The organism is Vibrio sp. D54 (genome assembly GCF_021728075.1).
In the GTDB taxonomy this organism is placed as follows: Bacteria; Pseudomonadota; Gammaproteobacteria; order Enterobacterales; family Vibrionaceae; genus Vibrio; species Vibrio alginolyticus.
The window spans coordinates 498,641-555,458 of sequence record NZ_JAKKCS010000001.1; the positions used below are offsets into that span (position 1 = coordinate 498,641).

General features: G+C 44.2%; 56 protein-coding genes (2 of these 56 cut by a window edge). 31 read left to right on the forward strand and 25 right to left on the reverse strand.

Annotated elements, in window-relative coordinates:
• The 3 genes from L3V37_RS02225 to malK form a co-directional block, all read right to left on the reverse strand.
• On the reverse strand, nt 1-504 hold the start of the coding sequence (locus L3V37_RS02225) for an outer membrane beta-barrel protein (RefSeq protein ID WP_017635284.1). Its footprint begins 702 nt before the window's first position; only the first 504 of its 1,206 coding nucleotides appear in the window; its start codon is at nt 502-504; the stop codon falls past the left edge of the window.
• 10 nt (nt 505-514) lie between these two features.
• On the reverse strand, nt 515-1,915 hold the full coding sequence (locus L3V37_RS02230; protein ID WP_033906767.1) for an undecaprenyl-phosphate glucose phosphotransferase: 1,401 nt from the start codon (nt 1,913-1,915) through the stop codon (nt 515-517).
• Nucleotides 1,916-2,338: 423 nt separating this feature from the next.
• Nucleotides 2,339-3,457 (reverse strand): maltose/maltodextrin ABC transporter ATP-binding protein MalK, encoded by a 1,119-nt coding sequence (gene malK / locus L3V37_RS02235; RefSeq protein ID WP_005375271.1) that lies wholly within the window; start codon nt 3,455-3,457, stop codon nt 2,339-2,341.
• 674 nt (nt 3,458-4,131) lie between these two features.
• Between malK and malE the strand changes: the two genes are divergently transcribed.
• The 3 genes from malE (at nt 4,132) to malG (ending at nt 7,867) form a co-directional block, all read left to right on the forward strand.
• The gene (gene malE / locus L3V37_RS02240; protein WP_005375272.1) at nt 4,132-5,310 is read left to right on the forward strand and encodes a maltose/maltodextrin ABC transporter substrate-binding protein MalE; all 1,179 of its coding nucleotides are present in this window, start codon (nt 4,132-4,134) and stop codon (nt 5,308-5,310) included.
• A 79-nt stretch (nt 5,311-5,389) separates the two neighbouring features.
• Nucleotides 5,390-6,964, forward strand: coding sequence for a maltose ABC transporter permease MalF (gene malF / locus L3V37_RS02245; protein ID WP_005375273.1), 1,575 nt, complete (start codon nt 5,390-5,392; stop codon nt 6,962-6,964).
• 12 nt (nt 6,965-6,976) lie between these two features.
• Nucleotides 6,977-7,867 (forward strand): maltose ABC transporter permease MalG, encoded by an 891-nt coding sequence (gene malG, locus L3V37_RS02250; RefSeq protein WP_005375275.1) that lies wholly within the window; start codon nt 6,977-6,979, stop codon nt 7,865-7,867.
• Between the two features lie 367 nt (nt 7,868-8,234).
• On the opposite strand, the gene L3V37_RS02255 is transcribed toward malG, so the two are convergent.
• The 3 genes from L3V37_RS02255 to L3V37_RS02265 form a co-directional block, all read right to left on the reverse strand.
• On the reverse strand, nt 8,235-8,480 hold the full coding sequence (locus L3V37_RS02255) for a hypothetical protein (RefSeq protein ID WP_005375277.1): 246 nt from the start codon (nt 8,478-8,480) through the stop codon (nt 8,235-8,237).
• A 171-nt stretch (nt 8,481-8,651) separates the two neighbouring features.
• Entirely contained in the window at nt 8,652-9,137 is a 486-nt protein-coding gene (locus L3V37_RS02260; protein WP_005375279.1) for an acyl-CoA thioesterase, read from the reverse strand.
• 145 nt (nt 9,138-9,282) lie between these two features.
• Complete coding sequence (locus tag L3V37_RS02265) at nt 9,283-10,188, reverse strand: DMT family transporter (RefSeq protein ID WP_047101784.1); 906 nt, start codon at nt 10,186-10,188, stop codon at nt 9,283-9,285.
• Between the two features lie 98 nt (nt 10,189-10,286).
• On the opposite strand from L3V37_RS02265, the gene L3V37_RS02270 reads away from it, so the two are divergent.
• A complete protein-coding gene (locus L3V37_RS02270; RefSeq protein WP_005385013.1) occupies nt 10,287-11,075 on the forward strand; it encodes a helix-turn-helix domain-containing protein in 789 nt (262 codons plus the stop codon).
• Here L3V37_RS02270 and L3V37_RS02275 read toward each other — a convergent pair.
• A complete protein-coding gene (locus L3V37_RS02275) occupies nt 11,070-11,987 on the reverse strand; it encodes a M14 family metallocarboxypeptidase (protein WP_053303824.1) in 918 nt (305 codons plus the stop codon). The genes L3V37_RS02270 and L3V37_RS02275 overlap by 6 nt on opposite strands.
• Before the next feature lie 172 nt (nt 11,988-12,159).
• Between L3V37_RS02275 and L3V37_RS02280 the strand changes: the two genes are divergently transcribed.
• Nucleotides 12,160-13,065: a DUF808 domain-containing protein gene (locus tag L3V37_RS02280; RefSeq protein WP_237305752.1), complete on the forward strand. Its 906-nt coding sequence runs from the start codon at nt 12,160-12,162 to the stop codon at nt 13,063-13,065.
• Between the two features lie 95 nt (nt 13,066-13,160).
• On the opposite strand, the gene pyrC is transcribed toward L3V37_RS02280, so the two are convergent.
• The gene (gene pyrC / locus L3V37_RS02285) at nt 13,161-14,189 is read right to left on the reverse strand and encodes a dihydroorotase (RefSeq protein ID WP_104976464.1); all 1,029 of its coding nucleotides are present in this window, start codon (nt 14,187-14,189) and stop codon (nt 13,161-13,163) included.
• A 155-nt stretch (nt 14,190-14,344) separates the two neighbouring features.
• Entirely contained in the window at nt 14,345-14,509 is a 165-nt protein-coding gene (locus L3V37_RS02290; protein ID WP_005375297.1) for a YqaE/Pmp3 family membrane protein, read from the reverse strand.
• A gap of 267 nt (nt 14,510-14,776) precedes the next feature.
• Between L3V37_RS02290 and L3V37_RS02295 the strand changes: the two genes are divergently transcribed.
• A complete protein-coding gene (locus L3V37_RS02295; RefSeq protein WP_237305753.1) occupies nt 14,777-16,594 on the forward strand; it encodes a hybrid-cluster NAD(P)-dependent oxidoreductase in 1,818 nt (605 codons plus the stop codon).
• 100 nt (nt 16,595-16,694) lie between these two features.
• On the opposite strand, the gene nadE is transcribed toward L3V37_RS02295, so the two are convergent.
• The gene (gene nadE, locus L3V37_RS02300; protein WP_005375299.1) at nt 16,695-17,525 is read right to left on the reverse strand and encodes an ammonia-dependent NAD(+) synthetase; all 831 of its coding nucleotides are present in this window, start codon (nt 17,523-17,525) and stop codon (nt 16,695-16,697) included.
• A 178-nt stretch (nt 17,526-17,703) separates the two neighbouring features.
• Here nadE and L3V37_RS02305 point away from each other — a divergent pair, with 178 nt between their 5' ends.
• The gene (locus tag L3V37_RS02305) at nt 17,704-18,237 is read left to right on the forward strand and encodes a nicotinate-nicotinamide nucleotide adenylyltransferase (RefSeq protein WP_005375300.1); all 534 of its coding nucleotides are present in this window, start codon (nt 17,704-17,706) and stop codon (nt 18,235-18,237) included.
• Between the two features lie 14 nt (nt 18,238-18,251).
• Entirely contained in the window at nt 18,252-18,734 is a 483-nt protein-coding gene (locus tag L3V37_RS02310) for a hypothetical protein (protein ID WP_237305754.1), read from the forward strand.
• A 109-nt stretch (nt 18,735-18,843) separates the two neighbouring features.
• Here the strand turns inward: L3V37_RS02310 and L3V37_RS02315 are convergent, their stop codons facing one another.
• Nucleotides 18,844-19,452 carry a hypothetical protein gene (locus tag L3V37_RS02315; RefSeq protein ID WP_064369671.1) on the reverse strand — a complete coding sequence of 203 codons (609 nt, stop codon included), beginning with the start codon at nt 19,450-19,452 and terminating at the stop codon, nt 18,844-18,846.
• Nucleotides 19,453-19,643: 191 nt separating this feature from the next.
• Here L3V37_RS02315 and L3V37_RS02320 point away from each other — a divergent pair, with 191 nt between their 5' ends.
• The gene (locus L3V37_RS02320; RefSeq protein WP_005385027.1) at nt 19,644-20,753 is read left to right on the forward strand and encodes a 1-acyl-sn-glycerol-3-phosphate acyltransferase; all 1,110 of its coding nucleotides are present in this window, start codon (nt 19,644-19,646) and stop codon (nt 20,751-20,753) included.
• A gap of 73 nt (nt 20,754-20,826) precedes the next feature.
• Here the strand turns inward: L3V37_RS02320 and L3V37_RS02325 are convergent, their stop codons facing one another.
• Nucleotides 20,827-21,426: a hypothetical protein gene (locus tag L3V37_RS02325; protein ID WP_005375305.1), complete on the reverse strand. Its 600-nt coding sequence runs from the start codon at nt 21,424-21,426 to the stop codon at nt 20,827-20,829.
• 319 nt (nt 21,427-21,745) lie between these two features.
• Between L3V37_RS02325 and L3V37_RS02330 the strand changes: the two genes are divergently transcribed.
• A complete protein-coding gene (locus L3V37_RS02330; RefSeq protein WP_005375306.1) occupies nt 21,746-22,018 on the forward strand; it encodes a YnjH family protein in 273 nt (90 codons plus the stop codon).
• A gap of 88 nt (nt 22,019-22,106) precedes the next feature.
• On the opposite strand, the gene L3V37_RS02335 is transcribed toward L3V37_RS02330, so the two are convergent.
• The gene (locus L3V37_RS02335) at nt 22,107-22,406 is read right to left on the reverse strand and encodes a YfcZ/YiiS family protein (RefSeq protein ID WP_005385031.1); all 300 of its coding nucleotides are present in this window, start codon (nt 22,404-22,406) and stop codon (nt 22,107-22,109) included.
• Nucleotides 22,407-23,013: 607 nt separating this feature from the next.
• Here L3V37_RS02335 and L3V37_RS02340 point away from each other — a divergent pair.
• Nucleotides 23,014-23,475, forward strand: coding sequence for a TetR/AcrR family transcriptional regulator (locus L3V37_RS02340; protein WP_005385033.1), 462 nt, complete (start codon nt 23,014-23,016; stop codon nt 23,473-23,475).
• Between the two features lie 112 nt (nt 23,476-23,587).
• Here L3V37_RS02340 and L3V37_RS02345 read toward each other — a convergent pair whose 3' ends face one another.
• The 6 genes from L3V37_RS02345 to L3V37_RS02370 are packed head-to-tail and all read right to left on the reverse strand — an operon-like array spanning nt 23,588 to nt 28,166.
• Nucleotides 23,588-24,370: a heme ABC transporter ATP-binding protein gene (locus L3V37_RS02345; protein ID WP_005385036.1), complete on the reverse strand. Its 783-nt coding sequence runs from the start codon at nt 24,368-24,370 to the stop codon at nt 23,588-23,590.
• The gene (locus L3V37_RS02350; protein WP_237305755.1) at nt 24,370-25,407 is read right to left on the reverse strand and encodes an iron ABC transporter permease; all 1,038 of its coding nucleotides are present in this window, start codon (nt 25,405-25,407) and stop codon (nt 24,370-24,372) included. Before L3V37_RS02350 ends, L3V37_RS02345 begins: the two co-directional genes overlap by 1 nt.
• Nucleotides 25,408-25,416: 9 nt before the next feature.
• Nucleotides 25,417-26,286 carry a hemin ABC transporter substrate-binding protein gene (locus L3V37_RS02355; RefSeq protein WP_237305756.1) on the reverse strand — a complete coding sequence of 290 codons (870 nt, stop codon included), beginning with the start codon at nt 26,284-26,286 and terminating at the stop codon, nt 25,417-25,419.
• A 28-nt stretch (nt 26,287-26,314) separates the two neighbouring features.
• Nucleotides 26,315-26,728: a biopolymer transporter ExbD gene (locus L3V37_RS02360; RefSeq protein WP_005375322.1), complete on the reverse strand. Its 414-nt coding sequence runs from the start codon at nt 26,726-26,728 to the stop codon at nt 26,315-26,317.
• Nucleotides 26,725-27,423: a MotA/TolQ/ExbB proton channel family protein gene (locus L3V37_RS02365; protein ID WP_005385044.1), complete on the reverse strand. Its 699-nt coding sequence runs from the start codon at nt 27,421-27,423 to the stop codon at nt 26,725-26,727. Before L3V37_RS02365 ends, L3V37_RS02360 begins: the two co-directional genes overlap by 4 nt.
• Nucleotides 27,423-28,166, reverse strand: a complete 744-nt coding sequence (locus L3V37_RS02370; RefSeq protein ID WP_021707650.1) for an energy transducer TonB — start codon at nt 28,164-28,166, stop codon at nt 27,423-27,425. The genes L3V37_RS02365 and L3V37_RS02370 overlap by 1 nt, the downstream gene beginning before the upstream one ends.
• A 160-nt stretch (nt 28,167-28,326) precedes the next feature.
• On the opposite strand from L3V37_RS02370, the gene hutW reads away from it, so the two are divergent.
• The 4 genes from hutW to L3V37_RS02390 all read left to right on the forward strand — a co-directional run bounded on the left by hutW (nt 28,327) and on the right by L3V37_RS02390 (nt 31,454).
• Nucleotides 28,327-29,697 (forward strand): heme anaerobic degradation radical SAM methyltransferase ChuW/HutW, encoded by a 1,371-nt coding sequence (gene hutW / locus L3V37_RS02375; RefSeq protein ID WP_237305757.1) that lies wholly within the window; start codon nt 28,327-28,329, stop codon nt 29,695-29,697.
• A 32-nt stretch (nt 29,698-29,729) separates the two neighbouring features.
• Nucleotides 29,730-30,233, forward strand: a complete 504-nt coding sequence (gene hutX / locus L3V37_RS02380) for a heme utilization cystosolic carrier protein HutX (RefSeq protein WP_237305758.1) — start codon at nt 29,730-29,732, stop codon at nt 30,231-30,233.
• A gap of 56 nt (nt 30,234-30,289) precedes the next feature.
• Nucleotides 30,290-30,820 (forward strand): heme utilization protein HutZ, encoded by a 531-nt coding sequence (hutZ, locus tag L3V37_RS02385; protein ID WP_005375331.1) that lies wholly within the window; start codon nt 30,290-30,292, stop codon nt 30,818-30,820.
• A 97-nt stretch (nt 30,821-30,917) separates the two neighbouring features.
• Entirely contained in the window at nt 30,918-31,454 is a 537-nt protein-coding gene (locus tag L3V37_RS02390) for an ATP:cob(I)alamin adenosyltransferase (protein WP_054574455.1), read from the forward strand.
• Between the two features lie 80 nt (nt 31,455-31,534).
• Here L3V37_RS02390 and L3V37_RS02395 read toward each other — a convergent pair whose 3' ends face one another.
• Nucleotides 31,535-32,449 carry a chemotaxis protein gene (locus tag L3V37_RS02395; protein ID WP_033906782.1) on the reverse strand — a complete coding sequence of 305 codons (915 nt, stop codon included), beginning with the start codon at nt 32,447-32,449 and terminating at the stop codon, nt 31,535-31,537.
• A 215-nt stretch (nt 32,450-32,664) separates the two neighbouring features.
• Between L3V37_RS02395 and ppiC the strand changes: the two genes are divergently transcribed.
• The 6 genes from ppiC (at nt 32,665) to L3V37_RS02425 (ending at nt 39,720) form a co-directional block, all read left to right on the forward strand.
• Nucleotides 32,665-33,006: a peptidylprolyl isomerase PpiC gene (ppiC, locus tag L3V37_RS02400; protein ID WP_258460894.1), complete on the forward strand. Its 342-nt coding sequence runs from the start codon at nt 32,665-32,667 to the stop codon at nt 33,004-33,006.
• A 343-nt stretch (nt 33,007-33,349) separates the two neighbouring features.
• Nucleotides 33,350-34,654, forward strand: coding sequence for an MATE family efflux transporter (locus L3V37_RS02405; RefSeq protein ID WP_237305760.1), 1,305 nt, complete (start codon nt 33,350-33,352; stop codon nt 34,652-34,654).
• A gap of 172 nt (nt 34,655-34,826) precedes the next feature.
• A complete protein-coding gene (locus L3V37_RS02410; RefSeq protein ID WP_237305761.1) occupies nt 34,827-35,588 on the forward strand; it encodes an ATP-binding cassette domain-containing protein in 762 nt (253 codons plus the stop codon).
• A gap of 20 nt (nt 35,589-35,608) precedes the next feature.
• A complete protein-coding gene (locus tag L3V37_RS02415) occupies nt 35,609-36,457 on the forward strand; it encodes an ABC transporter ATP-binding protein (protein WP_237305762.1) in 849 nt (282 codons plus the stop codon).
• Nucleotides 36,447-37,961 carry an ABC transporter substrate-binding protein gene (locus tag L3V37_RS02420; RefSeq protein ID WP_038896354.1) on the forward strand — a complete coding sequence of 505 codons (1,515 nt, stop codon included), beginning with the start codon at nt 36,447-36,449 and terminating at the stop codon, nt 37,959-37,961. The genes L3V37_RS02415 and L3V37_RS02420 overlap by 11 nt, the downstream gene beginning before the upstream one ends.
• A 46-nt stretch (nt 37,962-38,007) precedes the next feature.
• The gene (locus tag L3V37_RS02425; protein WP_237305776.1) at nt 38,008-39,720 is read left to right on the forward strand and encodes an ABC transporter permease subunit; all 1,713 of its coding nucleotides are present in this window, start codon (nt 38,008-38,010) and stop codon (nt 39,718-39,720) included.
• A gap of 177 nt (nt 39,721-39,897) precedes the next feature.
• On the opposite strand, the gene L3V37_RS02430 is transcribed toward L3V37_RS02425, so the two are convergent.
• Nucleotides 39,898-40,656: a DeoR/GlpR family DNA-binding transcription regulator gene (locus L3V37_RS02430; protein WP_005375354.1), complete on the reverse strand. Its 759-nt coding sequence runs from the start codon at nt 40,654-40,656 to the stop codon at nt 39,898-39,900.
• A 274-nt stretch (nt 40,657-40,930) separates the two neighbouring features.
• On the opposite strand from L3V37_RS02430, the gene ltnD reads away from it, so the two are divergent.
• The 6 genes from ltnD to L3V37_RS02460 all read left to right on the forward strand — a co-directional run bounded on the left by ltnD (nt 40,931) and on the right by L3V37_RS02460 (nt 47,070).
• Nucleotides 40,931-41,839, forward strand: a complete 909-nt coding sequence (gene ltnD / locus L3V37_RS02435) for an L-threonate dehydrogenase (RefSeq protein ID WP_005375356.1) — start codon at nt 40,931-40,933, stop codon at nt 41,837-41,839.
• 25 nt (nt 41,840-41,864) lie between these two features.
• A complete protein-coding gene (gene otnK, locus L3V37_RS02440) occupies nt 41,865-43,121 on the forward strand; it encodes a 3-oxo-tetronate kinase (RefSeq protein WP_048625565.1) in 1,257 nt (418 codons plus the stop codon).
• 11 nt (nt 43,122-43,132) lie between these two features.
• A complete protein-coding gene (locus L3V37_RS02445) occupies nt 43,133-43,780 on the forward strand; it encodes an aldolase (protein WP_195723059.1) in 648 nt (215 codons plus the stop codon).
• Nucleotides 43,780-44,556, forward strand: a complete 777-nt coding sequence (gene otnI / locus L3V37_RS02450; protein ID WP_130545818.1) for a 2-oxo-tetronate isomerase — start codon at nt 43,780-43,782, stop codon at nt 44,554-44,556. Before L3V37_RS02445 ends, otnI begins: the two co-directional genes overlap by 1 nt.
• 61 nt (nt 44,557-44,617) lie before the next feature.
• Nucleotides 44,618-45,577, forward strand: a complete 960-nt coding sequence (gene denD, locus L3V37_RS02455; protein WP_017635260.1) for a D-erythronate dehydrogenase — start codon at nt 44,618-44,620, stop codon at nt 45,575-45,577.
• On the forward strand, nt 45,577-47,070 hold the full coding sequence (locus L3V37_RS02460) for a GntP family permease (RefSeq protein ID WP_048625307.1): 1,494 nt from the start codon (nt 45,577-45,579) through the stop codon (nt 47,068-47,070). The genes denD and L3V37_RS02460 overlap by 1 nt, the downstream gene beginning before the upstream one ends.
• A 263-nt stretch (nt 47,071-47,333) precedes the next feature.
• On the opposite strand, the gene rcnR is transcribed toward L3V37_RS02460, so the two are convergent.
• Nucleotides 47,334-47,606: a Ni(II)/Co(II)-binding transcriptional repressor RcnR gene (gene rcnR / locus L3V37_RS02465; protein WP_005375370.1), complete on the reverse strand. Its 273-nt coding sequence runs from the start codon at nt 47,604-47,606 to the stop codon at nt 47,334-47,336.
• Between the two features lie 135 nt (nt 47,607-47,741).
• Here rcnR and L3V37_RS02470 point away from each other — a divergent pair, with 135 nt between their 5' ends.
• Nucleotides 47,742-48,818: a nickel/cobalt efflux protein RcnA gene (locus L3V37_RS02470; RefSeq protein ID WP_130545820.1), complete on the forward strand. Its 1,077-nt coding sequence runs from the start codon at nt 47,742-47,744 to the stop codon at nt 48,816-48,818.
• Here the strand turns inward: L3V37_RS02470 and L3V37_RS02475 are convergent.
• Nucleotides 48,815-48,955, reverse strand: coding sequence for a hypothetical protein (locus tag L3V37_RS02475; RefSeq protein WP_165401673.1), 141 nt, complete (start codon nt 48,953-48,955; stop codon nt 48,815-48,817). The genes L3V37_RS02470 and L3V37_RS02475 overlap by 4 nt on opposite strands.
• A 413-nt stretch (nt 48,956-49,368) precedes the next feature.
• On the opposite strand from L3V37_RS02475, the gene L3V37_RS02480 reads away from it, so the two are divergent.
• On the forward strand, nt 49,369-50,928 hold the full coding sequence (locus tag L3V37_RS02480; protein WP_017635256.1) for a methyl-accepting chemotaxis protein: 1,560 nt from the start codon (nt 49,369-49,371) through the stop codon (nt 50,926-50,928).
• A 148-nt stretch (nt 50,929-51,076) separates the two neighbouring features.
• Here the strand turns inward: L3V37_RS02480 and L3V37_RS02485 are convergent, their stop codons facing one another.
• Entirely contained in the window at nt 51,077-51,976 is a 900-nt protein-coding gene (locus L3V37_RS02485) for a LysR family transcriptional regulator (protein ID WP_237305763.1), read from the reverse strand.
• A 141-nt stretch (nt 51,977-52,117) separates the two neighbouring features.
• On the opposite strand from L3V37_RS02485, the gene accD reads away from it, so the two are divergent.
• Nucleotides 52,118-52,981 (forward strand): acetyl-CoA carboxylase, carboxyltransferase subunit beta, encoded by an 864-nt coding sequence (gene accD, locus L3V37_RS02490; RefSeq protein WP_017821534.1) that lies wholly within the window; start codon nt 52,118-52,120, stop codon nt 52,979-52,981.
• A gap of 31 nt (nt 52,982-53,012) precedes the next feature.
• Here the strand turns inward: accD and L3V37_RS02495 are convergent, their stop codons facing one another.
• A complete protein-coding gene (locus L3V37_RS02495; protein WP_213879468.1) occupies nt 53,013-53,990 on the reverse strand; it encodes a hypothetical protein in 978 nt (325 codons plus the stop codon).
• 448 nt (nt 53,991-54,438) lie between these two features.
• On the opposite strand from L3V37_RS02495, the gene L3V37_RS02500 reads away from it, so the two are divergent.
• A protein-coding gene (locus L3V37_RS02500) for a M9 family metallopeptidase (RefSeq protein ID WP_213879470.1) crosses the window boundary here: on the forward strand, nt 54,439-56,818 show its 5' portion. Its footprint extends 47 nt past the window's final position; only the first 2,380 of its 2,427 coding nucleotides appear in the window; the start codon lies at nt 54,439-54,441; its stop codon lies beyond the right edge, outside the window.

A 56,818-nucleotide genomic window follows, 5' to 3' on the forward strand; every position in this document is an offset into this window, starting at 1 on the left:
GAATTCGAGTCTGCCTTTGGCACCGTTAGATCCAAAGACATAATTGGTTTTTACATCGTTACGGTTGAACTCTATTGGTGAGTCGATTGCGCTACCATTACCTTCGGTAATATCTTCTCCTCGAACTTCATGCTGGGCGCGAAAACGGTAATCAACCACTAAACGATGACGATGATTAAATTCGAAAAAGTTGGAAAACTGAAAAGTGTGGTCGTCGAAGTCATTGCGATCGTCAGATGAAAAGCCAGCTTTTAACTTATATAAAATATCTGCGCGATAGCGATTCCGTTCTATACGTGCTAGTAAGCTTGGTTCTATACCCCAAATATTGACCGATTCTACATTGCCGGATTTTTCCGCTTTATTGATGTTGTCATCTCCCTCGTAGAAAGTTTTTACGAGGGGAATCAACTCTATACCAGACTCGGTTTGGTAAGCCATCGGTTCTGCGAGCAAGTCAGTAGAAAACAGACTCAATGCTATTGCCATTGTCAGTTTCTTCATAATCTCAACCTTAGTAAGCGTTAGCACCAGTGAAGCCTTTGAAAACGGTCATAAAGATGATTTTGATGTCCATCCAAACCGACCAATGGTGGATGTAATCCAAATCAAACTCGACTCTCTTTTCCATTTTTTCTAAGGTGTCGGTTTCGCCGCGATAACCATTAATCTGTGCCCAGCCAGTAATGCCTGGTTTTACTTTGTGACGTAGCATGTAGCGATCCACGATCTGACGGTATTCTTCATTGTGTGCCACGGCATGAGGGCGTGGGCCGACAATAGACATGGTCCCTTGCAGTACATTGATAAATTGAGGTAGTTCGTCCAAAGAGGTGCGACGTAGAAATCCGCCAAAAGGCGTAATACGAGGATCGTTCTTTGTCGCCTGTTTCACGTTGGAACCTTGATCCATGGTTGTCATTGAACGGAACTTCCAGACTTCAATCTTGCGTCCATCAAGACCGTAACGATGTTGTTTAAAGATGACAGGGCCTTTAGAAGTTGCCTTAATGCCAATCGCAATGACGAATAGAATAGGGGCGATTAAGACCAAAATAATGCTCGAAAACAAGATGTCTTCAAACCGTTTTACCCAAGAAGAAATTCCAGCAAAAGGTGTATCAAAGACACTTAGTGTTTGAACTTGGCCGATCTGCGCCCAACGAGAATGTAAAAGGTTATAAGTGAAGAAGTCGGGAATCAGATACGTATTTGCGGTGGTATCTGAGAATTGGTTAAGAAGTGACGCAATGCGCTCTTTTGCGTGCATTGGCATCGCGATATAGACGTAATCTACTTCCCCTTTTTTAGCTCGCTCAAGGGCGTGGTCAACAGCTCCTTTAATAGGATAATCAGAATTTGGCAATCTGTCGGAAGATCGTTCGTCGTAAAAGCCATCAAAAAGCACGCCGTGTTCTGTGTGGTTTTGAATTTCGTTAGCTAGGGTAATGCCGTGAGGAGTTTGGCCGATGATGATCGCAGTGCGAGTGTTGAATCCTTTTTTTCTCAAATAGGCTAATCCGGTACGGAATGTTACTCGCCATGCTAAAAGCAGAGCGGGCGTAATCGCAAACCACAGCGCTAAAATTGTGTTATCAAATAAGGTATGGACTTCAGAAAAATACAGCACAATAAAGATAAGTGCAGAAGTCACCGCCCAAGCAACACAGACAATAAACATCTGCTCTTTAAACGAACTGGTTCGCCAAGAGCGATAAAGATTGCCGCTTTCTGCCATAAATAGAAAGGAGATGCCTCCAACGAAAGCCAATATGACGTAATCTTTCCCCATCGCAGTATTCATGTCTTTGAACACTAAAAGCAGCATAAAAGAGACGATGACAGCAAGATCTGAGATGCGATATAAAAAAGCGAACTCCATCTCATGAGAGCGGATAAGTCCTTTTTGTTTCATGACTCAGTTTCCCTTCTGACACGCTACCGCCCTTGGGTGTCTTCCCCAATTGCCGTGTCGTGAACGTTATTAGTAGTTAGTGCACAGAGCATTCTGTGGAATGCTGCTGAGTTTTTTGTCACGTGTAATTATCGTTGATAAGTGTAAAAATTTGCTTTGTTGAGGTAAGTGGAAATAAGAATGATATTTAGCCCTTTGGCTAAGTTTGGCGGGTTAGGAAAAAGCTGGTACTTACTTATGAGGAATGAGGAAAAGTATTAAAAATGAAGTATCAGTACAAAGACAATGGTTTATGTGAGGGTAGAAGAAACGGGTGATTTGATTCGTTCACGATTAATGATTTAGTATCGAATTGCTGATATTTATTAAGATAAAAAAATCCCTCTCACTTGAGAGGGATTTTTTTGAGTAAGGACGAATGAACTATTCGACTTCTACGCCGTTTTCTTTGTATAGGCGGCGGCATGCGCGACCATCACTGTGGAACAGGTGACAACGATGAGCTGGAATACCGATCTCGATTTTATCGCCAGTGTCGACTGCAAGCGTGTCCGGCTGACGGAAAATAACGTCGGCGTCCGCGCCTTCTAGATTTAGGTATACTTGAGTTTCGTTACCTAGCTTCTCAACAATCATCACTTCACCGTGAATACTTGCATCAGCTTCAGAAGCGGATAATAGGTGCTCAGGGCGAATGCCTAAAGACATTCGGTCGCCGCGGTTAACTGTTGTACCATCCACCGGAATCCAGAAAGATACGCCGTTAGATAGTTGAACTTTGACGCGCTCTGCTTCTACTTCATCAATGAATACGCTCATGAAGTTCATTTTCGGAGAACCGATAAAGCCAGCTACAAAGCGGTTTTGTGGGTAATGGTAAAGTTCAAGCGGCTTACCAACTTGCGATACATAACCGCCGTCTAGTACAACGATTTTATCTGCCATTGTCATCGCTTCTACCTGATCGTGCGTTACGTAGATCATGGTACAACCAAGTTGGCGCTGAAGTTTCGTGATTTGTGCACGCATGTTTACACGCAGTGCCGCATCCAAGTTTGATAGTGGCTCGTCTAGAAGGAATACATTTGGCTGCGATACCAATGTTCGGCCAATCGCCACACGTTGACGTTGTCCACCAGAAAGTGCTTTTGGTTGGCGCTCAAGCAAGTGGCCTAGTTGTAGGATTTCTGCTGCTTGTTCAACACGCTTGTCGATTTCTGCTTTGTCTGCTTTTGCTAGTTTCAAGCCAAATGACATGTTGTCATATAGGTTAAGGTGCGGGTAAAGAGCGTAAGACTGGAATACCATACCAACACCACGTTTGGATGGTTCGACGTCATTCATGCGCTGGTCACCAATATACAAATCACCTGAAGTAATGTCTTCAAGACCGGCAATACAACGTAAAAGGGTAGATTTACCACAACCTGATGGACCTACGAAAACAACAAATTCACCTTCGTTGATTGTTAGGTCTACGTTCTTAGAAATCAGTACGTCGCCATACGCTTTACAAACATTTTTTAACGTGACACTCGCCATGTAGCTCGTCCTCGATCAATTTTTTATTATTCACCGCTCATCATTATATGAATTATCTAGCGAGCAGTAACAGTAGGAATCGGTAAGTTCTTGCGGTTGGTAAGAAAAGTAGGGTAGCACTTCAATAAAATGTCCTGAATAGAAGTGCTACCCATCATAGCCAAGTACGAGTTTCTCTCCCCCACATTATTCGTATTGTCTCCCCCGTGAAATAATTACCACAAACAACACTAATAATGACATTCCACTCGTCTGGCAATGCAAAACCAGCAAATCTTTTTTACCTATAGGGTAGGTACTGCTGGGAAAGGGTTCTTACCATCCACTCTTGGATGACTGCAGTTTCTAAGATTGTGCGTAGTGCGACATCCTCCTAATAGAAATAATTGTAGGGGGAGTAGAAAGGGAGGAGTAAAAAAGGAGGAGGAAGAAAGCAGTTGGTCGGAAATCACATTATTGCATCACCTAAAGTTGAAACTGATCACAGGAACTATCCATTTTGTGATTTGAGTCTCTTACCCTTGGCGATTTAGATCACGAAAATACGTCATAATTGTAAGGGCGTAGGGATTAGGAGGATGAGACATATTGGATTATTTCAGATGATATATGTCGAAATACGGCTGAACCTCAATGGACTAGCCCTACATCAAAAATATAAAAAGGATACGAACATGAAAAAGTTAAGCGCTGTAGCACTAGGTACTCTTGTTGCTTTGGGTTCTTTTGGTGCTAATGCTGCCATCGAAGAAGGACAACTTACTATCTGGATCAACGGTGATAAAGGCTACAACGGCCTTGCTGAAGTTGGTAAGAAATTTGAAGAAGACACAGGCATTAAAGTGACTGTGGCTCACCCAGATGGCCTTCAAGACAAATTCCCTCAAACTGCAGCGACTGGCGACGGTCCTGATATCGTATTCTGGGCTCACGACCGTTTCGGTGGTTACGCAGAAGCTGGCCTGCTAGCAGAAATTAAACCTTCTAAGAATATTCAAGAAGGTATCGTTGATTTCGCTTGGGATGCAGTACGTTACGACGGCAAATTGATCGGCTATCCAGTTGCGGTTGAGTCTCTATCTCTAATCTACAACAAAGACCTAGTTCCAAACCCACCAAAGTCTTGGGAAGAGGTTGCAGCATTAGATGCAAAACTTAAAAAAGATGGCAAGTCTGCAATCATGTGGAACCTAAAAGAACCGTACTTCACTTGGCCACTAATGGCGGCTGATGGCGGCTACGCGTTCAAATACACTTCTGAAGGTTACGATGTTAAAGACGCTGGTATCGCGAAAGAAGGCGTTAAAGACGCAATGAGCTTCGTAAAAGGCTTAGTTGATAAAGGCGTAATCTCTGCGGATATGGATTACTCCGTGTCTGAATCTGCGTTCAACCAAGGCAAAACAGCGATGACGATCAACGGTCCATGGTCTTGGGGCAACATTGAGAAGTCTGGCGTTAACTACGGCGTGACTACGCTACCTAAGTTCCAAGGTCAATCTTCTAAGCCATTCGTTGGTGTTCTAACGGCTGGTATCAGCACTGCGTCTCCAAACAAAGACCTAGCAGTTGAGTTCATTGAGAACTACCTACTAACAAACGATGGCCTACGTATGGTTAACAACGATAAGCCTCTAGGTGCGGTAGCACTTAACTCGTTCCAACGTGAGCTAGATTCAGATACTCGTATCGCAGCAACAATGGACAATGCGATGAACGGCGAAATCATGCCAAATATCCCTCAAATGAACGCATTCTGGGGTGCGGCTAAGAACGCAATCATCAACGTAGTTGACGGTCGTCAAACTGTCGATGCAGCTCTTGCAGATGCAGAAAAACAAATGACTAAATAATTAAGTAAGACCTTTTTAAGGAGGAGGCAACTCCTCCTTACTTTTCTATATTTATTCTATATTCGCTAGCAGGTTCCCTATGCAGTCAGTTCAAGGTACAAATGCTATGACAGCACCAGAAGCCAGCCTTCCGAGCAGCAAAAAAGTGTTCATGAAATGGTCACTTTTAGGCACAGTCGGCATCATCAATGGCTACGCAACAATCCTTATGTATTCTCGCGGTGAGATTGCGTTTGCACTACTTACGCTCATTCTTACCGCTTTAGCGTTGTTCATCTTTGGTAGTAAAAAGACGTACGCACACCGTTACATCTACCCTGGTATAGCAGGGATGATCCTTTTCATTCTTTTTCCTTTGGCGTACACCATAGGTTTGGCGTTTACCAACTATAGCGCGAAGAACCAACTCTCTTTTGATCGCGCTCAGAACGTACTTTTGGACCGAACTTACCAAAGTGGTGATAGCTACCCGTTCACTTTGTATAAAACGGAGCAAGGCCATCAACTTGTGGTTGAAAAAGATGGTGAGCTACTTGCAAGCCCGACTTTTCAGCTTGATAACCTTTCAGCATCGGAGTTTGATCTTTCACCAATTGAAGAAGTAACGGGTGAAAAAGAATCAATCAAGGCGATTGTTAAGAACCGCAGTGCGTTGAGCAGTGTCGATTTACATTTGCCAAGTGGTGATGATATCCGCATGAGTGGGCTGCGCAAATTTGCTGCAGTTGTACCTTTGTACACATTACAAGAAGATGGTGAAACGCTTTACAACAACCGGACTGAAGAAACGCTACGTCCAAATATGGAAGTAGGTTACTACCAGCCTGTCGATGAAAACGGTCAATTTGTTGGTAGCACAGTGTCACCAGGTTTCGTGGTGAACATTGGTACCCACAACTTTGAGCGTGTTTGGAAAGATGATGGTATCAAAGAGCCGTTTATCAGTATCTTTATCTGGACCATTGTTTTCTCTGCGCTAACCGTATTATTTACGCTTGTTATTGGTCTTGTCCTTGCCAGTGTGGTTCAGTGGGAAGCACTTAAAGGTCGCTCAGTTTACCGTTTGTTGCTAATCCTGCCTTATGCAGTTCCGGCGTTTATTTCTATCTTGATCTTTAAAGGTTTGTTTAACCAAAGCTTTGGTGAGATCAACATGTTGTTGGAAGGCTTATTCGGCATTAGCCCGGCTTGGTTCTCTGATCCGTTCATGGCGAAAACCATGATCTTAATTGTTAACACTTGGCTTGGTTTCCCTTACATGATGATTTTGTGTATGGGCTTACTAAAAGCGATTCCAGACGATTTATATGAAGCATCAGCAATTGATGGTGCGAACTTTGTCACGAACTTCACACGTATCACACTACCAATGATGTTGAAGCCGTTAACACCATTGTTGATCGCGAGTTTTGCATTTAACTTCAACAACTTCGTACTTATCCAGTTGTTGACTGGCGGTGGTCCAAACATGATTGGTACATCAGAGCCTGCGGGTTACACCGACCTGCTAGTAAGTTACACCTACCGAATCGCATTCGAAGGTGCTGGTGGTCAAGACTTCGGTCTAGCAAGTGCGGTAGCAACGCTTATCTTCCTATTGGTTGGCGCATTGGCACTTATCAACCTACGTGTAACTAAAGTAGCTCAGGACTAAGGAGAAATTACAATGGCAATGGTACAAGGTAAGTCATTAAAGTATCGTGTTTGGGCTACTCATATTGCGATGTGGGCATTCTTGGCACTGATTATTTTCCCTTTACTGATGATCATCGCGATTTCATTCCGTGAAGGTAACTTTGCAACGGGTAGCCTGATCCCAGACAACCCAACACTTGATCACTGGAAATTGGCATTAGGTTTCTCGGTGACTAATCCAGACGGTACAGTTACACCGCCACCATTCCCAGTAATGACATGGCTATGGAACTCGGTAAAAGTGGGTGGTATTTCTGCAATCCTAATCGTGGCTCTATCAACCACATCGGCTTACGCGTTTGCTCGTATGAAGTTCAAAGGTAAGAACACCATTCTTAAAGCGATGATGATCTTCCAGATGTTCCCTGCGGTGTTGGCACTGGTTGCTCTGTACGCGTTGTTCGACAAACTGGGTCAGTACATTCCTTTCCTTGGTCTGAACACGCATGGCGGTCTGATTTTCGCTTACTTAGGTGGTATCGCACTGCACGTTTGGACCATTAAAGGCTACTTCGAAAGTATTGACTCGTCTCTAGAAGAAGCGGCGGCTCTTGATGGTGCTACACCATGGCAAGCATTCCGTTTGGTATTGCTGCCACTGTCTGTGCCAATCCTAGCGGTAGTCTTCATATTGTCGTTCATCATGGTAATTGGTGAAGTTCCTGTAGCGTCACTACTGCTTTCTGATGTAGACTCGTACACACTTGCAGTGGGTATGCAGCAATACCTATATCCACAAAACTACTTGTGGGGTGACTTTGCCGCAGCTGCTGTACTTTCAGCAGTGCCAATCACTGCCGTATTCTTACTTGCGCAGCGCTGGTTGGTTGGTGGTCTAACCGCTGGTGGTGTGAAAGGATAATCTCTTGTGGTCTGAGATTGATAAGAATAACTAGAAAAGGGCGACCACATGGTCGCCCTTATACTTAGCACGGATATTACAATTTTGGTTTGGCCGCCGATCAGTAATATCTTGGCTTTTATTGGCGTTACGCATAGCTGGCTGTTAGCTTAGTTCCTTACGATTCAATCACTAACAGTTTTTGTAACCATAACCTGAGTTTAGACTCAGGTTTTTTTATGCCTGTTAAAGGCAATTTTGCAATAAGTAGACAGAGATTAGCGGCTTTGCAATGGATTACACAGGGCTTGAATAATGCCCTGCGTAGCACTTCACATAAATAACTAGAGCTTAGTAAAAAGCTAAATTGAGGTAGGGAAGGAAGAGATTAAAACTCTCGGCTGGAAGGTGCGCATCCAACGTATTGAAGCAGCGTGTACAAACTTTCTTGCTGCAGTGCGACGCGACGAAATAGATTAGCAAAGGTAACGTCACCGCCAAAGCAAGTTTGAATGTAATGATTAATTTCTGTTTCGTTATACCCCTCGACGTACATGGTTCTCACCCACTGGTACTCGACCGCTTTTAAATTGGTCAACGTCTCTTCACTTAAGGTCGTTTCTTTTAGTCTCAAGATCCAAACTCTATCCAACTCTAAAATAATGGATGGATTTAAGCAAAGCTAGGTGAAGGATTTATGACAGAGAAGGGCGAGCGTGAAACAAATGGCAAAACCATGATGTTGCTCCACACTCTGGGTCTGGGTAACGTTGAGGTACTTAATAGCGTTCTAAACGGATGCCAGTTACTTGAGATATTTAACGTGTGCTTCCATTTCTTCCCCAATCTCTTTACGCATGTTCATAAGACGGATAGCGGATTGCTCTAAGGCTTTGTCTTCATCTGACTCTGGAATCCATTTCGGTACATCGGTTGGTTTTCCGTTTTCATCTACAGCAACCATGATAACGATACAGTGAGTGGTGAGTCTGTTTTTCATTTGCTTTGGATCACTAGCTTGCACGTCAATCGCAATGTGCATTGAGCTTCGTCCGGTATAAATGACTTTCGCGCTAACTTCGACTAAGTTGCCGACATGAATCGGAGCAACAAACCGAATGCCGCCAGCATATGCGGTAATGCAATATTTACCACTCCACGCTGCAGAACAGGCGTACGCTGCCAAGTCGATCCATTTCATTACGGCGCCGCCGTGCACTTTTCCGCCAAAATTTACGTCGCTGGGTTCTGCTAAAAAGCGAAGGGTAATGTCTCTTTGACCACTGCTCATCTGTCTTTCCTTGATGGGTTATTGTTTTCCCAATTTAGCAGCAAGATGAATTTTCGGGAATAGCGAATGAAACAAAATATTAACTTTTATTCGAACGCTGGAAGTGACAAGCCACAGCGTAGTTCTGTGGCTTGAGGTGTAGATGTTAATTGGCGGTAGAGGCAATCTCAGAATTGGACAATAGTTTTCTCTGTCTTACTTTTATTTGCGACAGGATAACGCCAGAGATGACTAACAACCCACCAATAATATGGTAAGCGTAAATTTTCTCACCAATTAGTGTTGAAGCAAGTATGACGGAAACCACAGGCATTAGGTTCATGAACATAGCACTTGAATCAGCACCAATTGAATCAATCGCTTTGACCCACATCAGCGGCGCGAAAATGGAAGCAGCAATACCAGCATAAGCGATTAATGGTAGCGCGTCTTGGCTTGGTAACAGTTGCTCACTAGAGAGCCAAAGTGGTGTGAGCATCAAAACAGAAAAGAAGCCCTGCATGTAAACCAGAGTCAAACTACTGAATGGCATTTTCCAGCGTTTTAGCAGAACACAATAAGCCGCGTATACCATGGCAGCAACGAGCATTAAGCTGTCACCTTGCGTTAAGTCTTGATGTAAAAAGTAAGTGATATCACCGTGACCAAGCATAAATGCCAAGCCGCCGAGCGAAATGACACCACCGACGATACTTAACATTGATATAGATTTACCGAGCAATGGGACACTTAAAAACACACTGATCAACGGAACTAAAGAGGTGATCAGGGCCATATTAGAGGCCGTTGTTGTTAAACCGGCATAGTATCCAAGTGACTGGTTGAGAACCATACCAAGTAACGCAAGAAACGCCAACTTAGCTAAGTAAGGTCGAATAATGTGTCGTTGTTTGATGATTGCAGGCAGGCAAAATGGCGTTAGGAGTACCATTGCGACAAACCAACGGTAGAAACTCATCGCACTTGGTTCAATGGCGCTCGCAGCCATCTTGTTCACAATTGAGTTACCACCCCAAATCATAACGGTGAAAAACGGAAGTAAATAAATCATGAGAACCCTATAGCACAATTATTGATGGCGCTAGTCTGGCAGGTCTTTATAATAAAAAGTATCTCTTAAAAGACATCGTAAGCGATAGGAAGACAATTTTGAAAAAGAGCGCCAGAAATCTTCACCCCTCCTTATCAATCGATCGTGCGCCATCAGATGTGTTTATGAATTTCGAAGCGTTTCTCTCTAATACAGAAACACGAATTCATAGCCACCCTTGGGGGCAAGTGCAACTGATCAGCGGTGGGATTCTGGAGATGGATGCAGAAGACACAAGATTTCTAGCACCTCCACATCTTGCTATTTGGGTTCCCGCCGGAATTCGTCACACTAGCTACAACCGTAAGCCAATCGAATATTGTTCTTTGAACATTGCCCCTGAATTGACAGCGCATTTTCCTACCAAAACGAGCTTGATCAAAGTGACTCCAATCGTGTCATCTATTATTGAGGACTTTCGTCAGCGAGACATTAACGTGGCGCAAACTGATGAAGACAAGCGCTTGGTACAAGTGTTATTGGACCAGCTTGCAAAGCAAGAAGTCGAACATCACTTTTTACCGACTACCGACAATAAGTATCTTGAACCGATTTTAAAAGCAGTAGAAGAATCGCCGACGGATGAGATCAGTTTGGCGGAGTGGGCGGCAAAAGTGCATACCACAGAACGCACGTTAGCGAGACATTGCCAGAGTGAATTAGGAATGAGCTTTACTGAGTGGCGCTTACGTGTACGTTATTTGCATTCTATGGAGTTGCTGCGTAAAGGGCAGACCGTAAAAGAAGTCGCTCTGACGTTAGGTTATAACCAAGCTAGCCCTTTTATCGCGATGTTCAAGAAATACTCCGGCATGACACCGGAGCAATACAAGAATCGATTGTTATAGCTGAGCGATTATGTAATTCAAACCACCCACCACGGCTGCAACCTGTGCATCGTTACATTCTTCGTCGGTCACCGTTGGGCTGTCTGGGTACACTTCCGTTGTCGTGCCGTAAACGCAATTTGTTACGCCGCCACACAGGCCCAGTTTTACCATTGGGTAGTTGATAACGCCAAACTGTACGACGGGTGAACCAATGATTTCGCCGTTTTCATCTGCTGGTGCAATGTGAGTCACTTTTGCAACTGACTCAATGACCGCTTTTTGGAAGTCAGGCTGAGGGTTTTCACTATCTCCCACCGTGTAAAAGCCATCTGGGATCATACCTTCAATGTACTCAATACCATCACGAGCAGCTAAGGCTGGACGGAACTCAGTTTCGTCAGAATCTGTCGTTTCATGTAGATCAATGTGCATTAACACATCGCCTAAAGTTGCAACGAGCTTCATGAGGTTAGCGGACTCTTCAGCAGGGCTGTCTTTATAGAAAGAGCGGTTTGGATCAATCGCGTTTGGATTCCAGCGGTTGATCACCTCGTAACCCCAAGGGCTTACGCAGGGTACAACGACAATATTGAAATGCTCTGCATAGCGCTCTGCTTCCGTTTCTACAAACTTTAAAGCGCCATGTACACCGCTGGTTTCGTAACCGTGCACGCCGCCTGTGACCAACACAGCAGGTTTAGTTGAATCCCAATTGCGTGTTTTGATACAAAACAGAGGGAAGCGTGCCTCGTTGTATGAGAGCGCACCATATTGTTCAACATCAAAACGCTCGCGTAGGGCATCGATTTTACTGACGACTTCATCTTGGTAGCTACGTTTTACTTCTTGCGTTGCTAACCAAGCTTTACGTTCTTCTTCGTTCCAAGGTTGGCCAGGAGTACCGATTGGGTAAATGTATCCACTTTTCATCTATACTTTTTCTTTTGACTGCTGAAAGGTATCACAAGACTAGACCTGTCTTATCTTTACGGCAATATAAAACACCATTTGGGGTGGTATTCTTTGCAAAATCATCACTTTGATGAGTGATTCATTGGTGTTACATTTTGTTACTTACTCAATTTCATATAAGAGACAAAAAATGGCTGGAGCAAGTTTACTCACACTGTTGGATGATATTGCCACGGTGCTTGATGATGTCGCCTTAATGTCAAAAATGGCGGCAAAGAAAACCGCAGGTGTGTTGGGAGATGATCTAGCGTTAAACGCTCAACAAGTGTCTGGTGTTGCATCTGAGCGAGAGATTCCAGTGGTTTGGGCGGTTGCAAAAGGCTCATTCAAAAATAAATTGATTTTAGTTCCTTCAGCTTTACTTATTAGCGCGATTATTCCATGGCTTATCATGCCATTATTGCTAATTGGCGGCTTATTTCTCTGCTTTGAAGGGGCAGAGAAAGTACTTGAGAAAGTGTTTCCTCACTCGCATCCGCACGAAGAAGAAGATGAGCTAGTTAATACTGGCGAGTCGATAGAAGAGTATGAAAAGCGTAAAGTTTCTGGTGCGATTCGGACAGACTTTATCCTTTCAGCAGAGATCATCGTGATTGCGTTAGGTACCGTGACAGGAGCCAGTCTTGTTACGCAAATTTTAGTTGTCAGTTTAATTGCAGTGATTATGACGGTTGGAGTTTATGGACTAGTCGCTGGGATTGTGAAGCTAGATGATTTAGGCCTTTACCTTGAAAGTCGCTCAAACGGTAACGGTTGGGTGGCGAAAGTCGGAGGGGCCTTGGTCGCTTTTGCACCAAAGTTGATGAAGTTGTTAACCATTGTAGGAACTGCTGCGATGTTTTTGGTGGGTGGAGGAATTGTGGTGCACAACGTGCCAGCCATTCATCACTTTGTAGAGCCGATTATTATGAACTTTAGTGGTCATTCGGTTGCTACAGCCATTTTGCCTATTTTACTGAACGGTATTATCGGCTTTGTGGCGGGGTTGGTTGTGGTTGCGGTATGGACGATGGTTGAAAAGCTTCGTGGTCAATAATCACATCTAAAACATGAGACGATAATAACAAGGGTCATGACTTCTTTTTACAAAAAGCATGACCCTGTTTTATGGGTGAAACGTCAGTAAAGTACTTACTTCACTTTCCACTCGATCTGTTCATTTGCTCGAATAGGCACAACGATATCATTGCCAAATGGCATCGTTTCTGGCACATCCCAAGCGGATTTTTCTAACGTTACCGTATCTGTGTTACGTGCAATGCCGTAAAAATCAGGACCGTTGAAGCTTGCGAAAGCTTCCAAGTTTTCCAACTTGCCTTCTTTTTCGAAGACTTCTGCATAAAGCTCTAGCGCTGCGTGTGCAGTGTAAGAACCAGCACAACCGCAAGCCGATTCTTTTGCCCCTTTCGCATGTGGCGCTGAGTCTGTACCTAGGAAAAACTTCTTGCTACCACTAGTTGCTGCTTCGATCAGCGCTTGTTGGTGGGTTCCGCGCTTAAGAATTGGCAAACAGTAGAAATGAGGTTTAATACCACCCACAAGCATGTGGTTACGGTTGAAAAGAAGGTGGTGGGCAGTGATGGTAGCAGCTACGTTGTCTGAGGCGTTGCTAACGAAGTTTGCTGCGTCGGCGGTGGTGATATGTTCTAGTACGATTTTAAGATTAGGGAAGTCATTGACGATAGGAGCGAGGACAGTATCAAGGAATTCTTTTTCTCGGTCGAAGATATCAACATCGTGATGTGTTACCTCCCCATGAACCAAAAGTAACATTCCTACTTCTTCCATTGCTTCTAAAACGTGATAAATGTTCTTCGCATTGGTCACACCGGAATCTGAGTTTGTGGTAGCGCCTGCAGGATAGAGCTTGGCAGCAACAATGTGTCCGGTTGCTTTAGCCTTACGTATTTCGTCTGGTGTCGTGTTATCTGTAAGGTAAAGCGCCATTAAAGGCTCAAACTGTTCGCCATGTTGCTCTTTGAGAATTCGGTCACGGTAGGCTAGGGCGAGCTCAGTTGTAGTAACAGGTGGGACGGTATTTGGCATAATCAGCGCACGGCCATTGTAGCGGCTGATGTCGCGAACGGTGTCTTTAAGAACTTCCCCATCGCGTAAGTGAACGTGCCAGTCGTCAGGACGAGTGATAGTCAGTGTTGTCATTAATTGCTCCCACCATTGAAAAGTTGTCTGATTGGAGCCTAAGCGCCGTATTTGCTTTTGAGCAAACGCTTGCGCTTAGGCGACAGGATGATAGAGGAATTGCCCTCATATTTCATCCCATTTTTCAATTTTATAAAGAGTGAGAGTGTAAGTGGTTACTTCATTGTTAACCAAAGCGCGTGGATCGTACCTGGTAGAAAGAAGAAACACGTCAATATTAGATTAATCAAAAAGTCTTTATTTAGACCTTTCTCCATAAACACCGCGACAGGCGGAAGAAAGATACATAACAAAATCAGAACCAGTTTTCTTGTATCCATAATTAAGCTCCAAATCGATAAATGGGAGTAGTGATAACTTGGGTGAATTATGTGTGTCGTATCACACTTTATCAAACGGTATTTGGTCAGAACGGTGTTAAAAAACGCGAATATTGAGTGTAGTAAATACTTGTCACTAAAACCAAATTTATAAGAATATGGTTTCGAGAAAGTTGCGATGGATGAAGAGGCAGTAGACTCTGCAACTTAATGTGATTTGAGTATACAATACCGCAACAAATAAAAAACACCCGTAGGAAGAAGGCCATGTCGCAACCCGTTTTATCCCAAATTAATGTTTTTCCGGTTAAGTCAGTTGGCGGATTATCGCTGTCGTCCGTATGGGTTGAGAAGCAAGGATTGAGCTTCGATCGTCGCTTTATGATTGCGAAAGCTGATGGCTCGATGATCACTGCGCGAAAGTATCCGCAAATGGTAACCATTAAGTCTGCCTTATTGTCCGATGGAGTGGTGTTTAGTAGTTTGGGTATGGAGCCACTTAAAATCCGTTACCAAGATTTCAAAATGCAGGAGACACCTGCAACGGTTTGGAAAGATACGTTTACTGCCTATACCACGACAGATGATGCAGATGACTGGTTTAGTCGTGTGCTGGGGCTGCGCGTTGAGTTGTTGTTTAGTGGTGAGCAATCGAATCGTGTCCGTGAAAAGCTAGGTCAAAACGTCAGTTTTGCTGATGGTTATCCGGTTTTAGTGATCAGCCAAGCTTCACTTGATGAGCTGAACCGAAGAAGTTCAGAGCTACACTCAATGGATCAGTTTCGTACTAACTTAGTTGTCTCTGATACTAAGCCATTTGAAGAAGATTCATGGAAGCGCATACGAATCGGTGAGGTAGAGTTTGAGTCTCTCAAACCTTGCGAGCGCTGTATCCTGACTACAGTGAATACCCAAAGAGGCACATTCCGTGAGAGCAAAGAGCCGCTCAAAACCTTGCAACAGTTCCGTGCAAACGATGTCGGTGGTGTGTTCTTTGGCCAGAATCTTGTCGCGCGAAATGAAGGCATTATTCGTCAAGGCGATAAAGTTGAAGTATTGGAGTACAAAGAGCCGGAGTTTTACGCAGATAACTCGCCAGTGCGCATGAAGCTTACATGTGTTGAGCGTGAAGAAATTGCCCAAGACTTTGTGACCTTATGGTTAGAGCCAAACAAAGGCTCGTTGCCTAATTACTTGCCAGGACAACACCTGCCAATAGAGGTGAATATTGATGGTAAGAAAGTGGGTCGACGCTATACCTTATCATCCAGTCCTTCTCGCCCGGGTCGTTATGCTATTTCTGTAAAGCGTATCGCGGGTGGAAGAGTCTCTAACTCACTCTTAGACAACTTACAAGTCGGTGATGTTTTAGAGGCAGAACAACCTGATGGCCAGTTCCACCTAAAAACGCATGAAGCGCAGCCTCTGCTGTTACTCTCTGCGGGTAGCGGAGTAACACCAATGCTATCGATGGTACGTTACTTAGCGGATCATAATCAGTTGGAGAACGTGGTTTTCTACCATCAATGTCGCACCGAAAATGATATTCCTTGTCGCTCAGAGTTGGAGCAGTTAAAGCGTGAGCACCCGGGGTTAGAAGTGAAAATCTGCTTGACGCAGCCTGCCGTTGATTGGTTTGGGTTAAAAGGGCGTTTAAGTTTGTCACACATTAAGCAAATAAAAGATGTTGAACAGCGCCAAGTGTTTGTGTGTGGTCCTGATGGTTTTATGGAGAAAGCGAAAAGTCTTCTACTAAGAAAAGGGCTGCCAGAGGAAAACTACCATCAAGAAGCGTTTGGAGTTTCTTCTCTTACGTCAAAGCCAGAGAAAAGTCTCGCTATTGACTTTAATGGAACTAAAGTCGTAGGCAACAACCAAAAAACGTTGTTAGATCAGCTCGAAGATGCTGGGAAGGTCATCAGCAATAGCTGTCGTGCAGGCTTATGTGGTGCCTGTAAAGTTCAGCTTACGTCGGGGCAAGTTCATCATCCGGACGTGCCCGCGCTGACTGATGAGGAACGTGCAATGGGAACCGTATTGGCATGTTGTGCTGTGCCAGAGACGGACGTAACAGTAACCAACTAGGCGAGAGCACCTTTGTCCTTCGACAAAAACTGTTCCTAGACAAAAAAACGCTGCTATTTTTAGCAGCGTTTTGAGTTTTAAAGAGAGCTGAAAATATCGCTTAGTCGTAAATCGTCGGGATTGGCTGGCGTTTGTGCTGCGTTGCTTTGTAAATCGCTACCAGACGGTCACTCACTTGCTGTGGAACAGGTTTGCCCTCTAAGAAGTCGTCGATTTGCTCGTAAGTTAGGCTTAGGGCATCTTCATCTGCTTTTTGTGGAGCAAGCTCTTCTAAGTCTGCTGTTGGCACTTTCTTCACTAGTTGCTCAGGTGCACCCAATGTAGCAGCTACTTCACGAACTTGGCGCTTACTTAATCCGAACAATGGTGCCATGTCACAAGCGCCATCACCAAATTTAGTGTAGAAACCAGTGATGTTTTCTGCTGAGTGATCAGTACCAAGAACAAGGCCGCCTACATAGCCCGCGATCTCGTATTGAGCAACCATGCGAGCACGCGCTTTTACATTGCCTTTTACGAAGTCGACTTTTGCTGCATCAGTTGGTAGAAGGTCTGTGCCTTCTAATGCAACGTGAGAAGCCGAATGAAGCCCGTCAACACCTGCTTTGATGTTCACCGATACAGAATGGGTTGGCTGGATAAAAGACAGAGCGAGCTGAGCCTCATCTTCATCTTTTTGCTCCCCGTAAGGCAGGCGAACTGCGATAAATTGGTAGCTATTGTTGCCCGCTTCTTCGTTTAGTTGGTCTACAGCCAACTGAGCTAAACGACCACATGTCGTTGAGTCAACGCCACCGCTGATGCCAAGAACAAGAGACTTACAGCCCGCTTCTTGCAATTTACGCTTAATAAAAGCGACACGGCGTTCAATTTCAAAATGCGGATCAATTGAAGGGAGTACGCGCATTTCGTCACGGATGGATTGTTCCATTTAGGGTTCCTTTTCCTGCAAATATTTCAGACTCTAAAGCACATTTGCTCAAATGGTGATAAACCATACAGTTGAGGCTCATTAAATGCGACTTTAGGGTCAAAAGCTGTAAAGATTAGTAGTATCATACCGAAATCATCAGATTAGAAAACTCTCTTCAACCAGGTAATCACCGGATATGAAAAAAATCGCCATTTTTGGTAGTGCATTTAACCCACCTAGTTTAGGGCATAAAAGTGTTATTGAGTCTTTGAGCCACTTTGATCTTGTGCTACTTGAGCCAAGCATTGCACACGCTTGGGGCAAGAACATGCTTGATTACCCAACTCGGTGCAAAATGGTTGACGCGTTCATCAAGGATATGGGGCTTTCTAATGTTCAGCGTTCTGATGCAGAGCAAGCTTTATACCAACCTGGACAAAGTGTGACGACCTATGCGTTGTTAGAAAAAATTCAAGAAATCTACCCAACTGCCGATATAACTTTTGTCATTGGTCCTGATAATTTCTTCAAATTTGCTAAATTTAGTAGAGCTGAAGAGATTACGGAACGTTGGACTGTTATGGCATGTCCTGAAAAAGTAAAAGTCAGAAGCACAGATATTCGCAAAGCACTGGCCGAGGGTGAAGAGATCGGTGCCTATACAACACCTTCCGTACGTGATTTATTACTTAGTAAAGGCTTATACAGAGAAACATTGTCTGGGAACTGAGAGGTCAGATTTTCATGGTCAGAGTCGTTTTATTTAGTGCATGTGCGCTGCTTGTGGTGACACAAGCTCATTCCGCGTGTAACTATTTTTCTGATCGTTCCGTGGTGTTTGAAGATAACACTCTTCCAATCTGTGAAGAAATTTTAGATTCCATCGGCGTGTTAAGTACTGAAACATTGATTTGGTATGCAGCGGAAGCGAAGCTTGAAGGACCAACAGAAAACTATTGGGAGGAGTGGGCGATTAAGCCGGAAGACACCCCACTTCTAACTCAAAACTTAGAAAAGAATTACTTTGGTCTTGGTTTTTGGATGCCGGAAGAGCTTCGAGACGAAGAGAGTAAAATGGATACAGAAGAGTGGCTTCGTAGTCACGGGTTGATGTTCAGCGTTGGTTTTGGTGATAAATCCGACGGACAGCCAAGAATGCGGTTTGATTATCGTTGGCACGAATATTATGACGCTGACTGGATGATGCAGATAGAAGTACCTTTCTAGACATCTCAAGCAAATGAAAGAAGGGCGTACATTATCAATGTACGCCCTTTTTGTTTTAATCTACTTTCTGTGTCCGTAATGCTGAAGACGTAGCTTGTTGAAGAGCAAGTTATAGCGCTTCTCCAAAGACTAAAAAGCAAAGCTGTTCATATTCTTCGGTGTTACCAGCAAAAAGAGAGTCAACAATTTGCTCTTCCTTCTTCCCCGACAGTTTCATTTTTCTTGCTTCACGTAGTGTTAGTACCAAGCAAAGCTCTTTAGAAATATTCATGTCACAGCCAGGAGTCCATTGATTGATGGTTCTCGTTAACGTTGAGTGCGCTAGTTTAGGAGACAGCGTCAATACTTCATGTCTTACTACTGTCAGTAGATCGGTTTGCAGATCCGAGCGTTCGGCAGTTGTTGCTAGCTTCTCGACGAGCGCTTTTAGTAGCGGTGAAGGCTTCACAAAGCCCGCCTGTTGTGAGAACTCGTCATTTAAACGCACAGAAAAATCACAACGATATACACGAGAATTAGGTAAAAAGGTGAGGGAGCTCAAACATCCTTGAGGAATCCAAAAATATTGGCCTGGTTCAATGGCATACTCCTGCTTACCCAATTTAATGACGGCTAACCCTTCGATGACAGACAGTAGACTGTGCTTCAATGCTTTTTTACGCGCAGCTACATCAAGAAAGGGGTATTTAGCGTCGTGAAATTCAATTGCGTAGTTCATTATGAGTACCAGTGTTTTTTGGCGCTAAGGGTAACGTTAAACCCATACGATTCCAACCTGCAGAGAGAATTTTTTAGCATGATAAATGGTGGCTTAACTGGTATGACCATGTTAAAAGTATGGGTTGAAATGCTGCTTGTCAGCAAAACTATGCGTAAAATGTGCCAGCTTTTTTTGATATGTAATGAACAATGACAGCCAATACCGATCCTTATATTGAAATTCGTCCTTACAACGACGAAGAAATTCCAGCAGCGCTGGATCGTCTAATCCAAGATGATGAATTTATCACTGCTATCCTAGAACATCGCTTTGCTAATAAAGCAGCGTGGTTCAAAACGCTAATGAGCCCGATCCTGCGCATCTACCTGAAAGCCAAGTGGAGCAAGCTTGATTCTGTCGAAGCAATTCAGATTGAAGTGAAGAAGTATCTGAAAGATACATTGAATAAGACAACGGATGGCGTCACTTTTTCTGGTTTGGATAAGCTGGATAAAAACACGTCATACCTATTCGTTTCTAACCACCGTGATATTGCGATGGACCCTGCGCTCGTAAATTATGGCTTGTACCAAAGTGGGCACCGTACAGTTCGTATAGCGATTGGCGATAACCTGCTGAAGAAGCCATGTGCGACAGAATTGATGCGACTCAATAAGAGCTTCATCGTTAAGCGCTCTGCTAAGGCGCCTAGAGAAATGATGAAAGCATTGGGACAACTGTCAAGCTATATCAAACATTCGCTTGATACTGGCAATTCAATTTGGATTGCCCAAAAGGAAGGTCGTGCTAAAGATGGAAACGACTTTACTGATCCTGCGATTTTAAAAATGTTCCATGTTGAAGGTCGTAAACAAAAGATCAGCTTTGGTGAGTACACGCGTTCTCTGAAAATCGTTCCTGTCTCGATTGCCTATGAAAATGATCCATGTGACATTGCCAAAGCAAAAGAGCTGTACGAAAAAGCAGAAAATGGCCGCTATGAAAAAGGCGAATTTGAAGATATCGAAAGCATCATTCAAGGTATCGTTGGCTATAAAGGCCGTGTACATGTTGCGTTTGGTGATGTGATTGAGCAAGAGTTTGAAACGCCGGAATCTCTTGCTGGTGAAATCGACCGCCAAATTCACAACAACTACAAATTGTACCCAATCAACTTGTTAGCTGCTGGGCATGAAGATTCGAGCATCATTACGGAAGCGGTTAAGCGTCATCTCGCGGATAAGTTGGACCAGCTACCTGAAGGCGCAAGACCTTATTTGGTGGCGAGCTATGCTAATCCTGTGAATAACCAAGAGTAATCTTCCTCACTGAACTCGTTGATTCAGAATGCCTTAAAGCCTCGGTCTGCCGGGGCTTTTGTTTATCTGCTCTTTAAGGTGCGACGGCGCCACCAAGGGTTAAATTGCTGGGCCATTTTGTGATCCTGTTACCACCTAAATAGATATTCCCTTTCACCGTCATTGTGTCTGGAAATACTTTCAGCGCTGATCCTCCAATATAAAGATTACCATCAACTACCAATCCTTCAGGAAGATCAGAAATGGGAGTGCGAATAACACTTAGATCACCTTTTACTCGAAGTTTAGCTGGAAGCGCTTTTAGCGGTGTATCTGTCAGATTTAGGTAACCGCCTAGTTTGATGCCTTTAGGCCAGTTTTCGATCTTACTACCTAGTAGGTTTGCATAGCCTTTTATCTTTGTTCCTGAGCGAATAACTTTGAGTGCGCTGTTAGTTGCTTCCAGACTGCCTTCAACATCAAGCCCTTTGGGCAAGGTTTTGATAGGGGTTTGTGAGATGTTTAAGTTGCCCTTTACCACTAGGCCAGAGGGTAGTTGGGTGTAAGGCTTGTTTCTAAGATCAAGATTGCCGTAATTATCGATGTGACCAAACTTAGAATAGTAATCTAGCTCATATGCCAAAGGAGACGAGCAGAGCAGGATTGAAGTAAGGCATAGGGAAACAAAACGCATAGTCAAAGATTTAGTTAAATACCGAGATCAACAGGTGCTTATCTTATACTTAAATAAACCTATTATGCATTTTTTGCTCACAGTTTTTGATTCATAACTTAAATATTCAAATTAGAGATACACGCTAAAAGTGTGCGCTTCTTTACTGCGCTAAGTAACTTCAAGCTTACTAAAATGAGATAAATTAAATGATTGAATGTGAAGCAGATTCAAGCGTAGAGGTGAGAAAAATATCAGTAGATATTTGAATAATATGAGATTCTTCCAAGAACTTCACAAGGGTCCTTGTTAGTATTATTGAAGTTTGAGGGAGATTTTCATGAAGTTAAAAAGTGTATCTATTTTTACCGCTGGTGTTTTTGCAGTACTGCTGTCGGGTTCCGTTTTTGCTAAATCATACAGTACACCAGAAAACAAAGCGCTAATAGTTGCTGACGGTAAGGTAGGTCAGCGTATCTGTTACTACGATGATAAAGCCTACACCACAGGGGCCGTGATTAATGTTGAAGGCGTATTACTGATGTGTACCGCTGAGAACGATTTTGAAACCAATGGCTCGTTAAAGTGGGTCGTGTTCAAAAAAGATAAATAAACGCGCCGAAGTTGTCTGTTTCATTTAGAGCGGTTTAAGATTAAGAGATTGGAAAAATAAAAAGCGAGCATCATGCTCGCTTTTTTCATTAACGCGCGAGTGAGCGAGTTTTTAATTCAAAGATAAGTTTTTCAGCACTTACTTCAAATTTGAATCGAGCCGTCGCTTGGTTCGCTTCTTCGGTTATTTCTGAAACATTGTATTCAACATCAGCACATACTGATTTAGCGAGCTCGATGTATTTTTGTAGTTCAGACTCTAGCTCTGTTTTTGTCTGTGCGAAAACCGTTACGTCGGCAACCTCGTCACCTTCTTTGATGATAAAGCCTATCTCGCCAGCACAGCCGCAGGCCTCACATACTTGGTTTTTTTCTAATTCGACACTCATAACGAATCCTCTTGTAAATACTAAGGGTATTCTATCAGGTATTTGATCTGTATCTACAAAAATGACGACTTTTGCGTAAAAAAGGAACAGAATAGGCACCTGTTAAGTAAGGGTTAAAGATTGGATTACTAAATCATCAAGAACGTTAATGTGATATATATCAACATTTAAAATCAATTAACGAACATAGTGACGAGATTTTGCTCAGTCCAGTTGAACTAATGGTTAATTTATAAGACTATTTCTTGATTGATTATTTTTAATAATTATCATTCTTGGTCTTTGAATAGTTTCGATGAATAATTGGCGCAAGGTTTTGATGAGACTAACTTTTCGCCTTATTTTGAGTAGCATGTATTGACAAAAACATAACTGAAAATTACACATTACGCAGTGTAAAGACGTTATGGTTTGGAACTCGACATGATATTAAATAGTCGCAATACATATACCCAAAGCGCTTTCAAGTGCAGCGCTTAGCAACCTGATTTCTAGGTTTTCGCTAATCGAACCGCATCGGCGAGCCGGGTATAATGCTAAGAATGATTTCATTCTGGCCTCATTTAATAGTGAGTTAGATGGATTTACAAAGAGAAGAGCTTAAAATATGCCAAAGCGTAGTAAAGAAGATACCGAAATCACTATCCAAAAGATCATGGATGCCGTTATTGATCAGCTACTCAGATTAGGTTACGACAAAATGTCGTACACGACGCTAAGCCAGCAGACAGGTATATCGCGTACCGGTATTAGCCATCACTTCCCTAAGAAAACGGACTTCACCGCCGCACTGGATGGCCGTATCTTTAAAATGTTTATTGAACACTTAGAGTTTGATAAAGGATTGAATGCATTTTCACAAAGTTGGATTAAAGCGCTGGAAGATGCTGAATTCCTCGCGATTTTACGACTGCTATTCCATCACATTGTCACCGCTGAAAATGCGCAAGAATTTGCTGCTAATGGTATTGACCGCTTATACAAAATGGTTGAAAGCCAGTTTGGTGCGGGTGGTGACAAAGAGCTTGAGTGGTTGATTGGTCGATCATTGATCCAAATGAGCAAGTAATAGCCTTTAAAGCACCAAATTCTGCCACTATCAAAGCAAAGGCCCGCAACTCTCATATTGCGGGCCTTTGTCGTATCGAAGTGTTTTAGAGACGGCTTAGAGGAGATACGCTTTATGCTGCGGCATGCACTTGAGGGAAGTCTAGCGTCGGATGTTTTGTCACAATAGATCGATAGCCATAAACTTGCTCAATGCGCTCTGACGTTAGTGCATTCCATGGCGTGTCATCACAAACTAGTTTCCCGTTATGCAAGAGTACAAGGCGGTCTGCGTACTGAGAGGCTAGATTCAAGTCATGTAACACCACAACCACCGCTGCGTTTTGTGCTTTTGCCGTTTCACGAGCAATTTTTAACGTGTTGTGTTGATGGGCGAGATCCAACGCTGAGGTAGGTTCATCAAGCATTAAGATTCGTTTTTCGCCAGATTGATGTAGTTGTGTCATCACTCGTGCTAGATGCAGTCGTTGCTTTTCTCCACCAGATAAAGACGGGTACAGGCTTTCTGCTAAATGCAATACGTCGGTTTGTTCCATGTAATGTAAAGCCAGTTTAGTGGTTTCTTTATTGGACAGTGATAGCGGTATTGCCCCCAGCTCTACTACTTCTCTGGCTAGAAATGGGAAGGTTAAGGTGCTGTGCTGCGGGAGCATTGCAATATGTTTGGCGCTTTTTTCAGGCTCCCAATCATGCTTTTGTTTACCGAAGTAGGTGATGTGATGATTCGAAGAGATCTCACCGCATAGAAGCTTGAGCAAAGTACTTTTACCTGCGCCATTGGGGCCGAGTAGGGCGGTCACTTCACCAGCTCGGATATCAATGTTGATGTCATCGAGCACCACACGGTTGCCATACGTCATCGAAATGTTTTTCCCCGATAAAACGATCTGGTTCATTACAAAATCTTCCCTTTTTGCTTGAACAATAAGTAGATGAAAAAGGGCGCGCCAATCAATGCGGTCACGATTCCAACTGGTAATTCAGCTGGTGCCACTGCAACACGAGCAAACATATCTGCGGCAGTAAGAAGCAGTGCTCCCATTAAGGCAGATATTGGTAATAGCGTTCGATGGTCAGGCCCAGCGAGCATGCGCCCTAAGTGAGGAATCACGAGCCCAATAAAGCCAATTGCACCACTGATGCTCACCGTAATACCAACACCCAGTGCAGAAAGTAAAATAAGCTGACGTTTGAGTTTTTGAACCGGAACTCCTAAGTGTCTTGCTTCTGATTCCCCTAACAACAGAGCATTCAGCGCCATCGACTTCTTCTGAAACCAGAGCAATAGGATGACGAGTGTTACAGCAGATAGAGCAATCCCTGACCAATTTGCACCAGCTAATGAGCCCATCGACCAAAGCGTCAAATCTCGCAGCATCTGATCATCTGCGATAAAGTTCATGTAGCCAATCGCAGCACCCGAGAGCGCGCTGATGGCAACGCCGGCTAACAACATAATTGTAACTGAGGTACCAAACTTACTTGTGCCGAGTTTATAAACGAGAATAGTCGTTAGTGCACCGCCAAGGAAAGCAAAAAGAGGCAGAGCCGCTAAGTTCATTAGTTGCGGATAGTTTTGGCTAAATTCAGCAAATACAACAATAGCGAATGCACCACCAAGAGCAGCGCCAGCAGACACACCAATGATACCAGGCTCGGCTAATGGGTTACGGAACAAGCCCTGCATAACCACACCACAAATTGCCAAAATGGCGCCGATGAACATACACAAAATGGTGCGAGGCAATCGGATTTCGTTAATGACCAACTGAATGTGAGGAGCGAGATCAGAACTGCCTCCCGTTAGGCTACGCAAACTGTCAGCAAAGCTAATGTTCATTGGGCCAACGGTAATAGAGGCGATAGCAATAAATGCTAAAAATCCACTAAGCACTGATAACGTCGTTGAAAGGGGGATGCGTCTTAACAACATGTCATGTCTCTATGGGTAAAGCAGTGCATTCAAGCGTTTAGCTTCTGCAAGGCTTTTAAGGCCCAAACCACCTACCAGAGCATGGCCATCAATCGTTATGATGTCTTTGTTCTTTCCAGCGGGTGTTGCAGCAAGAAGCGGCATTGCTTTTAAAATTGCATCGGCACCACCCAACGTTTCATAGCTGCGACCACTAACAAGAATCACGTCAGGCTGCATCTCTACCATCGCTTCTGTGGATAGAGGCTTGTAAGACGAGAGTTGTGTAGCGGCTGGGTTTTGTCCGCCGGCGAGTTGAATAATTGCATCGGGTGTTGTTTGTGAGCCCGCAACATTTGCAGGTCGCCCTTCATGGATCAGCAGAAAGAGCACTTTCTTTTTCTTCGCTTGATCAGGTTGGTTTGCATTGAGTACTTGTACTTGCGCCTGGACATCTTGCTTTAAGCTTTCAGCTTGAGCTTTGCGATCCATAAGGTTCGCAATTTGATCAATACGTTGATAAAGGCCCTCGACATTTGCATCAGTATTAACGATTTCTACATCTACGCCAGCCGATTTCAATTGGTTCAATGTTGTTTTCGGCCCCATCTCATCAGAACCAATGACTTTTGTCGGACGTAAGGCGAGCAACCCCTCCGCTGAAAGACGACGATGGTAGCCCACTTTAGGCAGTTCCATTTCTTTTGGTAATTGACTGGTGACGTCGATAGCAACCAAGCTATCTTTAGCGTCGAGTTCAAGCAAGAGTTCAGTGACGGCGCTGCCTGCGCTAACAACGCGCTCTGAGGATGGCGTTTCATTGGCAAAAAGTTGACTACTCGCAAGTAGGGAAATAGCTGCCGTGACAACAGCATGAATAGTGATGCGTGTGTTCTTCATTTTGAAAGGATCTCTATCTTACTTATTTTTATGATGGCTCTTCAGTGAGTAACTGAGTTGCTTGAATTCCGTTTTCTTGTAAAAAGCCGAGAAGTTGTACTAGCGACTGAATATTCGCGGTTTTTTCTGCTCCAATTACAATCGGTTTATCGCTTGACTTACTCTCTTCTAACAGCGCGAGGGTAAAGTTGTCCCAATCGATATATGTCTTGCCGTTAATAGCCCAGTAAGGCTCGTCTTTAAGAATATTTACCGTGATGGATTGCTTATCGACATCTGCAACAGCCTGAGATTCTGTGCTCGGTAAATTGACGTCTAATGAATCGAGTTTGACCGCTGCGGTTAACATCAGGAAAACCATGACGATAAAAATAATGTCTAACAGCGGTGTTAAATCGGGGGTTAAACCGTTACGACTATTTTCTTGTGGTGTTTTAATCATTGAGTTGCAGCCTCAATCTTCTCAGAAGAGCGCAGTGTTACTTTTGAGTGGTCTGGCGAGACATGCTGTAACGAGATACCTTCAAGCCATAAGTTGACGTAGTTTAAAGTGTGCTCAAGCTTGGCGATTACACGATCCGCCCACAAACCAATGATCTGCGCTCCTGAAATGGCAGGAAGTGCGATAATGAGACCCGCAGCAGTGGTGCGCATAGCAAGACCTAGGCCGTCAGCTAAATCATTCGGAGTGATATTCCCCGTTGAAACCGCGATGCCTTTAAACATGTCAATTAAGCCAAGTACCGTACCAAGCAAGCCAATTAAAGGGCTGATGACGCCAATCAGCGTCAGCAAACGAAGGCCGGAATGCAACTGATGGCGTTTTTCTTGCAGCCAAATACCTGCGGCATCTTCTCTTAAAGATTTCGAAAACGAATGATGAGCAAGCAACATCGCAACACCACGGTACAGAAGCGGCCGCTTATTCGACAACTCTTCAGCAAGTGCTTCAAGTTCGCTCCCATTTGTTGGGTCTAATCCTGTGAGCTTTTGGCGAATGGCTCGCTTTCCTACACCAAGGCTAATTAACACATGGAATAATCGCTCGGCGATGATCATCACGGTTAGAGCTGAGCAAATGATCAAAGGCCATGTCATCAGCCCAAATTGAGTTTGTAATTCTTGTAGTTGTTCCATTATCCATCCAACTTAAAACGAACAGGTACTTGTACTCGGTGAGCGACTTTTAGCCCACCTGAAATATGTGGTGTAAATTGCCACTGTTTGATCGCACGAAGTGCTGAGGCATCTAGCGACTCTGTGCCGGAAGACTCAATCAAAACCTGTTTAATCTGGTTACCATTCTCATCTAGCCATATCTCATACAAGGCTACACCTTCAATACCGCGTCTTTGTGCAGACCTTGGGTAACGGGGTTGTGTTGGTTGACTCACAAACGTTGGTTTGTCGACCAAGACAGGCTGAGACGTTGCCCCTTTGGATTGGCTCGCAGGTGCGGATTGTTGAGCTACCGTCTCTTTCTTCACCGGTTCCGTTTTTTTCTTTGGTTTCGCTTCGGGCTGAACCTTTTGCTTTGTTACGGTTTTGGTGGGCTCGACCGTTTTAGGTTTAGATTGTTTAACCGGTTCTGGTTTTTTCTCTACTACCTTCTTCTTAACAGCGTCTTTCTTGACGACCTGTTTTTTTACAATCTTCTTTTCTGGTTCAGGTTGGTCTTGAGGCTGCTCTTTTGGTGGCGCTACATTTTCTGGTGTAGACTTTTCGACAGCGGGAGGAGCAGACACAAGATTTAGACTTACCGAACTTGCTGGGTTTCCGGCCGGCATCGCGAACACCTTTGTCTCTTGAGAAACAAAAAGAAGTGCGGCATGGATGGCAAGGGAAGCACCTCCTGCAATGACATATCTTTGTACGTTCACGGAATATCTCGGGAAACTATGAAAACTTGGGCAGATTATTACTTACAATGGAAATAAGATCAATTATCAATTGCATTATCATTACGCTCAAATTATGATTCTTGCAGAATTTTTAAGATCAGCCTCCATCCCTTACATGATGGGAGTTAAGCGAGTATATATGAGCGTCGATATCGATAAGCTTGATGAATCAGTGTTGGGCAGTGATAGTCCTGATCCATTGCGATTTGCTTTTGTTAAGAAGCATTCTGCACATGCCGGGGGAGCGAGCGTACCTGTGCCCTCGTCTCAACAACAGGCGATTTTTTCGAGTATTACGGCTAACTCAATTAAAGCGACCAATAAGCGCTGTCTTTATATTCATGTTCCGTTTTGTCGCGTTCGTTGCACTTTTTGTAACTTCTTTCAAAATGCTGCAAGTCGCACACTGGTTGATGAGTACTTTGAAGCATTAATGCAGGAGCTTAGAGAGAAAGCGGCATTACCTTGGACACAAAATGGTATTTTTCACGCCGTATATATCGGGGGCGGAACGCCAACGGATTTATCTCCAGTACAGGTTCGTGTGTTAGGCCAGGCTATCCGAGACCACTTTCCTTTGGCTGCAGACTGCGAAATCACCTTAGAAGGTCGCATCAATCGTTTTTCTGATGAGTTGTATCAAGGCGCTTTAGAGGGTGGGTTTAATCGTTTCTCTTTTGGTGTGCAAAGTTTTAATACACAAGTGCGCCGCAGCGCAAAACGTTTAGATGATAGGGAAGATGTCCTCAAACGAGTGAGCGAGATCGCCAAAGAAGACAAAATTCCGGTCATTATCGATTTACTCTATGGCTTACCTTATCAAACCAAAGAAGTGTTAGAGCAAGATTTAAATGATTTCCTCTCGACTGGCGCACACGGACTGGATTTGTATCAGTTAGTGGTTGGTGGGTCAGCTCCCATGCTCAACCTCGTAGAAAAGGGAAAAATCCCGCCACCTGCGACCACACCAGAAAAAGCGGGAATGTACGAGCTCGGTGTGAACTTTATGGCCAAACACCATATGAAGCAACTTAGCGTGAACCATTGGGCAATCGATAACCGCGAGCGTAGTTTATACAATAGTTTAGCCAAGACTTATGCAGAGGTATTGCCAATTGGCTGTGGTGCTGGAGGTAATATCGGTGGCTACGGGATGATGCAACACCGCACACTAGAGACCTATATTAAAGCGGTCAAAGAAGGTCAAAGCACCATCGCGATGATGATGAAGCAAAGCTCTCTAGAACCACTTTTTTCTGCACTCAAATCTGCGTTTGACCGTGGCATTGTTCAAGCAAATCAACTTCCATCATTTATGGGAGAGGACGCGTTCGGGTTTTTATTGCCTCTATTTAAAGTGTGGCAAGCGAAAGGCTTAGTACAACTACATGAACGTAGCGCAGTCCTTACTCTTGCAGGCAGCTTCTGGGCAGTGTCATTGGCTCAAAGTTGTATTCAGGTACTCACGTCAGAGATGAACGAAACCGTACCGAAAGCATCCAATAATTAATGAAAACAAATTGAACAAAAACGGAAGACACAATGGAATCAATCAAGCAACAAGTTGAAGTATTACTAGTGCAAGAACCACAATTATTGCCAGCTGCGATGGCAGAGCGTCTTGGCATTTCCGAGTTTGAGGTTGTTGCGGCTCTACCTCAGGAAATGGTGGCTATTGCACCAGGAGAGCAAGCGCAAAGCATCCTAGAAAGTTTGGTTGGTTTTGGCCCGGTGACGACCATCGTCCACTCTTTTGGTTCTATCTTTGAAGTTAAAGCGCCGTTTCCAAAAGGAAAAGTGGCGCGTGGCTATTACAATTTAATGGGTAGAGAAGGTGAACTGCACGGCCACCTTAAATTAGATAACGTTAAAAATGTCGCATTAGTCAGTAAACCGTTTATGGGTAGAGAGAGTCACTATTTTGGTTTTTTCTCAGAGTGCGGAAGCAATATTTTCAAGGTTTATTTAGGCCGTAACGAAAAGCGCGAGTTGATTGAAGAGCAAGTAACCGCATTTCGCGCCCTACAAGCCGAATTAAAAAAGTAATCACAAACATAATCGAGGCTTAACTCGAATACTAATTAGTAAAGTCAGGTATCAATATGGATCAACAAGTTAAACAAGAGCGTTTGCAAGGTCGTTTAGGGCCAGAGATCAAAGAGTTCCGTCAGGAGCGTCGTACACTTCAGCTTGCAACTGTCGATGCAGAAGGTCGCCCGAATGTAAGCTACGCGCCTTATGTCCAAAACCAGGAAGGTTATTTCGTTCTCATTTCTAAAATCGCTCGTCATGCCCGTAACCTTTTAGAAAATCCAAATGTTTCATTGATGATGATCGAAGATGAAGAGTCTTCAAAGCAGCTGTTTGCTCGTAAGCGCTTAACTTTTGATGCGGTAGCAAATGTAGTTGAGCGAGACACAGAGATGTGGCAACAAGTTGTTGGACAAATGAAAGAGCGTTTTGGTGAGATTATTGATGGTCTAAGCCAGCTAGAGGATTTCGTGTTGTTCAACTTAAAGCCAGAATCGGGGCTATTTGTTAAAGGTTTTGGTCAGGCGTATCAAGTGTCTGGTGATGATTTAGTCGATTTTGTTCACCTTCAAGAAGGTCACAAGAAAGTCGAAAGTGCCTGATTGTAAACCGATCATATGACTGTCGATTATTTGGCATAATGAACGTTTAAAGGGAGTTAGGTTATACTGACTCCCTTTTTTATATTGGAACAAAAGCATGAAACCTGTAAGTAAGGAATTGAGCGAGATTTGCTATCCGTTTATTTACGAGGACAGTCCGGTTTGTGACTTTGAAATTACAGCAGATGAACTTTGTAGTCGTATTGGCCTTGTTCTCGCTATGGAGTTGGACGAGTTTAGCCGCGATATACTGACAAGAATGCAGCCTAATGTTTATCATCTAAATGGTTCGGTTCGCGGAAAATTAGCGATTACAGAAGCGGAAGTTGAAGAGTTAAAGGCCGATTATGCTTTGCTCAAGCAACGTATTGATGGCGGCTTCAAAGGCTTTGTTCTACCCGGAGGGCACCCGGCAGCCAGTCAATTGCATTTGTGCCGTTGCCAAGCTAAAAAAACGGTACGAGCATTAGTTGCCGTTGAACATACAGGTAAGAAGCAGCCCGCACCTATTTTGTTTCGTTACGCGAACTTATTAGCGAATGTACTTTACAGCCTAGCTTCTTATATTAATCATACTCATCAAGTCAAAGAGACGGAATTCGTTTCTCGTAGTTACGCGATGCCAAAGAAGTGAGCTGAGAAATTAGCGGATGTGAGCATCAGGGATAGAACAAGCACTGCATTATATTCTCAAATCAACTCGTCCAATAAGAGTTAAGAAGTCATAGCTTTGGCTTCTAGCTCTTTTGCTCCGCGAAGCATCGCTTCGATTAGTTCTCCTGCATTGAATTTCTCAAGTGCCTCATGCGCGCCAACTTGGTGAGCTCTGTCTACACAGATTTCGCTCGATAACGATGTATGTAAAATGCGGTATGAATGGTTCAGAGAGGAATTATTCTGAACTTCAAATGCTAATTCGTAACCGTCTAATCCGGGCATTTCAATATCGCTGACCAGAATATCAATTGGGCGATGAGCCGCAGCGTCACTTTTCATCAGTTCCAATGCATCTAAACCATTTTTACAGATTTGATACCCAATATTGATGCTATCGAGTGCGTCACACAGCTGTTTACGAGCGATGGAAGAGTCATCCACCAATAGAATACTGAGTGCTTTTAGGCGTTCTCGCTCAATATCTGTCAGCATTGGTATCTTTGAATTCTCGTACTGCGGATAAATTTTGGAAAGTAGCAGTTCCACATCCAGCATTTGAACAGTTTTGTCCTCGTAGCGAGTAATTCCAGTCACGAAAATATTTTTTCCAGCGCTCGGAGGTGGCGTTTCAATAGCTTTCCAATCGCACTCAATGATCTTCTCTATACTACGAACCATAAAAGCAACCACGGTTCGCAAGCAATCTGTCACGATCAAGTAGCAGCTTTTATATTCTTCTTCACTTATAGGACGAAAGCCAACAGCCGCTGACATATCGATCACTGGTACTGTTAAGTTACGTATCGTAACGGTTCCAATGACGTGATGATGCGAGTAAGGGATCTTCGTCGTTGGCATGTATGGGACGATTTCACGGACTTTTAGCGTACCGATAGCGAAACTCTGTTGCAGGGTGAGCTTAAACATCAACATGCCCTGAGATTGATTCGCTTTGCTAATGACTTTTGCCATGAAAATAACCTTATAAACACCACCGAATTGTGTCTAATCTAATCTTATCAGACGAAGGCTTCAACCATCGGAGAGACAAATGTGAGCTTTTTAGACAATCTTTTAGAGACATAGTGATTAACTGAGCAAAACTTGTTTGTATTTTAAACTCATTATGTAGACGATTTTATATTCCTCGTGTATTGGGGCCTTTACCGCTGAGCTATTATTAAGAAATGTTTGGTCTGTTAAAAAGGATTGGGTACACTTGCGCGACCAGAATAGTGAGAGATAGATCAATGGCAAATACAGCAGCCGCATTACATATTCTTGTGAAGCACAAAGAGCAAGCGGAAGACATAATCAAGCAACTGAAAAAAGGCGCAAAGTTTCAGACATTAGCGAAGAAGTATTCAACTTGCCCGTCAGGCAAACGCGGTGGTGACCTTGGTGAATTCCGCCGTGGTCAAATGGTACCTCAATTCGACAAAGTGTGCTTTTCTGGCGAAGTGTTAACGCCGCATTTAGTTAAAACCAAGTTCGGTTGGCATATTGTGAAGGTGCTTTACAGAACATAAGGCTTGGTATCAACCTAAACATTGTCAGATGAAACCCACAAGCATTAAATATCATCTGTACGGTCTCTTTTCACCAATCACTACCGTTATGACATGGCAGATACATTCTGATCTGCCATGCTCAACCAAACGCTAATCTTTCCAAACTAGAAACTCATTTATATGCAGTTAACTTGGCTTTTCTCATAAGTCGTTATCCTATTTCAAGCTTTGGTATGAGAATACGTTTGCCGGTTGTATCAATTATCAATGCTATTCCTTGCTGGCGAACTTTGGTTCATGTTCGGGCGCCATTCGCATATGATAGCGACCTTATAAAAATTAACCCCGTTCATAATTTAAGATGTCCCTGACTCATAAAGACTATTTTAAAATCGCATTTCCTTTCATCGTTTCTACTGTTACCCAGCCATTATTGGGGGCGGTGGACACCGCGGTGATCGGTAAACTCGGTGTGGCTGAGATGATTGGTGGGGTGGCGATCGGCACCGTCATCATGAATACCTTGTATTGGCTGTTTAGCTTTTTCCGCGTCAGTACTACCGGGCAAAGTGCAATCGCATTAGGTAAAAACAGCCCAGAAGATCAAGCGAGCAGCTTATTCCGTCCTTTCGTGCTTTCGCTCTGCCTTGGCTTGATTTTCATTGCGTTGCAGTCCGTGATTTGGATGGGGGCAGAGCTGATTCTCTCCCCTGATGCAGTCGTGGCAGAAAACGCTAAGACTTACTTCGATATCATGATCTTTGGTGCGCCGTTTGTACTGCTGAACTACACCGTGATTGGTTGGTTGATGGGGCAGGCGAAAGCCAAAGAAACCTTGTTCACGCAAGTGTTTGGTAACGTGCTGAACATCGTGCTGGATATCGTCTTTGTGTTGTACTTTGATATGGGCATTGCTGGTGTTGCGGTGGCGACACTTATCGCGCAAATCTCGACGTTTGTTATTGGTGCGGTGCTGGTGTTGAAAACCTGTCGCTTCCCGCTGTTTGATCACATTCAGACCGCAAAAATGACGCGTAAAGATCTCAAAGTCATTGCGTCTTCCAATATGGATCTGCTGCTTCGTACTGTGTGTCTATTGGTGTTCTTCAACATGATGGCGCGTGTAGGCTCTCAGCTTGGTTCTGATGTGCTTGCTGCGAACGCAATCTTGATGCAAGTGACCTTTATCGTCAGCTACATGTTCGACGGTGTGGCGAATGCGTCGAGCGTCTTTGCCGGTAAAGCGGTAGGACAGAAGAATCCGACATTGCTTGATAACGTGATTAAGCTAAACACGCAATGGACCGCGGCGTTCGTTCTTGTATTGACCTTGCTGTTGGTGCTGTTCAGACACCAAGTGGTGATGTTGTTTACCACCTTGCCAAACCTTGTTGAACTGTATCTAGACATGAGCCCTTGGTTATTGGCATTCCCGTTGGTTGCTGGTTTTGGTCTTACGTTTTACGGCATCTTTACTGGCACAGGGACGACGCGACCAGTGCGTAACTCCACATTTCTAACCATGGTGTTGTTCTTAGTGACTCAATTTATTGCGGTGCAATATTGGGGCAATCACGGTTTGTGGCTGGCATTCACTTTGTTCTACGTTGGGCGTTTTGTCTTCTTGTTCCCATACCTCGGTCAAGTTAAACAAAAGTGTCTTTAATTCACACTGTCACAAACGACCTAATTTAGATGTTCTTATAACAAGGGTGGAGCCATCTGCCCTTGCTGATAAATCTGAAAAAGGTGATGAAATAGCCTTTCCGACTGGTTTCCTTGCTTTAACCCGCATGATATTATTTGTGATGTTATATTATTACATTTAGTTTGATGCCGTGATTTCTCAACCAGTACTCTCCGTTAATAATCTCAGCCTTACAGACTCGGAGCGCACACTCTTCAAAGACATTTCTTTTGAGCTGTTTCAAGGTGAAGTTCTTGCCATTATGGGACCTTCCGGCATTGGTAAATCCATGTTGTCGAAAGCCTTCGCAGGTATTTTGCCGTCTGATATTAGGGTAGACGGAAGTATCCAGCTTAACAGCAGTGAAGTCGCACAAACTGCCATGCTGCAACGCAGTCAGTCGCAGCGTCCCGCGGTCATTTTCCAAGATGCACTTAAAGCGCTGAATCCATTGGCGTCTGTCGAACAACAACTGTGTTTGGCATTGACGGGCAACAAAACACGCTTGTCTTCAGCGAACCGTGACACGGTGACGACCTTGTTGTCTCAACTCGGATTTACGGATCCAAAAGCAGCATTGGCGCAGCATCCGAGCCAGTTATCTGGTGGTCAGCGTCAGCGTATTTGTATTGCGATTGCGCTGCTTGGTAGTGCCAACTTGATCATCGCTGATGAGCCCACCAGTGCGCTCGATCCAATCACCGAAGCGGAGATCCTTGAGTTGTTTCGCAGTAGTGTTCAGCAACGCAACATCAGTGGTTTGTTGATCACGCACGATCTGTCTGCGGCTTTGGCGTGTGACAAAGTCTTGGTGATTGCGGACAACACCATGGTGGCTTATGGCGCACCTTGGCAAGCCATTCAGCAAAGTTCGCATCCTTTCTGCCAACAACTTACGCAACTGCTGCTTTAACCTCATCTCTGGAGCCTATTTTGACTAAGCACAACTTGAGCGGGCACACGCAGCCTAAATCGGCGGAAGTTCGCTTTGAGCAAGCCAGTGTTCATTATTACTCCAAACCAAGTTGGTTAGGGGGCAAACCGTTTAAAGCGCTCGAACAATTGGATCTTGCCATCGACACAAAGAACATTGCGATTGTTGGTCCTTCTGGTGCGGGTAAATCGACCTTGATTGAACTTCTGTTTGGTCTTCGTAAGCCCACATCTGGTGAAGTGTATGTGTGTGGTTATCCGTTATCGCGTAGCTCGGCTAAGCAGCGTCAAGAGTTGTGTCAGCACATTCAATTGATTCCGCAAGAGCCGCAGTCTAGCTTGAATCCGTACTACACCATTCGCCAGATCTTACTGGAGCCGCTAAGCAATATTGGCTTAACGCAAGAGCTTAACGAGAAGGTGGAAAAGGTCTTGGCGGATGTCGGTTTGGATCTCACATTGTTAGATCGTAACCCTCAGCAATTATCAGTTGGGCAAGCGCAACGTGTAGCTATCGCCAGAGCTTTGATTGTTGAGCCTTGTGTGTTGGTTGCCGATGAGCCAACGAGTAGCTTAGACCCCGTCAGTCGTAAACAGATTCTCGACCTGTTGGCAGGCATTCAAAAGAGTCGTCAGATGCGCCTGATTTTGGTGACACATGATCTCGATGCGGCACAAACCCTATGCGATGAAATCCTAGTGTTAGACAAAGGACGCGTTGTCGAGCACGGCACAGCACAGAACGTGACAAATAACCCATCGCACTTGATCACGAGAACCTTGATGAGCGCTCAACACAAAAGTAATGAATTCACAAAAACCATTGGAGAGGTTTCTTATGCACCTTAGTACTCCCAAGTTAGCTTTGTCGCTGGCTTTAAGCGCATTGCTGACGGGTTGTTTTGACTCTGGCGAAAGCAAGCCAGAAGCGGAAAAAGCAGCTGCACCGCAAGCAACGGAAATTCGCGTTGCCATGATGCAACCACCACGCACAGGTTTATCGCCACTTTCAGATGACGCGTTCAAACTGTCACGTTGGAGCACGGCAGAAACGCTAGTGAACCTAAACGATCAGTCGGTAGCAGAACCTATGCTGGCAACAGAGTGGGAACAAGTTGACCCGATGACGTGGCAGTTTACGGTACGTAAAGGCGTGAAATTCCACGATGGTTCTGACCTTGATGCCAATGCGGTTGTGAACTCTCTACAAAAAGCATTAGATGCTGCACCAAAACCACGCATTTTGGATGGTATCGAATGGCAAGTTAGCGCACTGGACGACTTCACTGTTGAAATCAAAACGACCTTTAACGATCCATTGTTGCCAAGCCGTCTATCTAGCCCACAGCTAGCGATCCTTTCTGGTGCTGCATATCAAGAAAACGGTCGCGTTGTGCCAATTAATGCGGGTACCGGTCCATTCGTTCTGACAGAAATCAACGGTACAACCAGCGCTAAATTGAAGCGTTTTGACGGTTACTGGGGCGAAAAAGCAAAAGTAGACAGTATCTTTGCTGAATACGTACCAAACGGTTTTGCTCGTGCTGCGGCACTACGTACCGGTGAGGCGGATGTCGTTGAAGCCGTTCCTGTATCGCAAATCGCGATGATGGAATCTTCACAGCTGCACGAAGTCGCAATGCCGCGTACCAACACGCTTTACCTAAACAACAAATCAGATGTGTTTAGCCAGTTCGGTTTGCGTAAAGCAGCAGCTCAAGCGGTTAACCGTGAGCAAATCATCAAAACGGTTTACGAGAACCACGCCGACTCAGCGAAAGGTTTGTTAGGTCCTGCATTGGCATGGGCTCAACCAATTCGTGATGCGAACCCTCGTATGGAAACTATGGAAATGCGCCACGCGAATGGTGAGAAGATCACCATCGGTACATTTACCGACCGTGCAGAGTTGCCAGAAGTGGCGGTGCTACTAAAGCAACAACTTGAAGCGGCTGGCTTTGTGGTTGAGCTAGACGTTCGTGAATACGCACAAATCGAAAACGATGCACTAGCAGGTAAGTTCGATGCGTTCTTGTTGTCACGTGCAACGGTGCTGGATTCTGGTGACCCAGTGGCGTACATGCAAAGTGACTTTAGCTGTAAAGGTTCTTACAACCTAGGTCAGTTCTGCTCTGAAGAAGTGGACGCAGCATTGAAACACGCTGACCGTCAACCATTGGGTGAGAAACGCCAACAAGCGATCATCGAAGCAGAAAGCAAAATCCTTGAGCAATACGCTGTGATTCCACTGCTTCACGAGCGTGTAATCCAAGGTGAGAGTGACCGCGTGAAGAACGCACAACGTGACCCACGTGAGCGTCGCCTGATCGACCAGTTTACTGAGGTGAACTAACTCGATGTCGTCTGCTGCCAACATGCGCTCTCGTTGGAGCGCTTGTATGCCTGAATGGTTTACGCGTTTTTTGTCGCGCTTCCTGTCACTCGGGGTAGTGGTTGTGCTGGTGGGTTTGATGCCGGATATTGCCGGTATCGATCCAAGCCAATCAATCCTCCGTGCCCGTGCGGGGGCTCAACAATTGCTGACGGCAGAAGCTCTGCAAGCAATTCGAGAAGATCTTCAACTTGACCGCAGCGCTGCTGAGCGACTGTGGGATTGGTTGACGCTTGCCATGCAAGGTGACTTAGGTGTCTCTTGGGTGAGCGGGGCGTCCGTCATGGAGAGCGTTCAACAAACCGCAAAAACGTCACTATTACTGATGCTTACAGCGTTAGGTATGGCATTTGTAATGTGTATGGCGAGCGTGCTTTACACCGTGCGTCGTTGGCAACAGAATCGTTTAGACAAGCATCATGACACGCTCAGTTCGGTGTTGGTCTCATTGCCGGAATACGTGATTGCTTCATTGCTGATCATGGTATTTTCCATTTGGTTGGGTTGGTTCCCACCTTATGGTTGGCAAGGCGTGCAAAACCTCTGGCTACCAAGTTTGGCAATGGCATTGCCTGCTGCTGGTTTGTTCGGGCGCTTGCTCAATGACAGCCTCAAGCGAGTATTAGATGAGCCTTGGGTGATCACTTGGCTATCGGCAAACGTCAGTAAGTTTCAAATCTTACGCTTTGCCTTGTGGCGTGCCGTTAGTAACTTGATTCCTCAAATCGCAATGACGGTGATTGGTTTAACCGGCGGCGCGGTTGCTGTGGAACAAGTGTTTTCCATTCCGGGCATCGGACGACTAATCTTAGGTGCAGCGAAGTCACAAGATCTGCCGATGCTGCAAGGTGGTTTGTTAGTGTTGCTGGTGTTCTCGATGTTGATCAGCAGTGCGAGCATCTTATTGCAACGCTGGTTACTCGGGCACAGTGTCACGAGTGGCAAGTTGATCAGCAGTCACAGCACATTCCGTTTTACCCAAAGCACCACCAAACGTATTGTCAGTGCGACAATCTTTGCCTTGCTGATTGGTTGTGCGGGATGGGCGTTAATGCGCGATCCTTACACCATCCAATTTACCCGCCTTGAATCGCCAAGCTTAGCTGTCCCGTTGGGTGCCGATGCGGTTGGTCGAGATCTGCTTGCTCGTGTTGGCGGCGGTATGATGTCGACAATCAAAATGGGCATCATCGCAACGTTCCTAAGTTTGGTGATTGGTTTGCTGCTCGGCTTCGTGACTCGTTATAGCCAAGGCTTAATTGAGATCACCAAAGGTGTGCCATACATTGTGGCGGGTCTGCTGATTGCTGGTCTAACGGGAATGAACCCAAACAGTGCCTTGATTGCGATTGTTATGGTGTCGTGGGCACCATTAGCGGCGCACTGTGCAAGTTTGTTGATGGAAGCCAAAGCGCAGCCTTACACGCATCTTGCGCCCATTTGGGGAACCAGTCAGTGGCGAGTACTCCGCTACTACTTGTTGCCTTATGTGCTGCCGCCATTGATTCGTCACGCGTTTCTGCGTTTGCCGTACATTACGCTCAGCCTGACTTCTCTGAGCTTTATCGGACTTGGCGTTAAGCCACCAGAACCTGAATGGGGCTTATTGATTGCAGAGAATCTGCCTTACATCGAGCGCTCACCATTAGGTGTCTTACTACCAATCTCAGGCTTGGTTTTGATGGCAATTGCGGTGAATTTGATTTTTGATGACAAGTGACGAGCAGCGATAGAGCGAAGTGAGCTTCCATATCCAGATGTAATCAGTAATTTGGTAATTTAGAAAACAAAAGGATGTGTTTTCTGCCAGAAAGTACACAGCACGGTCTATGTATATTGGAAGCACCTATAAATTAACGAGTATAAAAGTTACGCGAACTCAGATGTTTAGGTAGTGTTACTCTTTATACACACGTAATCCTTTATCCGTTAATTCTTGAGTGACCACTTCGGATAGGTTTCGATCGGTAATAATTCCGTCCAATTGCTCGATGTCTAATGCATGAAAGCTCGCTATCTGACCGTATTTAGTTGAGTCTGAGATCAGATAATTGGTTTGTGCCGCCTTGATGATTGCTTTTTTAACAAGAACTTTATTTTCATTAGGTGTTGATAAGCCTTTCAAGCTCCAAGATGAAGTCGAAATAAAGGCGATATCAATATTTAGCCCATTCAAGAACTCTGCGACTTTTCCACCAATGGTGGATTGGTTCTCGCGGTCAATTTTTCCCCCAGTGTGGTAAAGCTCACATTCACTGTGCGTCATAAGGAAAGCAGCAATAGAGAAGTCATTGGTGATCACTAAAAGATCATTACGATTTGCTATTTGATGGGCGATTTCTAGAGAGGTTGTTCCCGCATCCAAGTAAATCGTAGCGTCTTGACCAATTAACGTAGCCGCCAGCTTACCAATTTGGATTTTTTCATCCGCTTGTTGCTCGACCTTCGCATCATGGGAAAGTTCGGAATGTAGAGCTTGAGCGAGTTGCACTCCACCAGAAACAGAAACGACTTTACCTGAGGATTCAAGCTTCACGATATCACGACGAATGGTCATATGTGATACGCCAAGGTGGTCGGTTAAATCTGAAATGCTTAACACTTCTTGATGTGATAACAGGGATAATATGGTTCTTTGACGTTCTGCTGGGATCATAGTTTCACTTCTATATTCTTGTTTTTCAGTATCCTACCAATCTTTTCATTTGTTGTGAATATCTGTGAATTATGTTCTCAACGTTGTAAGAACAGCCTTCGCTTGTGTTAACTGCTCGGAATATCTCTTCCTATAAAGAGGTATATATCACGACATTGTTAATTTGTGTGAAAAAATGTGATTCAAAGCGAGGTCTTAGTATTAATCTTCACATATAATCACATCAACCAAACAAGAATTAACAAAGTTTAATAGACCAGAAGGCATTGTTTTTATGAGTGAAGTTCAATCTGTAGGTGTTATCGGTTTAGGCTCTATGGGAATGGGCGCCGCAAAGTCATGTGTGCGTGCAGGCCTAGATGTCTATGGTTTCGATTTAAATTCTCAAGCGCTTGAAGAGTTAGGTTCATTCGGTGCAAAAGCAGTTTCTACAAATGCAGTTGAGTTTGCAGATAAGCTTGATTCGGTTCTAGTTCTTGTTGTGAACGCAGCTCAAGTTAACACGGTCTTGTTCAAAACCGGTCTTGCTACAGCGCTTAAGCCGAATACGCCAGTAATGGTTTCAGCAACCATCTCAGCAGAAGACGCAAAACAAATTGAAGCGAAATTGGCAGAACACAATCTTGTGATGCTTGATGCACCGGTATCTGGTGGTGCTGCAAAAGCAGAATTAGGTGAGATGACTATTATGGCGTCGGGAGCGCAAAGCACATTTGATGCACTTGAACCAGTACTCAACGCAACGGCAGCTAAAGTCTACAACATCGGTGAAGCGATTGGCCTAGGCGCAACTGTGAAGATTATCCACCAATTGCTAGCAGGTGTTCATATCGCAGCTGGTGCTGAAGCAATGGCATTAGCGGCACGTGCAAACATTCCTCTTGACCTGATGTACGACGTGGTGACGAATGCAGCGGGTAACTCTTGGATGTTTGAGAACCGCATGAAGCATGTAGTTGATGGTGACTACTCCCCTAAATCTATGGTCGACATCTTTGTGAAAGATCTAAACCTCGTATCGGACACAGCAAAAGATCTCAAATTTCCACTTCCTCTATCAAGCACAGCACTAAACATGTTTTTGAGTGCAAGCAATGCTGGTTTTGGCCAGGAGGACGACAGTGCCGTTATCAAGATTTTTGATGGTATTGAGCTTCCAGGTGTAGAAAACAAACAGAAATAAGCGCACGTAAAACGGAGAAAAAATGATGTTATTAGGCGTTATCGCAGACGACTTTACTGGCGCAACAGACATCGCAGGTTTTCTTGTAGAAAACGGCATGCGCACAGTTCAGCTTAACGGTATTCCAAAAGAAGAGATTGATGTAAACGCAGATGCGGTCGTGATCAGTCTTAAATCTCGCTCTTGTCCTGTAGATGAGGCAATCGAAGATTCAGTAGCTGCGCTTAAGTGGCTGCAAGCAAATGGCTGTCAGCAGTTTTACTTCAAGTACTGCTCAACGTTTGACAGCACAGCAGAAGGTAACATTGGTCCTGTAACGGATGCACTGCTTGCAGAGCTAGGTGAAGCGTTCACCATTGTATGCCCATCATTACCAGTGAATGGTCGCACAGTTTACAACGGCCATCTATTTGTATTCCAAGACTTGCTAAGCGACTCAGGTATGCGTAATCACCCTGTGACCCCAATGACTGATTCAAGCCTAGTTCGTATGATGGACGCTCAATCTCAAGGCAAATCTGGCCTGGTGAACTTCCAAATAATTGAACAAGGTCCAAAAGCGGTAATTGAGCGCTTTGAAGAGCTAAAAGTACAAGGCAACCGCTATGCAGTGGTTGATGCATTCAATGCAGAGCATCTTGTCACACTTGGCCAAGCGGCGAAGTCTCTAAAACTGGTAACTGGTGGTTCTGGTTTGGCTGCGGGTATTGCTAAGAACTGGATAGAGAACCTTGAAGATCAAAGTGATGCGAAGCAAGAGGGGAACCCTAAAAAGGCACCAACCGTTGTGTTATCTGGGTCTTGTTCTGTCATGACCAACCAACAGGTCGCTGTTTACAAAGAAAAAGCGCCACACTTTGCTATTGATGTGAAGGCGTGTCTGACGGAAGAAGATTACTCAAATCAAGTGTTTGATTGGGTCATGACCAACATCGAAAGCGAGTTCGCACCACTGGTTTACGCAACCGCAGATGCAGCGGCGTTAAAAGCGATTCAACAAGAGTTTGGCGCGCATGCTTCAAGTCACGCGGTTGAACAATTCTTTAGCCAACTTGCAATCAAACTTCAGCAGCACGGTGTGAAAAATTTCATCGTTGCGGGTGGGGAAACCTCAGGGGTTGTAACCCAAAGCCTAGCCGTAAAAGGTTTTCATATCGGTCCTCAAATCGCACCAGGTGTACCTTGGGTGAAGTCACTTGAAGGCGAGCTTTCTTTGGCTCTGAAATCGGGCAACTTCGGCGATGAACACTTCTTTGCCAAAGCACAGTCGTTTTTTGAATAGGTGAGGTTGTTATGAATAAAGAATTGATGACAGAACAACAACTGCGAGAGCAAATGGTCACTATGGCGCGCTCTATGTTTGAACGTGGCTATGCGACTGGCGGCGCTGGCAACCTTTCTCTAAAACTGCCTAATGGACACTTTCTGGCAACGCCAACTGGTTCTTCGTTCGGCCGCTTGATTGCTGAAGAGCTTTCGGTTGTGGATATTGATGGTAACCATATCTCTGGTGAAAAGCCATCAAAAGAAGTGGCTTTTCATCTGGCGATTTATCGAAATAACTCAAAGTGTAATGCGATTGTGCATCTGCATTCTACTTACTTGACGGCGCTTTCTTGTCTTGAAGGTTTAGATCGCGAGAATGCCATCAAAGCTTTCACACCTTACTTTGTAATGCGCATTGGCGAACTGCCAGTGATTCCGTACCTGCGCCCGGGCGACCCTCAGATTGCTGAAGAACTTGCGCAGCGGGCTAGTGACTACCGAGCTTTCCTCCTGGCGAACCATGGTCCAGTGATCACGGGTACGGACTTTGAAGATGCAGTGGATAACGCAGAAGAGCTAGAAGAGACAGCGAAGCTAGCGTTCATTCTTAAAGAAAGCAACATCCGCTATTTAACGGATACTGAGATTCAAGACCTAAAAGGGAGAGGTAAGTAATGGCTAAATTCGCGGCAAATCTGACAATGTTATTCACAGAAGTTCCTTTTCTAGATCGTTTCGAAAAAGCACACCAAGCGGGCTTCAAAGCGGTGGAATACCTTTTCCCATACGCATTCGAAGCGCAAAAACTAGCAAGCAAGATACAGCAGTTTGGTTTTGAGCAAGCGTTATTCAACATGCCTCCAGGTGATTGGGATGCAGGTGAACGAGGTTTTGCAGCTATTCCGGGGCGTGAGGATGAATTTAAAACGAGCGTCGAGACTGCGTTGATGTACGCCAAGGCACTGAACTGTAAAAAGGTTCACGCTATGTCTGGCATTGTTGATTCACGCTTCACTCGTGATCAGCATATTGAAACCTTTATCTCAAACATTCGTTATGCAGCGGATAAGTTTGCCGAACATGGTGTTGAGCTGATGATTGAGCCACTCAACAATCGCGATGTACCGAACTACTTTGTTGCACATCAACGTGAAGCGGTTGAACTCATCAAACAAGTGGCTCGTCCAAACGTGAAATTGCAGCTCGATCTCTATCACGCACAAATTATGGACGGTGATCTGAGTACGTTGATTCGCGATGTGGCGCCATACACAGGCCATATTCAAATTGCTTCTGTGCCTGAAAGGCACGAACCATCGGAAGGCGAACTGAATTACCCACACCTATTCAATGTTTTGGATGACTCTGGTTACCAAGGCTGGATCGGTTGTGAATACAACCCAAGGCATAGCACGCAGCTAGGCCTTAGTTGGGTTAAACCATACCTATAACAATTTTAATTTCTATCCATAAATAACTTGAAACCAATTACAAAAACAAAGGGTCGTGACTATGAATATTATCATAACTGGAGGGGCGGGTTTTCTCGGAACCCTACTTGCCAAATCACTACTAAAAGAAAACAAAGCTGAAAGTATTACTATTGTCGACATTCAAAAGTCGCGCTTAGAGGGCATTGATGACCGAGTCGTTTCTTTAGTCATGGATATGACAAAGCGAGAAAATATAGACCAAGTTATTACTGCCGAAACGACACACATTTTTCATTTAGCGGCAATTGTATCGAGCCATGCTGAGCAAGATTTTGATTTAGGTGTAGCTGTAAACCTGACGACCACACAGTTATTGCTTGAGCGTTGCCGTAAAGTAAACCCTAATATTCGTTTTACGTTTGCTTCATCTTTAGCTGTCTTTGGTGGTGATCTTCCGGAAACGATTACACCAATAACAGCACTTCATCCTCAGTCATCCTACGGGACGCAAAAAGCCATAGGTGAGTTATTGGTTAACGACTATGCCCGTAAAGGCTTTGTTAAAGCTGTATCCGTACGTTTACCGACTATTTGTATTCGCCCTGGGAAACCAAACCTTGCCGCTAGCTCTTTCGTAAGCGGAATTATTCGTGAGCCTTTGAATGCTCAAGAATCAAATTGTCCTGTAGACCCTACGCTAAAACTTTGGATATCGAGCCCGTCTAGAGTGGTGGACAATATTCAATATGCAGGGCTAATGCCTTATGAGCAGTTAAATAATCTGTCCTATAGAACGCTTAATTTACCTGGTATTCAAACTACACCAGCTGAGATGATTCAAACAATGGACACTCTAATGGGTAAACAACTTTCTAATTATATTACTTATGAGCATGATGCGGGTATTGATCGTATTGTGAGTAGTTGGCCACAAAAAATTGATTGTACTAAAGAACTGGAGCTTGGATTTAAAGCAGACAGTAATTTCAAGGATGTATTACAACAATTTATTTCTGTTAACAATATGGAGATTGTCTAATGTTACCAACCTCAGTAATTGGACTAATAGTAGCCGTATCAGTCCTTGTTTTTCTTGTATTACGTACAAAAGTACATGTGTTAATTGCGATGTTAATTGCGGCATGTATCGCAGGTATTATTGGTGGGTTAAGTGTTGACGACACGATTGCGACCGTTAGCAAAGGATTTGGTGGAACATTAGGCGGTATAGGGATTGTCATCGGTCTCGGCGTTATGATGGGGGCTATTTTAGAGGCTTCTGGAGCAGGAGAAAGTATTGCCTATAATTTTATAAAGTGGTTAGGAAAAAAGAAAGAAGAGGCCGCTCTTGCTGTAACTGGCTATATTGTTAGCATCCCAATCTTTGTGGATAGCGCGCTTATCATTCTTTATCCAATTGCGAAGTCTTTGTCAAAAACGTCCAATCGCTCGATTTTAACGCTTACGGTTGCTCTGGCGGGCGGCTTGGTCGTAGCGCATCACGCTATTCCGCCGACTCCAGGGCCTTTGGGCGTTGCTGGTATCTTTGGTGTCGATCTTGCCAGCATGTTAGGTTTTGGTTTGATGATCGCAGCGCCTTGTGTCATGGGTATTGTTTGGTATGCAAGATGGTTAGAAAAGCAGTTTCCTGAATTCATTCCAACCGAACATTTCTCGAAGTCTAGTGAGCAACTGATTAATGATCACAAAGAGTACATTGCAAGTAAAGAAGCGAAAGACCTACCATCTTTAAGTAAATCTATCGCTCCAATTATTATCCCTATTTTACTTATACTTGCGAAATCAGTGATGGGTTTATTAGAGGGGACTTTCGGTTTCGAAGGGCTGACTGCAACAACATTTGGTCAATTTATCGCTTTTATCGGCAGCCCTACTATTGCACTATCAATAGCGACGTTATTAGCGGTTTACACATTGGGTAATAACCTTACCAAAGAAGAAGCGAATGAAAAGATGGAACAAGGAATCTCCACTTGTGGCATCATTTTGTTAGTAACAGGAGCTGGTGGCGCGTTAGGTGCCGTATTGCGTGAAACGGGTGCGGGCGCAGAGATTGCTAACCAAGTTGCAGGGCTTCCTATTTCTGCGGTTATGATTCCATTTATTATTGCGACGTTAGTTCGTATTATTCAGGGATCTGGTACAGTCTCCATGATAACCGCTGCTTCTATATCTGCCCCAGTTTTAGTGAATATTCCTGATGTTAACCTTTTATTCGCAGCGACGGCAGCTACGATGGGATCTCTATTTGCTGGCTACTTTAATGACTCGTTATTCCATATTGTTAATCGACTAATGGGGGTGACTGAGGTTAAGAAACAACTCATCATTTGGACTATTCCAACAACAATTGCTTGGGCTATTGGTGGTTCATTAGTCATGATTCTTAACTTATTCTTCGGATCTCATGGTTCAATCTTTGATCCCGTGTTACCACTTGCTGTACTTTTGGGGTGTATTGCATTTACAAAATCTTACAGCGCTAAGCACGTCGAATTACAAGAGGTATAAAGGTTTACTTGTACTCTTCCATAAAGTCAAAACCTATCACAATATGTATTTTTAGCAGATAGTTTAGGGATTTTTAATAATATGAACGGCCCTATGTTTGGGCCGTTTTAGTTCTGATAACTAAACTATTTAACTTGAACTGATATAGTTTCTTTCAACCTAATCGATATGAAATGGAATCTCTATTTCCCGTTTAGTTAACGATTACCTATAAAGGATATATTCGAGTTTAACCCTAGTGACTTTACTCTAGCGAAGTAGGGTTACTTTATATAAGAGTCCAGTACTTTTAATACGACTTCCATATCTTTTTCACGTTGAGTTTTGTCTTCCTCAAGTACAACGTGCTCAAGTAAGTGACCTTTAATTACTTCTCGCATCAAACCATTTACTGCTCCCCGAATAGCGGCAATCTGCTGCAACACATCTTGGCATTCATGCTCTTCTTCCAGCATTTTTTTAAGTCCATTCACCTGACCCTGTATTTTACTGACTCGAGTGTTGAGCTTCTTTTGATCTCTGGTTGTATGCGACATGTCTTATCTTCTTTAAGTTACGGGCCGAGTTATTCTAACTGATAATGTAGCACTCAATTTATACTGGGGGGTAGTATTTAATACTAGGGGGGAGTATAGTTTGCGATAAATTAGAATCAATAACAGAGAACAACAATGGATTTTGTCGCGTTACTACAACAAGGTAATGGGTGGTTCTTTATTCCCAGTGCCATTTTGCTTGGCGCCTTGCATGGTTTAGAACCTGGGCACTCTAAAACGATGATGGCGGCGTTCATTGTCGCGGTGAAAGGAACGGTCAAACAAGCCGTGATGCTGGGTTTAGCTGCCACACTTTCTCACACTGTAATTGTATGGTTAATCGCTGTTGGCGGGATGTATATTAGCCAGAAATTCACCGCTGAAGCGGCTGAACCATGGATGCAACTTATCTCTGGGGTCATTATCGTGACAACCGGCGTATGGATGTTTTGGCGGACATGGAGCGATGAGCGAGCTTGGAACAAAGCTCAGGATCATGCTCGCGACTGGACGACGCAAGTTGTGGATACAGGACATGGGCATGTTTCGCTTTCGATTACACAGGAAGGGGAGCATCACCGTTTCCAATTGCGAACACTCAGCGGTAAACCTTTAACTGCTGAAGGTATCAAGGTTTCGGTATCGAGTGATGGTTATCAACCTGCTGATATCTATCACTTTATAGAGCGTGATGGATACTTGGAATCGGCGTCTTACATTGAAGTCTCTAATGGACTTTCTGTCACTTTGATCATCGGGCACCATGATCATACCCATGACTTTGATGTACATTTCCGTCCTGGTTCTCATTTAGAAAGCGAAGATAAGGAATATCAAGATGCTCACGAACGCGCTCACGCTTTAGACATTCAAAAACGCTTTGATAATCGAGACGTGACGAATGGGCAAATTCTGCTGTTTGGATTAACGGGCGGTTTGATTCCATGCCCTGCTGCGGTAACGGTTTTGCTTATCTGTTTGCAGCTTAAGGCAATGACTCTTGGTGCGACTTTAGTTGTGTCATTCAGTATTGGCTTAGCCTTGACTCTGGTTGCTGTTGGCGTTGTGGCAGCAGTGGGCGTGCAAAAAGCGACATCTAAATGGAGCGGTTTGAATGATGTTGCACGTCGAGCTCCTTACTTATCGGGCGTCTTGATCAGTGCAGTTGGTTTATACATGGGTATGCATGGATACATATCGCTGACGAGTTAAACTCTGTGGTAAAGATTTTTTTTCCTTTCTTTTTTTATGGGTAATGGCTTCATGCCTTGGTTTGCATATTTTGCTGCCGATTCTTGATTGAGAATCACTCGATCTGACATCGCTTCCATATCTACAAACCAAGTCATTCTCGCTTCACCAAGCATCTCGGATTACAACCGCAGCAATTGTGGATCTAATATCTGAACCTGAGATACTAAATGATAAAACGGGAGCACTGACCACAGCGCTCCCGACGGCAAAACGCTAATTAGAACTCTTTTCTTTAATGTTCGATACCAATTTGGTCGCATAGTTAAATTTAACTATGCAAACGTTTCCTTTTGCGTACTCGTCCCTTCGCCAAACCTCGTAGAAATGTGACGTTTTGAAGACTTTTTTTCCTTCTGTCTAAAGTAATCGGGAACCAAGCAGATACATAGTTATAAAGTTATGTCTTGCTCTGCCAAACAGACCCAAAATGCAGTTTGGTTGGTTTTGGAGAAGAAAGGCTTAGCGCTCGATTAATGAGCATCAATTGAATTGTATTGAGACAATTATAATGAAAAGAATCATCTTATTAGCAGTCTGCGCCATGTTTGGTATTGCTGTCGTGGCGAGTATGGCATCAACGTACCTAATTTCGAGTCAGAAAATCGATGACATCATCTTAAACAAATCCCAAGTTCAAGCTGAGTTTCTAGCGGGAAATGCGAGTTATATTTTGGAGAACTCAGCCAATCCAATGCAAGATTTACAATCGCTTGTTGAGGGGCTGAAACAACGTTCAGACGTGAGTTATGCCGTTGTAATTGACCGTAACGTAACGGCAGTAGCCCACAGTGATAAGCACAAGCTGAACAAAACCTATAACGATGAATATACTGTTGAAGGCGCGACGAGAGGTGTTCAACAGTACTCAAAGTGGTATGCCGATGTCCAGAAAGTATGGGTGTTTGACATCATGGCACCAATTTATGTGGATGGTCAGTTATACGGTACTTTTGATATTGGTATTCCTATTACCGAAGTGAGCCAAGCGACGAATGGAATTATTACTTACCAGTTGATCTCTATGGTGGCGATCTTCGTTATGTGTGTTTTGATTCTGTCACTTCTGCTAAATAAACTGATGAGACCGCTTTCTGCGCTTAAAGACGCTCTACAAGACATCTCAAAAGGAGACGGAGACTTAACCGTTCGTTTGCCAGCGAAAGGTAATGACGAAGTCGCGCAAATTTCTTCTGCTTTCAACGTTTTTGTTGGGAAAGTACATGAGATTATTACACAAGTTGTAAATACTGGTGTGGAGCTTAATAGTTCAGCTGTCGCTTTGCGTGGGCAATCTCAACAAGCGCTCACAAGAGGGCAAGAGCAGAACGAGCAAACCATGCTGGTTGTCACATCCATGAACGAAATGATTGCGACGGTCAATGAAATTGCCTCCAATGCTGCCGGAGCGGCAAATGCTGCGAGTGCAGCAAGTAATGAAGCGCAAGATGGCTACACGACGCTAGAAAGAACCAAAACGGCGATGACTAATCTTGAAAACGAGATGAACAGCACTTCCAACATTATCGTGAGTCTTGCTGAAAATACTCAGTCGATTGGTAGTATTCTAGAGGTGATTAGAGGTATTTCGGAGCAAACCAATCTATTGGCTCTCAATGCGGCTATCGAAGCGGCACGCGCTGGTGATGCCGGCCGAGGTTTTGCAGTAGTCGCTGATGAAGTTCGCAACCTAGCGACTAAAACGGCTCATTCTACCGATGAAATTGACAATATGATTCACCAGCTACAAACTGAAGCTCAAAGTGCGGTGAATTCAATGAGTAATAGTAAGACTCTTATTGAAGAAGGAACGGCAGAAACTGAGTTAGCTCGACAGGCTTTAGAAGCAATAGCTGCACAAGTGACGACTATTTCAGATATCAATACTCAAGTAGCAACCGCAACAGAACAGCAATCAACGGTAGCAAACGAAATTAATATGAACATGGATACCGTCAGCCACTCAGTGAAAAGTGCGCTAACGGCGAGTGAGCAACTAGAAGAATCAAGTCAACAACTCGCGGAGCTATCGCGAACACTCGATCGTCACGTGGGAGCGTTTAGAATCTAAACGCCAACTGACCCTCTTTAATAAAAAGCCAGTAAATGTTAATTGCTGGCTTTTTTATTTGAAAAAATCGAGTCTCAAATCGCTTAGCGGTGTCTGTCCTTTCTAGACGATAAAACAAAATATGATAAATTAGTTGAGTAAAGCTTAGCTAAGCGTTAAGTTTCGCATTTTGCTTTAAATGTTCAACAAACATAGATATTTTCTTAGCTACATGTTTTCTAGACGAGTAAAAGGCGTAAAGCACTAAATCCTCAGGTTCGTACTCTAGAGTGACGATTTCTAGCTCACCATTTTTGATCTCATTTTGGCATGACTCAATTGGCAATATTGCGTATCCAAGCCCTAATAACGCGCCATATCTGGCGAGATGACCGCTGTTTACTTTGAATGAAGATTGCACAGTTTGAGTAATATGGCTCCCAACAGGGTTTCTGAATACCCATGGTGCACCATTTACTGCGGTAAGCGTCGTGATGCAGGGAACATGACTTAGATCCGTAATTTTGTAAGGGGTGGCGTATTTCTCAATTAGTTGAGGCGCGGCTAAAATGGCACTGGGCCAGCGTTTTATCTCTCTCGCCACCCAGTTACTGTCTGACAAAGCCCCTCTATGAAAACTCAAAATGACATCAAAGCTGTCAATAACATCATCTTTAGGGTTTAGCGTTGTATCGCAAGACAAAGAGATTGACGGGTATTGCGTGCAAAAGGTGACAACCGCTTTGGCGAGTACAGGTGTGTCTGGCATAAGAATTCGCAGTTCCCCTGTTACCGTGTGTGAGTGGCGCGTTACCGTTTCTAGTGCGGCGTTGAGTTGCTCCAATAACGGACGAGTGCTGCTATAGAGCTCTTCTCCAGCCTCGGTAGGCGTCATTCGCCTTGTTGTTCTATTGAACAACCTAATGTTTAACTTTTCTTCAAGCAGGGCAATGTGTCGGCTGATATTTGATGTTGGTATATTCAAACACTCAGCGGCTCGCTTAAAGCTGTTGTTCTCATAAACACAGTGAAAACTTTTTAACCAGATTTGGTCAACGTTATCAAACATTTCATTATCCCACTTTATTGGATTATCAAGCCAGCATATCGCACTTTATCCCTGTACTAAGTTACATACAATTTTATTTACAAGTTTAAGCGAACAAACAACGAGATATCGCGCTAGAACGTAATCAATAGAGGTGAATTTATGAGCTGGTTAGAACGGTTATTTGAGAATAAAAATATAATAGGTTCGCGCAAAGCGTCTATCCCTGAGGGCGTTTGGACAAAGTGTCCTGAGTGTGAACAAATACTTTATCGTGCCGCGTTAAAAGAAAATTTGGAAGTATGCCCTAAATGCTCATATCACATGAGAATGGCTGCGCGTCAAAGGTTGATCTCTTTTCTGGACCATGGAACACAACAAGAGTTGGCAAGTGAGTTGGAGCCACAAGATATTTTGGGTTTTAAAGACTTAAAGCGATATAAAGAGCGAATTGCTTTAGCACAGAAAACGACTGGAGAAAAAGATGCGTTGGTGGTGATGGAGGGCAAGTTATTGGGGCTGCCTGTTGTTGCGTGTGCATTCGAATTCTCTTTCATGGCAGGCTCGATGGGCGCAGTGGTTGGCGAGAAGTTTGTCCGAGCAGTTGAAAGCGCAATTAATACAAAATCTGGGTTAGTATGTTTTTCCGCTTGCGGAGGGGCGCGCATGCAAGAGTCTTTGGTGGCACTCATGCAAATGTCAAAAACCAGCGCCGCGTTAAACCACTTATCTGAGCACAGATTACCCTATATCTCAGTATTGACGGACCAAACTTATGGTGGCGTCTCGGCGAGTTTAGCCATGTTAGGAGACATCAATATTGGTGAACCTAAAGCAAGTATTGGCTTTGCGGGAAGACGGGTCATTGAGCAAACGGTACGTGAAAAGCTACCAGACGAGTTTCAGCGAAGTGAATTTTTACTAGCGCATGGTGCGCTAGATATGATTGTCGATAGACGTGAAATGCGCGATCGCGTTGGCCGCTTACTGGCTAAGTTAACCAACGCGAGGGTGGTCTCAGAATAGGTTGTATTAAAGTTAGACTTAGTACTTGCGTTTATTGAGCCGTAATCATTACAAACCGTTCATTTTGCCCCCATCTTGGTTCCGCATTCATTAGGCTGAGATCCAACGCCGTTTGGTATGGGTCAACAGCAAAATGGTCGCTTACTAACCCCCAGAGCATCCAGTTGATTGCGGTTTCATCCTCGGTAAGCTCTCCGAGTGGCGCTTGGAGGAAAAAGTACTCATCTTCGCCATCGTAACCGAGCCGATCATAGATAATGTTGCGTAGCTCTCGATCCAAATCATGTTGGAGGTTGATTGAGTCGTACAGTTGCTCTTCTGTTGGGCCATTCTCATGGTGATAAACATTGCGTTTTGACTCTTTGTGTAAAGTACCTGCGCCAGTTTCAATGCTTACTTTCTTTTGCGAGTGTTGCTCAAGAACTTGAATGATTTCATCCTCTAGTTGATCGAGTTTACTCAGCAAAACTTGATTGTTTATGCCACCAGCGGGGGAGGCCATCGTTTGGAAGGCTTTCACTCTCTCGTAGACTGCTTTCCCGTGAGGAAGGGCTGCAAAACACTGTTCTTGGAGCGCTTCATTGGCTTGCCAAATGCCCGAGTAGAGCTCGTAATCATGTGTATATGGTGGAAGCTCTTCAGTATCTTCCCCTAATAATTCTCGCCAGCGTTTTTGCCACTGTTCTTCTTTTGCGTGTTTTACACGCGTGTATTGCTTAACCCAGCGGTTACGAAGTTTTACCCCAAAAATGGCAAGTCCCCATGGAGCGAGCAAATAAAAATAATAGTGAGAAGAGTTATCCCAAAAGTAACCGTAAACGTAAACACCAAAAGCAAGCACCCAAGTTCCAATAGTACAAGCAATAACCCCGGACATTATTGATGATTGGCGCTTTGTTTCTCTTAATGTATTACCTTCAGCACATAACCAAAAAATGCCGCCAAAAACAAAGGCAAACGTTGTCATGAAGTAGGCAATCCCCGCTCCCAAAAATCCCCAAAGTGACATGTATTATCCCTAGCCAAATATCTGCTTTATTCACTCATCAATGACTGGAGGAGTAAATGTGTTTGATTTGGCGGAGAATTTACCATTAATGCCAACCTTTTGATATGCACTCTATGACTTATTGGGAATGAGTCACAAATAAAAATAGATGGTATCAAGCATCAAAATTTAATTTAGAACCTTTGATTGTCGTGAACTCTATCTGGAAGAGTTAAGGGGGGCGTTTAAGGGCAATTTTCCTCATAAAGTCGTTATTTAGAAAAAGGTAAATTAATGTTTTTATTGATAATTGTGAGTTTTTTTGGAGTGGGATTGCTCCCATTTAATTAGAGTAAAAGACCTATTTTTGGGAGCGGTTTCATAAATTTTATGACACTGATTTCACTGTTTGAGCTGTAAAGAATATAAACCCCCACTCAATGTATGTTAATAATCAATGAGTGTTGTTATGTCTCATATCCGTTTTTTCCCGCGCCATCGTTTGGCGCTTGCTTGTATGCTAGCGAGTGTGTCTGGCTTCTCTTTTGCACAAAATCAGTGTGCTGTTGCTGATTTACAACAATCGCGAGATCTGGCTACTGCCGTTTCTGGTGCTGAGTATGATTGCTACCACGCTTGGTTTTCAGCACCTTCAGAAACGCTGAATGATATCTATAGTGAAGCGAGCCTAAGCCGTATCCAAGTCGCGCTGGATCAAGAAATCGCTCGCTATCGTGGTGAAGCAGATCAAGCTCGTATTCTAGAGAACCTAGGCGAATTTATTCGAGCGGCCTACTACGTTCGCTACAACGCTGGTACTGGTACACCTGAGTTTTCGCAAGCGTTGAGTCAGCGTTTTGCTCAGTCGACGAACCTATTCCTAAACAACCCTCATGCTTTGGATCAAGGTCGTGAACAAGTTGGTGCAATGAAGAGCCTGACTTTGATGGTTGATAACGTTAAGCAGTTGCCGCTGACCATGGATAGCATGATGGCCGCGTTGATGCACTTTAATCGTGAGACCGCGCAGGACACGCAATGGGTCGATGGTTTAAACAACTTGTTCCGCTCTATGGCAGGCCATGCGGCGAACGATGCGTTCTACCGATACATGGCAAACAATACACACCATATTGATACGTTGGTGAAATTCGCATCTGATAATGCTTGGGCATTAGATACGGATGCAAGCTTTATCGTTTTCAATGCATTACGTGAAACCGGTCGTTTGCTCGCGAGCCCAGATCAGGAGACCAAACGCAAAGCATTGGCAGTAATGCAACAGGTGATGCAGCGTTATCCACTGGGTAGTGAGCATGACAAACTATGGCTTGCTGCCGTTGAAATGATGAGCTACTACGCACCAGAAGGCCTAAATGGTCTGAATATTGAGCAAGCCAAGCAAGATTTAGCTGCACGTGTAATGCCAAATCGTTTTGAATGTCAGGGACCTGCCATTATTCTCTCTGAAGATCTGACCGATGCTCAAGCAGCGAAAGCGTGTGAAGTGCTAGCGGCAAAAGAAGCCGACTTCCATCGAGTTGCGAATACGGGTAATCAACCTGTCGCTGATGATTTGAATGATCGTGTTGAAGTGGCGGTATTCGCGAGTAACGCTAGTTACGTTGATTACTCTTCATTCCTATTTGGTAATACAACTGACAACGGTGGTCAGTACCTAGAAGGTGACCCTTCAAAAGCGGACAATACTGCGCGTTTCGTCGCTTATCGCTACGCGAATGGTGAAGATCTCTCTATCTTGAACCTAGAACATGAATACACGCACTATTTAGATGCACGATTTAACCAATACGGTTCGTTCAGCGATAACTTGGCTCATGGTCATATTGTTTGGTGGCTAGAAGGTTTTGCTGAATACATGCATTACAAGCAAGGTTACCAAGCTGCGATTGAGCTGATTGCAGATGGTAAACTGAGCCTTTCCACTGTGTTTGATACCACGTACTCTCACGATACCAATCGTATCTATCGTTGGGGTTATCTAGCTGTTCGATTCATGTTAGAAAATCATCCACAAGACGTCGAAAGCTTGTTGGCATTGTCGCGCTCTGGCCAGTTCGAACAATGGGCACAGCAGGTGACGTCTTTAGGTCAACAATACGATGCTGAGTTTGAACGTTGGTTGGACACATTAAAAGTGGAACCTGAGCAACCTGGTACAGACCCAGAAGAACCAACAGAACCAACAAGCCCTGAAGCACAAGTGACTGAATTGACGGCGAACCAAAGCCTTCAGCTCAGTGGCGAAGCATACAGCGAAAAACTGTTCTACGTTGATGTTCCAGCCAACACCGTTAACTTCAATGTATCTATTGAGGGTGCGGGTGATGCGGATCTTTACATGAGCTACAACAAAGTCGCGCATTACTATGATTTCGAAATGAGTCAATATGCTGATGGCAGCAATGAAGAGATTGTGTTTGAACCAGAGCAAGATGGTTACGTTAAAGCTGGTCGTTACTACATCAGCTTAACTGGACGTGATAGCTATGACTCAGTGAATCTTGTGGCTGCGTTAGAAGTGGAAGCGCAAACACCGCCAACCCAGGTGCAAGATGATTTAGCACCTGTGGTATTAGAGTCTGGTGAAGCCAAAATGCTTACCGTTCACAAGCAGCGTTATGCAGCAGTTTATGTGCCTGAAGGTGTTGAAGAGGTTCGTGTATGGCTAACGGCTCACTCTCAAACTGGTAATGTCGATCTATACGCGAGTAGGGAGCATTGGCCTACAGTAGAGCAGCACGAGTATGCGTCCAACTATGCAGGCAGCAATGAATACCTTGCGATTCCTGTTACTGAAGTAGGGTACGTGCACTTCGCTCTTCAGG

Excerpts from the sequence above, each read along its gene's own strand:
- L3V37_RS02230 (WP_033906767.1), bottom strand. The coding sequence starts at position 1,915 with ATGAAACAAAAAGGACTTATCCGCTCTCATGAGATGGAGTTCGCTTTT.
- malK (WP_005375271.1), bottom strand. The coding sequence starts at position 3,457 with ATGGCGAGTGTCACGTTAAAAAATGTTTGTAAAGCGTATGGCGACGTA.
- malE (WP_005375272.1), top strand. The coding sequence starts at position 4,132 with ATGAAAAAGTTAAGCGCTGTAGCACTAGGTACTCTTGTTGCTTTGGGT.
- malF (WP_005375273.1), top strand. The coding sequence starts at position 5,390 with ATGCAGTCAGTTCAAGGTACAAATGCTATGACAGCACCAGAAGCCAGC.
- malG (WP_005375275.1), top strand. The coding sequence starts at position 6,977 with ATGGCAATGGTACAAGGTAAGTCATTAAAGTATCGTGTTTGGGCTACT.
- L3V37_RS02260 (WP_005375279.1), bottom strand. The coding sequence starts at position 9,137 with ATGAGCAGTGGTCAAAGAGACATTACCCTTCGCTTTTTAGCAGAACCC.
- L3V37_RS02265 (WP_047101784.1), bottom strand. The coding sequence starts at position 10,188 with ATGATTTATTTACTTCCGTTTTTCACCGTTATGATTTGGGGTGGTAAC.
- L3V37_RS02275 (WP_053303824.1), bottom strand. The coding sequence starts at position 11,987 with ATGAAAAGTGGATACATTTACCCAATCGGTACTCCTGGCCAACCTTGG.
- L3V37_RS02280 (WP_237305752.1), top strand. The coding sequence starts at position 12,160 with ATGGCTGGAGCAAGTTTACTCACACTGTTGGATGATATTGCCACGGTG.
- pyrC (WP_104976464.1), bottom strand. The coding sequence starts at position 14,189 with ATGACAACACTGACTATCACTCGTCCTGACGACTGGCACGTTCACTTA.
- L3V37_RS02290 (WP_005375297.1), bottom strand. The coding sequence starts at position 14,509 with ATGGATACAAGAAAACTGGTTCTGATTTTGTTATGTATCTTTCTTCCG.
- L3V37_RS02295 (WP_237305753.1), top strand. The coding sequence starts at position 14,777 with ATGTCGCAACCCGTTTTATCCCAAATTAATGTTTTTCCGGTTAAGTCA.
- nadE (WP_005375299.1), bottom strand. The coding sequence starts at position 17,525 with ATGGAACAATCCATCCGTGACGAAATGCGCGTACTCCCTTCAATTGAT.
- L3V37_RS02305 (WP_005375300.1), top strand. The coding sequence starts at position 17,704 with ATGAAAAAAATCGCCATTTTTGGTAGTGCATTTAACCCACCTAGTTTA.
- L3V37_RS02310 (WP_237305754.1), top strand. The coding sequence starts at position 18,252 with ATGGTCAGAGTCGTTTTATTTAGTGCATGTGCGCTGCTTGTGGTGACA.
- L3V37_RS02315 (WP_064369671.1), bottom strand. The coding sequence starts at position 19,452 with ATGAACTACGCAATTGAATTTCACGACGCTAAATACCCCTTTCTTGAT.
- L3V37_RS02320 (WP_005385027.1), top strand. The coding sequence starts at position 19,644 with ATGACAGCCAATACCGATCCTTATATTGAAATTCGTCCTTACAACGAC.
- L3V37_RS02325 (WP_005375305.1), bottom strand. The coding sequence starts at position 21,426 with ATGCGTTTTGTTTCCCTATGCCTTACTTCAATCCTGCTCTGCTCGTCT.
- L3V37_RS02330 (WP_005375306.1), top strand. The coding sequence starts at position 21,746 with ATGAAGTTAAAAAGTGTATCTATTTTTACCGCTGGTGTTTTTGCAGTA.
- L3V37_RS02335 (WP_005385031.1), bottom strand. The coding sequence starts at position 22,406 with ATGAGTGTCGAATTAGAAAAAAACCAAGTATGTGAGGCCTGCGGCTGT.
- L3V37_RS02340 (WP_005385033.1), top strand. The coding sequence starts at position 23,014 with ATGCCAAAGCGTAGTAAAGAAGATACCGAAATCACTATCCAAAAGATC.
- L3V37_RS02345 (WP_005385036.1), bottom strand. The coding sequence starts at position 24,370 with ATGAACCAGATCGTTTTATCGGGGAAAAACATTTCGATGACGTATGGC.
- L3V37_RS02350 (WP_237305755.1), bottom strand. The coding sequence starts at position 25,407 with ATGTTGTTAAGACGCATCCCCCTTTCAACGACGTTATCAGTGCTTAGT.
- L3V37_RS02355 (WP_237305756.1), bottom strand. The coding sequence starts at position 26,286 with ATGAAGAACACACGCATCACTATTCATGCTGTTGTCACGGCAGCTATT.
- L3V37_RS02360 (WP_005375322.1), bottom strand. The coding sequence starts at position 26,728 with ATGATTAAAACACCACAAGAAAATAGTCGTAACGGTTTAACCCCCGAT.
- L3V37_RS02365 (WP_005385044.1), bottom strand. The coding sequence starts at position 27,423 with ATGGAACAACTACAAGAATTACAAACTCAATTTGGGCTGATGACATGG.
- hutW (WP_237305757.1), top strand. The coding sequence starts at position 28,327 with ATGAGCGTCGATATCGATAAGCTTGATGAATCAGTGTTGGGCAGTGAT.
- hutX (WP_237305758.1), top strand. The coding sequence starts at position 29,730 with ATGGAATCAATCAAGCAACAAGTTGAAGTATTACTAGTGCAAGAACCA.
- hutZ (WP_005375331.1), top strand. The coding sequence starts at position 30,290 with ATGGATCAACAAGTTAAACAAGAGCGTTTGCAAGGTCGTTTAGGGCCA.
- L3V37_RS02390 (WP_054574455.1), top strand. The coding sequence starts at position 30,918 with ATGAAACCTGTAAGTAAGGAATTGAGCGAGATTTGCTATCCGTTTATT.
- L3V37_RS02395 (WP_033906782.1), bottom strand. The coding sequence starts at position 32,449 with ATGGCAAAAGTCATTAGCAAAGCGAATCAATCTCAGGGCATGTTGATG.
- ppiC (WP_258460894.1), top strand. The coding sequence starts at position 32,665 with ATGTTTGGTCTGTTAAAAAGGATTGGGTACACTTGCGCGACCAGAATA.
- L3V37_RS02405 (WP_237305760.1), top strand. The coding sequence starts at position 33,350 with ATGTCCCTGACTCATAAAGACTATTTTAAAATCGCATTTCCTTTCATC.
- L3V37_RS02420 (WP_038896354.1), top strand. The coding sequence starts at position 36,447 with ATGCACCTTAGTACTCCCAAGTTAGCTTTGTCGCTGGCTTTAAGCGCA.
- L3V37_RS02425 (WP_237305776.1), top strand. The coding sequence starts at position 38,008 with ATGCCTGAATGGTTTACGCGTTTTTTGTCGCGCTTCCTGTCACTCGGG.
- L3V37_RS02430 (WP_005375354.1), bottom strand. The coding sequence starts at position 40,656 with ATGATCCCAGCAGAACGTCAAAGAACCATATTATCCCTGTTATCACAT.
- ltnD (WP_005375356.1), top strand. The coding sequence starts at position 40,931 with ATGAGTGAAGTTCAATCTGTAGGTGTTATCGGTTTAGGCTCTATGGGA.
- otnK (WP_048625565.1), top strand. The coding sequence starts at position 41,865 with ATGTTATTAGGCGTTATCGCAGACGACTTTACTGGCGCAACAGACATC.
- L3V37_RS02445 (WP_195723059.1), top strand. The coding sequence starts at position 43,133 with ATGAATAAAGAATTGATGACAGAACAACAACTGCGAGAGCAAATGGTC.
- otnI (WP_130545818.1), top strand. The coding sequence starts at position 43,780 with ATGGCTAAATTCGCGGCAAATCTGACAATGTTATTCACAGAAGTTCCT.
- denD (WP_017635260.1), top strand. The coding sequence starts at position 44,618 with ATGAATATTATCATAACTGGAGGGGCGGGTTTTCTCGGAACCCTACTT.
- L3V37_RS02460 (WP_048625307.1), top strand. The coding sequence starts at position 45,577 with ATGTTACCAACCTCAGTAATTGGACTAATAGTAGCCGTATCAGTCCTT.
- rcnR (WP_005375370.1), bottom strand. The coding sequence starts at position 47,606 with ATGTCGCATACAACCAGAGATCAAAAGAAGCTCAACACTCGAGTCAGT.
- L3V37_RS02470 (WP_130545820.1), top strand. The coding sequence starts at position 47,742 with ATGGATTTTGTCGCGTTACTACAACAAGGTAATGGGTGGTTCTTTATT.
- L3V37_RS02475 (WP_165401673.1), bottom strand. The coding sequence starts at position 48,955 with ATGACTTGGTTTGTAGATATGGAAGCGATGTCAGATCGAGTGATTCTC.
- L3V37_RS02480 (WP_017635256.1), top strand. The coding sequence starts at position 49,369 with ATGAAAAGAATCATCTTATTAGCAGTCTGCGCCATGTTTGGTATTGCT.
- L3V37_RS02485 (WP_237305763.1), bottom strand. The coding sequence starts at position 51,976 with ATGTTTGATAACGTTGACCAAATCTGGTTAAAAAGTTTTCACTGTGTT.
- accD (WP_017821534.1), top strand. The coding sequence starts at position 52,118 with ATGAGCTGGTTAGAACGGTTATTTGAGAATAAAAATATAATAGGTTCG.
- L3V37_RS02495 (WP_213879468.1), bottom strand. The coding sequence starts at position 53,990 with ATGTCACTTTGGGGATTTTTGGGAGCGGGGATTGCCTACTTCATGACA.